This is a genomic window from Sphingomonas telluris, from assembly GCF_022568775.1.
In the GTDB taxonomy this organism is placed as follows: domain Bacteria; phylum Pseudomonadota; class Alphaproteobacteria; order Sphingomonadales; family Sphingomonadaceae; genus Sphingomicrobium; species Sphingomicrobium telluris.
Genome location: NZ_JAKZHW010000002.1, coordinates 137,501 through 193,371 on the forward strand (window position 1 = coordinate 137,501; position 55,871 = coordinate 193,371).

Sequence of the window (55,871 nt, forward strand, 5' to 3'; positions counted from 1 at the left end):
AGGCGTCGCGAAAGCAAGCTCCGGCAGCGGCGCATCGCCGACGCGATCGCGCAGTTCGGCGAGATCGATACGGGCGTTGGCTTGCAGAGCTCCCCATCCGCCTTCGTTGAACGGATGCAGCACCTTGGTCCGATCGAAGCGGCCGCCCTTGTACCCGCGAGTTTCACCGGTGAAGAAGAAGCCGACTTCCGCATAGGCCGACCAGAAGCTCGGATTGCCGTCAATGAAGGCGCCGCCGCCGGTACCGTCGTTCGGTCCGAAGGTAGTGTTCGCATCGAGCCCCTTGATCCAGGTCTTCTGATACTCGCCGGCAAAGTGGAAGCCCTTGTGGATGGCCGCCAGCTCGATACCCGCAACCGTGTCGCTCTTCGCGGCAATCGCGCCCGTGTCGATGAAGCGCTGGTCGGTAACCTGCGTCGTTGGCCGTGCACGCAGACGCTCGTTCTGAGCATCTCTGTTGTTCACGCGATAGTGAAAGCTGCCGCCGACATGGAGACGGGTGCTGCCCAGCATCGGGGTGTAAGCGCCGCGCAACGCGAACTCATAACCAGTGCGGCTGAAGTTCGTGCCCTCGTTGATCTCGCGGTTAAAGATGCCGCCCTGGATGATGTAGCTGTCCGTCTTCTTGTCGGAGAAGGTCAGGCCGACACCCAGGCGACGGTTCATGCTGAACGCATCCGTGAACGAAGCGCGCTCCATGAATGACGTGAACTTGGAGCTGGTCATCGTCTCGAGGCTCGAGAAGGGATAGATGTTGCCGATCTGGATCGTCAGCGGCACCTTCTTGAAGTCGTAGGCGATGAAGATGTCTTCATAGTCGACGGTGCCCTGAGCGAAGTTGAACTCCGCGCTGTAGCGGAAGCCGCCCGGAAGCGTTCCGTCCGCACCCAGCAGCAGGCGCCGGGCACGGCTGTTCCAGCCGAGGTTGTTGTAGTTGAGACCGCCGACAGTTCCGTTCAGCTCGTCGCCATTCGGGAAACTGACATATCCGGCGTCGAACTGCGCTGCGCCCTTCGGCTTGAAGCTGAAGCCCGCATCCTTGTCGGCATACTCCGGCGCCCCCTTCCACGACGGAACGACCTTAGCTTGCTGAGCCTTCACGTTCTCGAGCGCATCCTGAAGTGCCTCTACCTGGGCCTGAAGCAGCTCGATCTTCGCCTGAAGGTCATCGACCTGCGTCGCGCCCTGGATGGTCGCATCGGCAGTGGCGTCGGACTGGTCCGGCTGGGCGGTAGGCGCTGGGTCCTGCGCAGCGGCATGAGCAGGCGCAGAAATGATTACGGCGCTGCCAGCAAGGAGCGCTGCGATGGCGAACTTACGAGTCATTACTTTCAACCTTTCCCCGCTCCCTTCTCGGGAGCCTCCGCGCCAGCCCCGCGGAGCTGGCGATGAAACGAACGCATTCTTTCCGGTTTGTCGACGTGATTATTTCAGGCTTGCGAAGTTGAGCGGAGCCAGGCTGCGCGAAGCCTGCTGGCTCTGGGCACGCACGCCATTAGGGGCTGCAATCATGCCCGCCTGGCGAAGATAGCCATTGGGCCCGAAAGCGCTCTCCTTCGTGAACTCCGCCACGAAGGCGCGGACCGCGGGGATCGCTCCAACGTGCGCATTCTTCACGTAAACGTAAAGCGGACGAGCGCCCGGATACTTGAACGAACTGATCGTGTCGTAGCTCGGTGACACGCCGTTGATCGACAGGCCCCTCAGAAGGTTCGTATTCTCTTCGAGATACGAGTAGCCGAAGATGCCTACGGTACCGGGATTCGCTTCCAGCTTCTGAACAATCAGATTGTCGTTCTCACCGGCTTCGATGAAGGCGCCGTCCTCGCGCATGCCGGTGCAGATCGCCTTGTACTTGTTCTCGTCGGCTTTCTTCACGGCCGCCATACCGGAGTTCGTGTCGCAGCCGGCGGTCATGATCAGCTCACCGAGTGCGTCGCGCGTTCCGGACGTCGGCGGCGGACCGTAGACGCGGATCGGGACGGCAGGCAGCTTGCCGTTCACATCCTTCCAGGTCTTCGCCTTGTTGGGCTTGCCGAACGGCGTCTTCGCGAGCGCGAGGTAGATGTCGCGCGTCGTCAGGCCGTTGAGCGGCGTCTTCTTCGAGGTCGCGAGCGAGATGCCGTCAATGCCAACCTGGATTTCCGTGACCTTGGTCACGCCGTTGGCGGCACAGAGCTTGGCTTCCGAGGCCTTCATGCGGCGTGACGCGTTCTCGATGTCCGGGAAGCGCTCGCCGACGCCGGCGCAGAACAGCTTCATGCCGGCGCCAGTGCCGGTGGATTCGATGATCGGAGTGCCAAGACGCGGATTGGCGCGAGCGACTCGCTCCGCAACGATCTTGGCGAAAGGATAGACGGTCGACGAACCGACTGCGCGCATCTGGGTGCGGGCCTCTGCCTGGGTCGAAACTGCGGTTGCGGCGAGTGCGACTCCGGCCAGAGCCAAAAGCTTGGAAGACATGGAAGGTATTCCCCTGAGAATCAGCCGGGGCTTTGAACCCCTGACGAGCCCTCTCTAGGAGCGGGGAACGACTCTAAAGTGACCGGTTTGTTACAGTCACGTGACGATGATCGCGGGTGACTCTCAGAGTTCTGCGTCGAGCGAATAGCCGGCCGAACGGACGGTCCGGATGATGTCCTTGCGGCCCCCGTCGTTGAGCGCTTTGCGAAGCCGGCGGACGTGCACGTCGACCGTGCGAAGATCGATGTCGGGATCGTGCGACCAAACCGCATCGAGCAGCCGCTCCCGCGAGAAGACGCGGCCCGGGTTTTCCAGAAAATGCCTGAGGAGGCGAAACTCCGTCGGCCCAAGCGAAATCGGTTTTCCGCTGCGCCGCACGCGATGCGCTCCGACGTCCATCTCGACGTCGTCATAAGCCAGTTGCTCGGCGGCCAGCGCTGGGCGGATGCGGCGGAGGACTGCGCCGACGCGCGCCACGAGCTCGCGCGGACTGAACGGCTTTGTCACATAATCGTCCGCGCCCGTTTCCAGGCCGCGGATGCGATCGCTCTCTTCGCCGCGTGCAGTGAGCATGATGATCGGGATGTTGGCGGTTTCGGACCGCCGGCGAAGGCGTCGGCAGACTTCGAGGCCGAGGATGCCTTCGATCATCCAGTCGAGAATAATGACGTCCGGAACCTCTTCGCTGGCCAGCAGCAGAGCTTCTTCGCCGTCGCCGGTGCGGCGGACTTCATAGTCCTCGCGCTCGAAATGCCAGATCAGCAGCTCCGCCAGTGCCCGATCGTCTTCGACGAGGAGGAGCGTCTTTCGCGTCATACCGCCTTTTTCCGTCGATCCCTGGACGCCGGCTCAGCCATATAATCGCCGGTCGCAGCGTAATAGACCATCTCCGCGATGTTCGTCGCGTGATCGCCTACGCGCTCCAGGTTCTTGGCCACGAACAGCAGGTGAGCCGACTGTCCGATGTTGTGCGGGTTCTCCATCATGTGCGTCAGCAGTGCCCGGAAAATGGACTCGTAGAAATCGTCCACGGCGGCGTCGCGCTCGCACACGCGAACCGCGGCTTCGGCGTCGCGATCGACGAAAGCGCGAAGGACGTCCGTGACCATCTCGGTCGCGATGCGCGCCATCTCGGGGAGCAGCGACACGGACTCGACTTCGCTGCCCGAGCTGAGCAGCGGCACGCGCTTGGCGATGTTCTTCGCATAGTCGCCGATACGCTCGACGACGCCGGAGATCTTGAGCGCTGCGACCGCGTCGCGCAGATCGCCCGCCATCGGCGCACGCAGTGCGATGAGCTGGACCACGCGGCGATCGGTTTCGACCTCGAGCGCGTCGATTTCCTTGTCGCGCGTGACGACGCGGAGCGCCCCTTCGATGTCACGCTCCGCCAGGCAGCGCATGGCTTCCCTAATGGCCTCTTGTGCGAGGTCGCCCATCTCGCTGATGAGCGCGCGCAGGCGCTCCATGTCCTCGTCGAAGGCCTTGAGCGTATGGCCGGTCTGCTGCTGCATCTTTCCTGCTCCGATCAGCCGTAGCGGCCCGTAATGTAATCCTGGGTGCGCTGCTCACGAGGGTTCGTGAACATCTCGCTCGTCTTCCCGTATTCGACGAGCTCGCCGAGGTGAAAGAAGGCGGTACGCTGCGAAACGCGTGCGGCCTGCTGCATGTTGTGCGTGACGATGACGATCGCGTAGCGGCCGCGCAGTTCGTGGATCAGCTCCTCGATGCGCGCAGTCGCGATTGGATCGAGCGCCGAGCAAGGCTCGTCCATCAGGATCACTTCCGGATCCACCGCGATGGCGCGAGCGATGCAAAGGCGCTGCTGCTGACCGCCCGACAATGCCGTGCCGCTTTCGTTGAGTCGATCCTTGACCTCGTCCCACAGGCCCGCGCGCTTCAACGACTTCTCAACGGTTTCGTCGAGCTGCGCGCGCGATGATGTGAGCCCGTGGATGCGCGGCCCATAGGCCACGTTCTCGTAGATCGACTTCGGGAACGGGTTCGGCTTCTGGAACACCATGCCGACCCGAGCACGCAGCTGAACCACGTCCATCGACGACGAAGTAATGTCGTTGCCGTCGAGCTCGATGAGCCCTTCGACGCGCGCTGATGGGATGGTGTCGTTCATCCGGTTGAGACAGCGCAAGAAGGTCGATTTGCCGCAGCCCGACGGCCCGATGAATGCCGTTACCCGGTCTTCGTGAACGTCGATGGAGACGCCTTTCAGCGCCTGCTTCTCACCGTAATACACGCTGACGTCACGAGCGATCATCTTGGGCTCGCGGCTCGGCCCGACCTCGGTCTCCTCCGTGGCATCCTTGCCGAGGGATACGTTGAGACCGCTGCCCGACCGACGCGCTTCCAGCGGCGGACCGCTCCCGACCGGATCGTCGAGGATCGACGGTTCGCCGTCGAGCGGCTTTTCCGTCGTCGACGGCCCCTCGCGATACGCGTCCGCAGCGGCTGCCGCCGATGGCGTGGGCACCGGTGTGGTGGGGGTAATGGGCTGTTTTTCTTTCATGAGCATGGTGCCTACCAGCGTTGCTCGAAGCGATTGCGGAGATAGATGGCGAGTGCGTTCATCATCAGCATGAACACAAGCAGCACGATGATCGCTGCGCTCGTCTTCTCAATGAAAGCGCGATCGACTTCGTCGGACCAAAGGAAGATTTGAACCGGCAGCACGGTCGCCGGATCGGTGATGCCCGAAGGCGGAACGGCGATGAACGCGCGCATGCCGATCATCAGCAGCGGCGCCGTTTCACCCAGGGCGCGGGCCATGCCGATGATGGTCCCCGTGAGGATTCCCGGGAGCGCCAGCGGCAGAACGTGGTGGAACACGACCTGCATCTTCGACGCTCCGACGCCCAGCGCTGCCTCTCGGATCGACGGCGGAACGGAGGTGATTGCGTTACGGCCGGCGATGACGATGACCGGCATGGTCATCAACGCCAGTGTCAGGCCGCCGACCAGCGGAGCCGATCTCGGCAGGTCCATCACATTGAGGAACACCGCAAGGCCGAGAAGGCCGAAGATGATCGAGGGAACGGCCGCGAGATTGTTGATCGACACTTCGATGATATCGGTGAAGCGATTCCGCGGAGCGAACTCCTCGAGATAGATCGCCGATAGGACGCCGACCGGAAAGGCGAGTGCCATCGTCACAAGAATGGTGAGGAAGCTGCCCTTCAGGGCCCCCCAAACGCCCGCCGTCGCGGGGTCGGTCGAGTCAGACGCGCGAAGGAATTCAAGGTTGAGCCCGCCGATGCCCTTCGTGATCATCGTCCCGAGGAGGAAGACGAGGAAGGCCAGCGACAAGGCGACGGAGGCGAAGCCGAGCAGTTTGAACAAGCGCTCCGACCGGTAGCGGCTGCGCAGGCGTGCCTGCATCGCCTGGTCAGTCCAGCGCGTCGCGGCGAAATCAGCGGCAGCGCTATTCATAAGCCTCTCGGTATCTGCGGACCACTGTCAGGGCGACCAGGTTGAGCGCCAGCGTAATCAGGAATAGCACCAGCCCCAGCGCGAAGGCGGCGAGGGTCTTGGCGCTGTCGAATTCCTGGTCGCCGGTCAGAAGCTGGACGATCTGCACCGTCACGGTGGTGACGCTGGCGAATGGGTTCGCCGTGAAGTTCGCGGCAAGGCCGGCGGCCATGACGACGATCATCGTTTCGCCGATCGCGCGGCTGACGGCGAGTAGAATGCCGCCGACGACGCCGGGCAGAGCGGCCGGCAACAAGACTTTGCGGATGGTCTCAGACCGCGTCGCGCCGAGCGCCAGGCTGCCGTCGCGCATAGCGCCAGGAACGGCGGCGATCGAATCGTCGGCCATCGAGCTGACGAACGGAATGATCATCACGCCCATAACAAGACCTGCCGCCAGGGCGCTTTCACTGCTCGCCGATTCGACGCCGAGGGCAACGCCGAGATCGCGGATGGCGGGAGCCAGCGTCAGGGCGGCGAAGTAGCCGTAAACGACGGTCGGGACGCCCGCGAGGATCTCGAGCAGCGGCTTGACCACGGAACGCACGCGCGGGGCGGCATATTGCGTGAGGTAGATCGCGCTCATCAGGCCGAGCGGGATGGCGACGATCATCGCGATGATGGCGCCGATGAAGATGGTGCCCCAGAACAACGGGATCGAACCGAAGGCTCCCGACGAACCCGCCTGGTCGGCGCGGATCGCCATCTGCGGGCTCCACGACAGTCCGAACAGGAAGTCGGTCAGCGGGACCAGCTTGAAGAAGCGCAGGGATTCGAACAGCAGCGATAAGACGATGCCCAGCGTCGTGAAGATTGCGATCAGGGACGCGAGCAGCAGGATGGCGCTCATCCACTTCTCGACCGCTGTTCGTGCGCGGAATTGGCGGTCGCGCTTGCGCATGAAGAGAATGCCCGCACTTCCAAGCGCGATCAGGATGGCGGCGATTCCGCCAATGCCGCCATAGCGGGATTCGGCTTCGGCAATGCGCGGCGCGATCGTCGTCGATTCGGGATTGAAGCCCGCGACGATTTCCTTGTGCGCGATCTGGCGCGCCTCATCGAGGATGGCCGTGCGCTGCATCTCGAAATCCGGGAGCGCCTTGCCTTCAGGGCTGGACAGCACCGCCTGATTGACGAGCCGCGTCCGCATCGGCGTCCAGACCGCGAGCACGATCAGTGCAGGCGCTAGCACCCAAAGAACTGTGTAGACGCCGTGATAGATCGGCAGCGAATGAAGGCGCCCGTCCTGACGGAGCCGCAAGGCGCGCACGTAAGCGATCCCGCCGGCCGCCGCAGCGACCAGCAGGACCACCAGGAATGCCAGACCGAGGGTCACGGCATCCGCCTCCTTACTTTAGGGTCGCCGGATCGAGCGGCTTCAGCTCCGTCGCCTGCTTGGCGGCGGCTTCGGCGTCCGCGCCTGCGAACGGCACCAGGCCGCGCTTTTCGAGCGGACCGCCCGTTCCCCACTGCTTCGAGTAAGCAGCAACGAAGTCCTTGATCGCCGGCTTAGCGGGGAGATGCTCGCCCTTGATGTAGATGTAGAGCTTGCGCGCGCCGGGATAGGACAGATCGGCGATCGTCGCTTCGGTCGGCGAAACGCCCGCGATCTGGACCGGCTTCACCTTGTCGGCATTCTCTTCGAGATAGCTGAATCCGAGGACACCCAGCGTGCCCGGCTCAGAGCTAACCTTCTGCACGAGCAGGTTGTCGTTCTCGCCGGCTTCGACATAGGCGCCGTCCTCGCGGACCTTCGTGCAGATGTCCTTGTGCTTCTTGTCGTCGGACTTCTTCAGCGCTTCCATCGCCGGATCGCTGTTGCAGCCCTTCTCAAGGTAGAGATCGGCGAGGCTGTCGCGCGTGCCCGACGTCGGCGGCGGGCCGAGGACACGGATCTTGATCGCCGGGAGCGCCGGATTCACGTCCTTCCAGGTCTGGGCCGTGTTCGGGCCCTTGCCGAAGGGATTGGCGGCGAGCGCCTTGTAGATGTCCGCCTGCGTCAGATTGGCGAGCTGGCTGTCCTTGCCCTCAATGATCGTCAGGCCATCGATGCCGATCGGCACTTCGATGATCGTCTTGGCGCCATTGGCGACGCAGCTGTCATATTCGGACTTCTTGATCGCCCGCGAAGCGTCCTCGATGTCGGGGAAGTTCGCGCCGACACCGCCGCAGAACAGCTTCATGCCCGCGCCCGTGCCGGTCGATTCGACCACGACGCTGACGTTGGGATTGTCCTTCTGGAACTGCTCGGCGACCGCAGTGGTGAACGGATAGACGGTCGACGAGCCGACCACCTTGATCTGCTGCTTCGCGCCGGCTCCGCCTTCTCCGGCATTACCGCCGTTGCTTCCGCATGCGGCGAGCGCCACCACGAGCGGCAGCGCAATTGCGATCTTCTTCACAGGCAACTCCCGTTTGGGGCTGATTTCGAAGTCGGCCCTAGCGGGAGTTCAGCGACCGGTTCGTGACAGACTCATTGCACTTTTGTGACAACGGCCTCGCCCGGGCGCTTAGAAGAGCGTCGTGAGGCAATAGAAGAGTGCAGCGACGGCTGCCGAAGCGGGAATCGTGATAAGCCAGGCGATCATAACGTTTTGCGCGACCTGCCAGCGAACCGCCGATGCGCGTCGCGCCGCGCCTGCACCGATGATGCAGCCGGTTATCGTGTGCGTGGTCGAAACGGGAATGCCGAGCAACGATGCGGCGAACAGCATGACCGTGCCGCCCGTCGAGGCACTGAAGCCTTGGTGCTGCGAAAGCTTGGTGATTCGCGTGCCCATCGTCTCGATGATCCGCCAGCCGCCTGATAGAGTGCCGAGCCCCATCGCGATGTAGCAGCCGAGCGCAACCCAGTGCGGCACGTGGAAGTCGCCGTGCAGGTGCCCGGTCGAGTAGAGAAGCACCGCGATGATACCCATCGTCTTCTGCGCGTCGTTCAGCCCGTGTCCGATCGAATAGGTCGCCGAGGAAACCAAATGGAGCGCCCGGAAGCTTCGCTCTGCTCCCGCGGCAGTCGCCCTCACGCCCATCCAGCTGGTGACGAGCATGATCAGCATCGACAGCATCATTCCCAGCGTCGGTGAAAGCACGATGGCGATCAGCGTCTTGCTGAGGCCGGACCATTGCACCCCCGTAAGGCCTGCGTGGGCAACGCCGGCGCCGATGATGCCGCCGACCAACGCGTGGCTCGACGAGGACGGGATGCCTTTCAGCCAGGTCACGACGTTCCAGAACATTGCGCCGACGAGCGCCCCGAACACGACCGCGGGGGTGACCAGATCCTTGTCGATCAGCCCCTTCCCGATCGTGTCTGCGACCTTGTGAAGCTCGGGGATCGCAAGAGCGAGAAAGTAGGCCGCAAAGTTGAAAAAGGCGGCGAAAGCGACCGCCGTGACCGGCTTCAACAACCGCGTCGCCACCACGGTCGCGATCGCGTTCGCCGCGTCGTGCAAACCGTTCAGGAAATCGAACGCAAAAGCGATCACGATCAGGCCGACCAGCAGCGGAAAGGCGATTTCGTGCATCCCGATCCGCCTATGCGTGGTCGATCACGATGCCATCGATCTGGTTGGCCACATCCTCGAATGCGTCCGTCACCCTTTCAAGGTGCCTCAGGATTTCGCGCGTCACCGCGAACTGCAGCGAGTCCTGCTTGGCGATCTCGCGAAACGAGCGCTTCAGGCCCGCGGCATGAATGTCGTCCGCGCGGCCCTCGAGGCGAACCAGCCGCTCGGTCAGCTTGTGAAGCTCGGCGCCGTTCTTGCTGACGTTGCGAAGAAGGGGGATGGCTTCGTTGGTGACGCGCGCAGCCTCAGAGATGATCGTCACTATGTCCTTCATCTCCGGCCGGAGCTGCTGCACCTCATACAGGTCGATCGCACGGGCGGCGGCAAGCATCTCGTCGATGGCATCGTCCATCGCGCCGATCAGCGCAGTGATGGCGCCACGGTCGAAGGGCGTCAGGAAGGTCTTGCGCACCGATGTGAGCACGTCGCGGATGACGTCGTCGGCGACATGCTCGCGATCCTGGATCGTCTTGAGGCACTTTTCGGTCGATCCGCCATCGTCGGCGAGTTGCTTCAGCGCTTCGGCCGCGGCGACGAGCATGGCTGCGTGCGCTTCGAACATGCCGAAGAAGTCGCCCTTCTGGGGCAACAGCCGCTGAAACCAAGCAAACATGAAAATACCCCTGAGAACCGCAGCGCTTGCGTGGTGGGACGGTTAGCCGGTCGGCTTCTCTATGACAATCTCATGACAATGAGCCGGCCGCGACCGGAAGCAGGACGTGCACGGTCGTGCCTTTCCCGACCTGACTCTCGATGGTGAAGCGGCCCCGGTGCCGTTCGACGATATGCTTCACGATGGAAAGGCCCAGGCCGGTCCCGCCGAGTGAGCGGCTGCGGCTCGTGTCTACGCGATAGAATCGCTCGGTCAGGCGATGGAGATGCTCGGAGGCGATTCCCTCGCCGCGATCCGCGACCGTCATATGGACCATCGCATCTTCCAGCGTGGCGGAAATCGTTACGGGCGTGCCCGGTTCGCCATAGCGGAGCGCGTTGGTGATCAGATTGTCGATGACCTGGAGGATCTGCACGCTGTCGGCGGCAATCGGCGGCAAATCCGCTTCGATCTCTCTGACCAGCTGAGATCCACGCTCCTCCCCCATGCGCCGGGCGCTTTCGACAGAGATGTCGATCAGCTGTTCGAGGTCGACCGCGTCGGTTGGCGTTGTGAACTTCTCCGCTTCGATACGCGACAAGGAGATCAAGTCCTCGACGACGCGCTGCATCCGCTGCGCTTCCTCATGGACGATCGACAGGAACCGGTCGCGCGTGTCGCCGTCGATCTCCCCCGAACGCTCGCGCAGCGTCTCGGCATAGCCGATGAGGGTGGAAAGGGGGGTGCGCAGCTCGTGGCTGGCGTTCGCGACGAAATCGACGCGCATTTGCTCGGCTGCGCGGGCTTCGCTGCGGTCGATGAGACGAACCATAAGGGCGCCGTCACCCAATGGGGCGATGCGGACAAGCCACTGGCGGCGCGACCCGCCGAAGCCCGCGGCTTCGACTTCTTCCGGGCCCGCAACTCCGCCGCGTACGAGGCGCTCGATCACCGCCGGATGCGGGAGCACCTGACGGACGTCGACGCCTTCGATCGCGACGCCGAGCAGGTTGCGCGCTGCGGCATTACTCATCGCTACGGTCGCGCCGCGAACGATGATCGCGGCCTCCGTGAGACCTTCGATGAGCCTTCGGCTCTTGTCCCTGTTAAGCGTGAATATCACGCAGCCGGAGCGATCTCGCTTTCGCCTTCGTCAGTCCGCGGCCTGCGCGCACGGCGCCGGGGTCGAGGAGTTTCCTCGGCAACTGCGTCGTCTGAACTCTCCTCGCGGCCGATCGCCGGAGGAAGGACGTCCATGGCAATGCGCTCGTCGGCGCCATTCGTGCGCTGCACGCCGTTGCGGTCCTCGTCCTCGTCGCGATTGCGATCGGAACGGGAATAGCGGTTCTCGCGATCGCCGCGATCTCCCCGGTCGTTGCGTGGACGGCGCTCACGACGTTCGGAACGCTCGTAGCGCTGCTCGCCTTCGCCGGATTCGGCGGCGGCTCCCTCGCCGACGGCCTCGAGGACATCCTCGTCACCGTCATCGTCGTCCATATCGTCGTCGCGCTGGCGGCGCTGATCATCGAAACGGGCGCGATTTTCGCTGAGAACGCGGAAATAGTGGTCCGCGAACTGGAGGTAATACTCGCTCTGGACACGGTCGCCCGCGAGCTGCGCGTCACGCGCCATGCTCTTGTACTTTTCGAGCAGCTGCGCAGCGTTGCCCCGCTGCCGGTTATCCTGGCGGTTCCCGCCGGGCTGTCCGCCGACGTTCTGTCCCCGCTGTCCCCCACGCCCGCGTCTGCGGCCGCCCTGTCGATTGTTGATCAAATCACTACTTCCTTAACCAGAAGCTTTCCCTTTCGCCCTCAAGCGGCCGGCCTACGCGTAGCCACGCGGCGGCCTGACCCTTTCGTTCCGGACTGTGCCTCGAAAGACACCTTAGAACGGCCGATTGCGTCGGGGGTGGAGCGGGTTCTGCTCAGCTTCTCTCAAGGGAGCGAGCCCGGTCCTGACACCAGATGTAATGAGCCCGGGCCGGAATTCCAAGCGGTTTTCTATTACATCCAGGTTAAAAGTAGCGCTCGGTCGCGTCCGGCGAGGTCCTGTGCCGTCTCCGCAAGGAGGCCGTCACGGGCTAGGAGGGCGGTCACTGCCTCGGCCTGATCGTACCCGATCTCGACGGCTGCGAGGCCGCCTTCATTGAGCAGCCGAGGCAGTTCGGGAGCCAGCTCGCGATAGGCGTCGAGCCCCTCCTTCCCCGCGAAAAGCGCCTCGTCGGGCTCAAATTCGCGCACGCCGGGCCCGAGATCCGCATCTTCCGCCACATAGGGCGGATTGCAGAGGAGCAGGTCGAACCGCTCCCTAATCCCCTCCGCCCAATTGCCGACCTTGAGCTTCGCCCGCTCTTCCAGTCCGAGACGGCGGGCATTGGACGCTGCATAGGACAGGGCACGCCGCGAAACGTCCACGCCGATGCCGGTTGCCTCGGGCCAAAGGTCGAGCGCGGCAAGCAGCAGCGTCCCTGGTCCCGTCCCGAGGTCGAGGACACGCCTGGGCCCGTCGGTTCCCTCGAAATGCTCGATGGCCGAGGCGATCAGAACTTCGCTGTCCGGGCGCGGGATCAGCACTCCGGGCCCCACATGAAGCTCGATGTTCCAGAAGGCGCGGCGGCCCGTGATGTAGGCGACCGGTTCGCCCGCCGTTCGCCGCTCTACCATGCCGAAGAACCGCTCCGGGGCGTCACCAGCCGGGGGCGATAGGATCAGCTTGTCACGATCGATATGCAGCGCCTCGGCCATCAACAGCTCGGCATCGAGGCGGGGCGTGTCGCTGACGCGGCCGATCTCGTTCGTCGCGCGCGAAAGGGCTCGCGGGATCGTGGTCACGGCCCGCCCCTCCCGCGATCGGGAGGGGAAGAACTAGGCATCTTCGAGCCCGGCGAGCCGTTCGGCCTCATCCTCGGCCACGAGGGCGTCAAGAAGGCCTCCGAGTGCCTCCCCCTCTAGGATTTCCGGTAGCTTGTGCAGCGTCAGGTTGATTCGGTGATCCGTCACCCGCCCCTGCGGGTAGTTGTACGTGCGGATGCGCTCCGACCGGTCGCCCGAGCCCACCATTGACTTGCGAGCGCCCGCGCGCTCGTTTGCCAGCCGCTCCCGCTCCATCTCGAACAGGCGTGTACGAAGCACCTTGAGAGCCTTGGCCTTATTCTTGTGCTGCGACTTTTCGTCCTGCTGGATGACGACCAGGCCGGTGGGTAGGTGGGTGATACGGACGGCGCTGTCCGTCGTGTTCACCGACTGGCCGCCCGGCCCGGATGAGCGATAAACGTCGATCCTGAGATCCTTGTCGTCGATCTGGACATCGACGTCCTCCGCCTCCGGAAGCACCGCGACGGTCGCCGCTGAAGTGTGGATGCGCCCGCCACTTTCCGTGGCCGGAACGCGCTGCACGCGGTGGACGCCGCTTTCGAACTTGAGCTTTGCGAACACGCCCGCGCCGCTGATCGAGGCGATCGCTTCCTTGTAGCCGCCCACGTCAGAGGCCGACGCCGAGATCAGCTCGAAACGCCAGCCCTGCAGTTCTGAAAAGCGCTGGTACATGCGGAGCAGGTCGCCCGCGAAAAGAGCCGCCTCGTCACCTCCGGTCCCGGCGCGAACCTCTAGCATCGCCGCGCGCTCGTCGGCGGCGTCGCGAGGAAGCAGCTGAACCGCCAGAGCGCGCTCGGCGTCCGGCAGCTTGTGGCGGATTTCCTCTGCCTCAAGCGCCGCCATTTCCTTCAGCTCGGCTTCGGCCGTGGGGTCGGCGACCATGCCGTTCAGCACTTCCAGCTCGGCGCGCAGGCGTCGCACTTCGCGCGCTGCAGCGGCCACGGGCTCGATCTGCGCATATTCCTTGGACAGGCGCACGAAATCGTCCGGCGCGAGATTGCCGGCCGCCATCGCGTCGGCGAGTTCCTGCTTCTTCGCCTCGATTGAGGCGATTCGTTCCGACGAGATCTGCGTCACTTGCGCAGCAATCCAAAAACCGTGTCGATCATGACTGCGCGCTGCACTCCGGTCTCAAGCTCTTTCACCTGCACCATGTCCTTGGCGAGTTCCTCATCGCCGAAGATCACTGCATATTTTGCGCCGGCTTCGCTCGCCTTGCTCATGCGCTTCTTCATGTTCCCGCGGAAGGCCATGTCCGTCGACACGCCAATCGAGCGCAGTTCAGCCAGGATCGAAATGGCCCGCTTCTCAGCCGCCTCGCCGACCGGGACGAGCACGGCGAACGGCCGCTCCGGCTCCGGCTTGTCGATCATCATTCCGAGGCGCTCGATGCCGGCCGCCCAACCGACTGCGGGCGTGTGCGGGCCACCGAGCGCCTCGATCAGACCGTCATAGCGGCCGCCCGCAAGCACCGTGCCTTGGGCGCCGAGCCGGTCCGTCACGAACTCGAACGCAGTGTGCCGGTAATAGTCGAGGCCGCGCACCAGCCTCGGGTTGCGGGTCCACTTGACGCCGGCCGCATCGAGGCCCTCGGTCACCTGAGCAAAGAACTCCGACGCCTCGGGCGTCAGGAATTCGTCGATCGCGGGGGCGGCGTCCGCGATCGGCCGCTCCTGCGGGTTCTTGGTATCCAGGATGCGAAGCGGATTCTTCTCCAGGCGAACGAGACTGTCCTCCGACAGCGATTCGCGATGCGCCTGGAAGTGCTCGACCAGAGCATTGCGCCAGGCGTCGCGCGTCTCCGCATCCCCCAGCGTGTTGAGCTGAAGCGTCACACCCTCGGCGATCCCGAGCTCCTTCAAGAGCTGGTCGCCGAGCGACAGCAGTTCAACATCGGCAATCGCATCGGCCGAACCGATCACTTCGGCGTCGAGCTGGTGGAACTGCCGGAACCGTCCTTTCTGCGGCCGCTCGTAGCGGAAGGCCGGACCGTAGGTGGCGAGCTTGAGCGGAGCGAGCTGCTGCCATCCTTCGCTGAGATAGGCGCGGCAGATGCCCGCCGTGAACTCGGGGCGCAGCGTGATTGATTCTCCGCCGCGATCTTCGAACGTGTACATCTCCTTCGAGACGACATCGGTCGTTTCGCCGATCGAGCGGGCGAAGACCTCGGTATGCTCGATCACCGGGACTTCGACGCGCTTGAAGCCGAACAGGCGTCGCACGCGATTGAAGGCGGCGATCACCGCGTGGAAGCGGTCGACCTCTTCTCCGATCAGGCTCTGGGTCCCGCGAACGGGCTGCGGCGTCATCATGCGGGGCGCATGGCAAAATCCGCACGCAAAGGGAAGGAAGCGGCGGAACTCTCCTTCTGGACATGGCGCCGGTCGCGTTGCAATCCGCGACCCGCCGCCGTTCAGGAGATTCGTGTATGCGCGCCGTCGCGCTCGTTTGCTTCGCCCTTGCCTCTGCCGCCTCCGCTCAGACAATCCCATCGCTCAACAGCCAGCCGCCAGCGCCGACCGACAAGACGGCGCCCATCCCGGCGGCGCGCGACGTACCGTTTCCGGGAACGCTGCAGCTGACGGTCGATGCAACGGACGTAACGCGGGGCATCTTCCGCATTCGCGAGCGCGTACCGGTCACGGCCGCAGGCGATCTCGTCCTTCTCTATCCAAAATGGATCCCGGGCGGTCACACGCCCCGCGGCGACATTGCGAAGGTCGCCGGCTTCAAGTTCAGCGCGAACGGCCAGCCGCTCGAATGGAAGCGCGACACGATCGATGTGGCGGCCTTTCACGTCAACGTTCCGGCTGGCGTTACTGTCGTCGACGTCGAGTTCCAGTACCTCACGCCGACTGCGGCCAATCAGGGCCGCATCGTAGCGACGCCGGACCTCGCCAGCATTCAGTGGATTTCAAACTCGCTCTATCCGGCGGGCTATTACGTCCGGCAGATCCCGGTGCAGGCGAGCGTCATTGTTCCGACCGGCTGGAAGGTCGCAACCGCGCTTCGGCCGAGCGCCCAGTTGGGCAACCGCATCGACTATCCGGTGACGAACTATGAAATCCTGCTCGACTCCCCGTTGATTGCTGGCGCGCACTACCGGCAGATTCCGCTGAGCGACGACGTCTTTCTTGACGTTGTCGCCGATACGGAAGCCGAGCTCGCGGCAAAGCCGGAGCAGATCGCCGCTCACAAGCGCCTCGTCGAACAGGCGATCAAGCTATTCGGCGCCGAGCATTACGACCATTACAACTTCCTGCTCACCATCTCCGATTATCTCGGAGGCATCGGCCTTGAGCATCACCGCAGCTCGGAAGACGGCGTCAATCGCGGCTATTTCACGGACTGGGAGAACAAGCTCGGCGACCGCGACCTGCTGCCGCACGAATATGTGCACAGCTGGAACGGCAAGTATCGCCGCGGCGCGGACCTGTGGACGCCCGACTATCGCACGCCCATGCAGGACTCACTGCTGTGGGTGTACGAGGGACAGACGCAGTTCTGGGGCTATGTCCTCGCTGCACGCTCCGGCATGCTGTCGAAGGAGGATACCCTCGGCGCGCTGGCGTCGACGGCGGCCTATTACGGCTATGTGACGCCCGGCCGGTCCTGGCGGCCGCTGGTGGACACGACCAACGACCCGATCATCTCCAGCCGGGCACCGCAGGCCTGGCGCAGCTGGCAGCGAGCGGAGGACTATTACAGCGAGGGCCTGCTCGTCTGGACCGACGTCGACCGGATCCTGCGGCAGCAGTCGGGTGGCAAGAAGAGCATCGACGACTTCGCTCGCGCCTTCTTCGGCATGCGCAATCGCGACTATGGCGAGCTGACCTACACCTTCGAAGATGTCGTGCGGACGCTGAACGCGGTCCAGCCCTACGGCTGGGACGGCTACCTGCAGAAGCGCGTCCTCGACGTGGCCGCCCAGCCGCCGCTCGAGGGCCTCACGATGGGCGGCTACAAGCTGATCTTCGCCGACGAACCCACTGCCTGGATCAAGTCCGCGCAGAAGGATGGCAAGAACAACGACCTCAGCTACTCAGGCGGCTTCGTCGTCGGCAACGACGGCAAGATCGCCTCCGTCGTGTGGGACAGCGCGGCCTTCAACGCCGGCATGACAGTCGGCTCGGAGCTTCTCGCCGTGAACGGCCGCAAGTTCGATGGCGACGGACTCACGGCAGCGATCAAAGCGGCGAAGACTTCGAAGCAGCCGGTGAAGCTGCTGCTGAAGAGCGGCGAGGTCTACCGGACCGTCGACCTCGATTGGCACGGCGGTCTCCGTTACCCGCGCCTTGAAAAGATCGGGAAGGCTCCTCGCACGCTCGACGCTTTGCTGGCGCCGCGAAAGTAAGAGGTCAGGCGGTCGCCTTGCGGCCCTCGATGTCCGGCTCGGCGGCTGCGGCCTCGGGCGACAGCGTCTTGTAGACGATCCCGCCGAGCACTCCGCCGACGATCGGCGCGAGCCAGAAGATCCAGAGCTGCTGAAGCGCGAGTCCGCCGACGACGATCGCAGGACCGGTGCTGCGCGCTGGGTTCACGGACGTGTTCGTCACCGGGATCGAGATCAGGTGGATGAGCGTGAGACCGAGGCCGATGGCGATCGGAGCGAAGCCGGCCGGTGCACGGCTATGTGTCGAGCCCATGATGATCATCAGGAACATGGCAGTCATGACGATCTCCGTCACAACGCCCGCGCCCATCGAATAGCCGCCTGGCGAGAGATCTCCGACGCCGTTCACCGCGAGCCCGTTGGGCGTTAGCGCATATCCCGGCTGTCCGCTCGCGATGAAATAGAGGACGTAAGCAGCGACGATCGCCCCGACGACCTGCGCAGCGATGTAGGTCGGAATTTCCCGCGCAGGGAAGCGCCCGCCCGCCCAAAGCCCGACCGTCACGGCGGGATTAAGGTGGCAGCCCGATACGTGCCCGATGGAATAAGCCATGGTGAGGACGGTCAGTCCGAACGCCAGAGCCACCCCTAGAAGACCGATGCCGACGTCCGGGAAGGCGGCACTCAGGACCGCGCTGCCGCAACCTCCAAGGACCAGCCAGAATGTTCCGATGAACTCCGCGAGCGCCTTCTTGCCCATCACTGCCTCCACTCAAGGAACGTGATTGATTGCGGCAGCAACTTTTGACTCGCTATCCGAGGAAACCCGGACGGAAACCGTCAGGCGGTAAGCTTCAGGGCAGCGATGGCGGCGACGACGGCGAAGATCAGGAGCACTCGGATCGTGCTCGAGGGCTCCTGGAACCACAGGATCCCGACGATCACGGTGCCGACCGCGCCGATGCCGCCCCAGACGGCATAGGCCGTGCCCATCGGGATGTTGCGTGAGGCGAGCTCCAGCAGCCCCATGCTGATGGCAACCGAGACAAGAAATGCGAGGGTCCAGGGAAGATTGCGGAACCCGTCGACGAAACGGAGCGAGGTCGTGAACCCCACTTCGAACAAACCGCCGACGATCAGCCAGAACCAGGCCATGGACATCCTTTCACTGGACGAGCGCCATTCGAGCAGTAACTCTGTGCGCAATGGCTGAGCGGCGCACTATCGGCAACATCGTCGCTCCGTGGCGCTTCCTGCTATTCCTCCTGATCCTCGGCGCAGCGACGCCTCTCGCCGTCGGACGCCTTCACAACAATGCGCTCGGTCTCATGGCAGGCTTCGATGTCGCGGCGGTCGTTTTCCTGCTGGTGTGCGCTCCGCTGATCCGATCGCGAGATCCGGATCTCGTAAGCGAGCACGCGCGCCAAAACGACGCGAACCGGCCCGGACTGCTTCTCCTGACCGGCATTGTGATGATCGTGCTCCTGGCCGCGATTGCCGCGGAGACGATGGAGCAGAGGCCCGAGCCGCTGACCAAGTCGCTCGTGGTCTCCACCCTCTTCCTGGCATGGCTGTTCAGCAATCTCGTCTACGCTTTCCACTACACGCACTTGGCGTATCGCGGCGGAAAGACGCCAAAGTGCACCGGCCTCGATTTCCCTGGCACTCCGGATCCGGTCTATTGGGACTTCGTCTATTTCGCCTTCACGATTGGAATGACGTTCCAGACGTCGGACGTGACGATCAGCGATTCCGAAATTCGGCGGTTCGTCACGCTGCACTCATTCGGCGCGTTCGTCTTCAACATCGGAGTGCTGGCGTTCACGATCAACGTGATCGGATCGGGCTAAGTTGCCACTTCCACTTCGCCCGGCTGCTTCGACTTACCCCGGGCCGCGACGATGCACCCCCCGACGATCAGCACTGCGCCCGCCACAGTGTAGAGCGACACGCGTTCGCTAAAGACGATCCAGCCGAGCGCGGCCGCCCACAGGAAGGCGCTATATTCGGTCACCGCGAGGTAGCTCGCTTCCGCCCGTGCGTATGCCCAGGCAAACAGCAGGCCTCCGGTCGTCGACATTGCGGCCGCCACCCAGATCCAGATCCACCACTTGCCGGCGGGCCATAGCGGCATCCCGGCGAACGGGATCAGCGACAGCCACAGGATGGTGATCGTCAACGACTGGAAGAAGGTGATTTCCAGTGGCTTCGCGGCGAGCGCCTGGTGCCGCATCATCACAATATTGCAGGCGTAGCAGAGCGCGGAGCCGATGATCGCCAGGCTGCCAAGCAGCACTTCGGGCCCAAGCTCCGCTCGGGCCTGGCCCAGCACGATGACGATCACTCCTCCGAACGCTGCCAGCGAACCGAGGATCGAACGGCTTCCGATCCGCTCGTGCAGAAATGCGGCGGCGAGCATCAGGGCGATCAGCGGCGCGATAAATGTCAGGGCGATCGCCTGCGCCAGCGGGACCCGTCCGATGCCCCAAAAGAAGAGCCCGGCCATGATGGTCACGATGACGCCTCGTGCGACGTGGATCTTCATGACCGATCGGCTCGGCCGCGGAAGGCGTCTCGGCAAGTAGAGAGCGCCCGACATGATCAGGGTCACGACCGCGCGCCAGAGGCTGACCGCATAGATGCCGATCGCGAGGACCAGCGCCTTCATCACGGCATCCATGATCGACAGGATGCCCACCGCAGCCAGCGCTGCCGCAAAGGCCTGGATCGGATGTTGGACGACGCGGTTCACACTGCCGCTTTAGCGCGGCAATGGCCGATTGCTACTTCAGCACCATCGTATCGCCGACCATCTGCACTTCGCCCATGCGCGACAGATACGACTGGCCCAGAAGCGACAATTGGGACCCTTCGAGGATGACCCCGCCGACATCGTCCACGGTCTTGCCGTCGACATCGACCTGCCGGATCGTGATGAGCTTCCCGCGTACGGGACCCGATGCTCCTTCGCCGACATATTGGAACTCGCCGGGATCGAACTGGATGCCCACACGGCGCGCGTCTTCGGTGGTCAGCGCGACCTTGGTCGCGCCGGTGTCGACGACAAAGCGCACCAGCTCGCCGTTCACTTTCGCATGGACGTAGAAATGCCCGTTGCTCTCGCGTTCTAGCACTGTGTCGTGCGGCGCTTCGGAGCTGAATGCCTGCTTCGCAGGAGCAGGAGCGGACGGGGCAGGAGCGCGCTTTCCGGATGGAATCGCAAGGCCGATCCCGACGCCGGCGGCGATGACGAAGAACAACGCCTTGTACATGCGCTGGGAGTAACCCGAACTGGTCAGCAATTGATTAAGAGGCGCTACTCCGCGGCGTTGAGGGTCGGAGCCGTCAGGGATGCTTCGATCTCGGCGGCCTTGGCCTCGACCAGCTTCACGATGTGCTCGACCATGTCGGCATCCTGCACGTGATGGTCGGTGACACCCGACAAATAGACCATGTGCTTGCCCTGGCCACCGCCCGTAATGCCGATGTCGGTCTCGCGTGCCTCGCCCGGACCGTTCACGACGCAGCCCAGCACAGACAGCGACATAGGGGTACGAATATGCTGCAGCCGCTCTTCGAGCGCCTGCACCGTGCGGATGACGTCGAAGCCCTGCCTTGCGCAACTCGGGCAGGAGACGACGCGCACGCCGCGGTTGCGGATGCCGAGCGCCTTCAGGATCTCGTAGCCGACGCGCACCTCTTCCTCCGGCTCCGCGGAGAGCGAGACGCGGATGGTGTCCCCGATTCCTGCCCAGAGCAGCGAACCGATGCCGATGGAAGATTTCACTGTCCCACCGATGAGGCCACCCGCCTCGGTGATGCCCAGGTGCAGCGGGCAGTCTACGGCCTCGGCCAGCGCCTGATAGGCCGCGACAGCGAGGAAGACGTCGGAGGCTTTGACGGCGACCTTGTACTCATGGAAATCGTGATCCTCGAGGATCCGGATGTGATCGAGAGCGCTCTCGACCAGCGCCTCGGGGCAGGGCTCCCCATATTTTTCGAGCAAGTCCTTCTCCAGGCTGCCCGCGTTCACGCCAATCCGGATCGCGCAGCCGTTGGCCCGAGCGGCTGCGATGACCTCCTTCACGCGCTCTTCGGAGCCGATGTTCCCGGGATTGATGCGCAGACAGGCCGCACCCGCATCAGCGGCTTCGAGGGCGCGCTTGTAGTGAAAGTGGATGTCCGCGACGATTGGCACGTTCGCCGCGCGAACAATTTCCCTCAGCGCAGCGGTGCTGTCCTGGTCGGGGCAGGACACGCGGATGATGTCCACGCCAGCCTCTTCGCAGCGCCGGATCTGGTTGATCGTCGCGCATGCATCGGCGGTCGGCGTGTTGGTCATCGTCTGTACGGTCACGGGGGCATCACCGCCCACCGGGACGGAGCCAACCATGATCTGGCGCGACTTGCGCCGTTCGATCGTACGCCAGGGGCGAATTGCGGACATGCGCCGACATATAAGGGCGCCCGCCGTCAGGGCCAAGCGAGGCGCTCGCGACGATTCGCGTTGAATAATCGATGATGGTAAACGCGTTAACGGATTCACGGGGGCGCCGATGAACCTTCTCGCCCGAAGGTCTGAGTGGACTCGTCCCGAAAAGGACCGTGCCGCCGCGACTCCCTTCGCCGGCGGTTCCCAGCATTACTTCGCCTTCATCAGCTACAGTCACCGCGACGCGCCGGTCGCCGACTGGCTCCAGGAAGAGCTGGAAGGCTTCAAGGTGCCGATGCAGCTCGTCGGCAGGATAACCAAGCACGGATCGATCCCGCGCCGGCTGACCCCCGTCTTTCGCGACCTCGAAGAGTTGCCCGCTTCCGACGATCTCGGCACGGAAATCCACGAGGCAATCTCCACATCGCGCTTCCTGATCGTCCTCTGCTCCCCGGAATCTGCGAAATCGCGGTGGACGAACGCGGAGATTGAGGCGTTCAAGCTGGCCCACCCCGAGGGGTTCATGCTTGCCGCAATCGTCGCCGGCGAGCCGTTCGCAAGCGATGACCCGGAACACGAGGCCGAGGAGTGCCTGCCGCGAGCCCTACGCTTCAAATACGATCGGCGGGGCCGCATCACCGACAAACGCGCCGAGCCTCTGGCTGCCGACCTGCGCGGGTCGGCAGACAATCGGCGGCTCGGTTTCCTGAAGCTCGTCGCCGGAATGCTGGACGTCGGCCTGGACGATCTCGTGCGCCGCGACGCCGTGCGCCGGCAGCGGAGGCTCGCACTGCTCGCCGCAGCCTCGCTTGCCGGGATGATCGTGACCAGCGGCCTTGCGATAACCGCCATCGAGGCCCGCGATGCCGCCCGCGACCAGCGCCGAGAGGCGGAAGGCCTGATCAGCTTCATGCTCGGCGACCTGCAGCAGAAGCTCCAGCCAATCGGGCGCCTCGACGCGCTCGATGGCGTCGGTGCTCGGGTGCTCGACTATTACAAGAAGCAGGACAAGGCGGACCTCAGCGATTCCGCCCTCAAGCAGCGCTCACAGGCTTTGGCGCTGATGGGCGCGGTTGCCAATTCACGCGGCAATCTCGACGCGTCGATGCGGCTCTACCAAGAGGCTCTAGCCGGCACGGCGGAGGCGATCCGTCGCAATCCGCAAGACCCGGAGCGCTACTACGAACACGCCCAGAACGTCTTCTATACCGCCGACATCGCACTTCGGCGCGGCGATGCGAAAGGCGCTCTAGCGGCTCTGCAAGAATACAAGTCGCTGGCCGACAAGATGGTCGCTCTCGCGCCAGACAGCATGAAGTATCGGATGGAGGCGCAGAACGCGACGGTGAACTTGGGCACCACGATGTACACGCAGCGGCGCTTCCCGGAGGCAGCCGCACAGTTCGAGCAAGCGCTTCGCTCCATGGACGCCTTCGCCACGGCCGATCCGCAGAACGAGGAATATCAGAAGTCGCTCGTCGAGACTCTCGCCTGGTCCGCGGATGCGCATTTCGCGGGCGGGCAGCTCGACGTGGCAACTCCGGAGCGCGAGCGGCACGTCGCCTTGCTCGAACGATTGCTGAAACGGAGCCGTGGCGACGTCTATTACGGCGAGAAGCTCATCACCGCCCACCGAGCACTTGCCGGTCTTTACGCGTACCGGGGACGCCTGGATGTAGCGACCGCACAGGCGCGCGAAGCCGCAGCGCATGCGGATCAGCTGCTCGCGGTAGAGGGCAACAACAGCAAATGGCTGGAATATTCGGCGCAGGCCCGGTTCGTGCTCGCGCAATACCTTCTCGCATCGGCCAAGCGCGCCGAAGCGGCATCTGAAATCGACACGGGTTGCGCGGTGGCGAAATCGCTCATCGCGCGCGACCCCAAGGTGTCGGATTGGCGAATCCTTCGCCGCAGCTGCCTGATCGCGAAAGCCAATTTGGATTTAGCGTCCGGCTCGGCCACGGGCGCACTCGCGAACGCCAACCAGGCGCTGGAAATCGCCAGATCGACAAGGAGCACCGATCCGGTCGACGACGGTTACGCCATCGCGAAGGCCAGCCGGATCGCCGGCGATGCCCAGCGCGCGCTGGGCAATAGGGCTGCGGCCACGCAGCTATGGACACAGGCGCTTGCGGCAGTGCCGCGGACGGCTGCCGAGCGGCCCATGGAAATGAGCGAGCACGCGCTGATCCTGAAGCGGCTGGGCCGTTCGGCGGAAAGCGCTCAGCTCGCCGGCAAGCTTTCAGCGATGGGCTATCGCGAACCAGAATTCAGAATCGGGTGAGGGGGACCAAGGAGGACGCATCCATGACACAGGATGAAACACTCACGGCAGCACATCAGCGGTCCGCCGAGGAGGAGGACAAGCTCGACGGAGACAACGCCGTCAATGTCACGCTGACGGCGACTCTCAACGGGAGCGTCATTACTATCACCGGATCGGGCGGGGCGACGCTTCCGAAAGATTCGGGGGCAACGCAGTTCAATTTCACGCTCATCGATAATACCGGCTTCAACGTGAAGTTCGCGAGTCTCGACGCGGCCGACAATTCGACAGCCTGCCCGCCGCCATCGGGTGAGAATTCGCAGCAGATCACGGGCGTGAACATCCACAACAACCAGACGCCGAAGATGGCCGGGTTCACCGACAACAACAGCAATAACGCGGCCAACGGACCGATGAGCGTGACCTATGCTTGGAACTTCACTTGCAACCCGGGCGCAACGGTGAACCAATACGACCCGGTCATCACGAACGGCGGCAAAACCTGAGGGGATTGCGATAAACGCACCTGAGTTCAGCGTCGGTACCGGTCGGCGGGTGCGCGAGTGCCCGCCGTCAGTACCTTTCGTTCTTGCCGTCGGGATTACCGGGCATCGCAAGGACGCTCTGCCGGACGAGTCCGTATCTCGGCTGAGCGAGCGTCTTCGTGCCACGCTCGAAGAGATTAGGAGCGGTGCGGAGGCCGTTCAGGTAGCCAGCGGTATATTCTTCACCCCCTCCGCCGTCCGTCTGATCTTCGTTTCGCCCCTCGCCGATGGCGCGGACCAGATCGCCGCCGAGATCGCCCTCGACCTGGGCTACGAGCTTCATGCGATCCTGCCCTTCGCTCGCAACCGCTATCGGCTGGACCTCACCGACGACGACGCCCGCCGCCGGCTCGACGATCTCCTGAAGCAATCCTCGTGCGTGTTGGAACTGCCGGGCAGCAGCGCCCAGGACCTCGACGCCTACGTCATGGCCGGCCGTGCGACCGTTGCGCATGGCGACGTCCTGATCGCGGTTTGGGACGGCCTTCCCGCACGAGGTCGGGGCGGTACGGGCGATATCGTCAGCTTCGCCTTCGAACGCGCCACGCCTATCATCCACGTGCCCGTCAACGCAGATGAGCCGACGAAACTGCGGTGGAGCGCCTTCGAGCCGGCCGTCGTGACACGCCTCGACGATGCAGCAACGTCCCGCGAGTTCGATAGCGAGCAGCTTCGCGGGTTACTCGGCGCCCTCCTTGCTCCCCCGCCGGACCCGCAGGAGCAGGAATTCATTCGCCTCTTCCAGCGCGAGTGCCGCAGACGGCTTCGCCCTCGAATAGAATATCCGCTAATGCTGGCGGCGACCGGCGTGTCGCGCCTGCGCCGGCACCACTGGCGAGGCGACATCGCGGAAGAGTTCACCCGCAAGGAATGGCAGGGCTTCTGTGAAGCCTGCGACCGCGCTGAGGCGGTTTCAACGCCCAACGGCAATCTGCAAGCTTGGTATACCTGGGCCGACAGCCTCGCGAGCCATTACGCCCAATCCTATCGCAGCGGGCACGTGTTCAACTTCGTGCTTGCCGCCACCGCAGTCCTGCTTGCCCTCGCCACGCTGGTGGCGCCGGACTGGAAGAAGCTACTGGCCTTCGCCGAGTTCGGCGCAGTTCTCCTGATCCTCGCCAACACATGGACCGGCAACAAATACCAGTGGCACAGGCGCTGGCTCGACTATCGCCAACTCGCCGAACGGCTGCGGCCAATGCGCAGCCTCAAAATTGTGGGTGTGTCGTCGCCGGACCCTCCTGGGACCGCCGCGAATCCGGTGGCCCGGCGGTGGGTCGAATGGTACGCGTGCGCGGTCTGGCGCGCTGCGGGATGCCCGAACGGCACCATCGCCCCGGCGGGCGTTCACCGGCTCGCGGAGACCATCGCCGACCACGAGCTTGCCCCACAAACGGCATACCACCGGACGAGCGCCCACCAGGCGGAGCGGCTCGACGGAAGGCTGGAAGCCGTCGGTTATGCCCTGTTCGGCCTGGCGCTCCTGGGCTGTGTGGTCCTCATTACCGGCTTCTGGCTCGCGCCTGAGTGGGTCAAGTACAACAGCAATCTCTTCACGATCCTGTCGGCCGGGCTTCCCGCGATCGGCACGGCCGTGATCGGCATCCGCGTCCAGGGCGACTATGTCGGCGGGGCCGTGCGCTCCGAACATACGGCTCGAGTGCTCGAGCAGATTGCCGGGAAGCTCCGCAATGAAGGCGGCGACCTGAACCGCGCAGGCGACCTTGTGGAGCAGGCCGCCCGGGCCATGCTTTCGGACCTCGACGAGTGGCGGCTGCTCAACCAGCAGCACGATTTGTCGGTAGGCTAGTTCTTCGCCTTCACGAAGGCTGCGACGGACGCCACCAGCTCGCGATCGACCGACAGCGACGGGCTCGCATAGGCTTCGAGGTTGGTCGCGCGGTCATCGCCCACGACGCCGGTATCGCCTCGCCGCAAACCATTCGGCCACCTCAACCTTCCTTCTTCGGACGTCCCCGCTTCACGGGGGTAGGCGGCTCCAGCTTCACGCCGCGGGCCTTCAGCGCCTCGCGGAGGAGGCATTCCACCTGGCTATTCACGCTCCGCAAGTCGGCGGCGGCGCAGCGCTCGACCGCGGACCAAAGGTCCGGGTCCACGCGTAGCGGATAGGCTTTGCGCTCGCCGCCGGGCACGACTTCAGGCCTAAGTGTAGAGGGTGCCGGTGTTGACGACGGGCTGAGTGTCGCGCTCCCCGCAGAGGACCACCATCAGGTTCGACACCATCGCCGCACGACGCTCGTCGTCGAGATGGACGACATTTTTCTCCGACAAGGCATCCAGCGCCATCTCGACCATGCCGACGGCGCCGTCGACGAGGGTCCGGCGCGCCGCGACGACGGCCTGCGCCTGTTGCCGGCGGAGCATCGCACCGGCGATCTCGGTCGCATAGGCGAGGTGCGTGAAGCCGCACTCGTCAATGGTGATGCCGGCGACCGCGAGACGCGCGATCAGCTCCTTGCGAAGCTCCACTCCGACCTCGTCGTGATTGCCGCGGAGAGTGATCTCCTTGTGCTCGAAGTCGTCATAGGGATAGCGCGAGCCGACGGTGCGGATCGCGGCCTCCACCTGGACTTTCACAAACTCCTTGTAGTCGTCGACGTCGAACAGGGCCTGCGCCGTGTCCACCACGCGCCAGACGATCTGGGCAGCGATCTCAATGGGATTGCCGCGAAGGTCGTTCACCTTGATGCGGTCGGAAATGAAATTGACCGCGCGGACCGACACCTTCTTGCGGGCCATCCACGGCCATACCCACCGCAGACCGGTGCTGCGATCGGTGCCGCGGTAGTCGCCGAACAGGGTGATCGCTGCGGCCTGGTTCGGCTGCAGCATGAAGAAGCCGCTGAGGATCAGAACGGCTAGCAATGACGCCCCCAACGTCGTCCATAGAAAGAGCCCCTCGCCGTGCGTCCGGATCAGCCCCAGAAACCCGAAACCGCCCATCACGATGCAGAGCAAGAGAAGGAACAGCATCAAATAGCCGCTCGTCGTTCCGGCCGACCGCTCGGTGCTGGCCTTTAGTGCAATCACATCCCCTGTAGACACGAATGCCTCCTTCGATAATCTGATATCATCATTATATCGCAGCCGTAGCGGAGTCAATCAGCTCGCTTTCAGGGTCCCGGCTCTGCTAGGCGCGCAGCCGATGCCCCGTCCTCAATGGAAACTCGTAATTCATGGCGGCGCCGGCGCGATGCGGCCTGCCCATGGCGACTCCGACCATGAGCAGCGCGCCCGCCAGGGTTTGCGCGATGCGCTCGATGCGGGTGCTGCAGTTCTCGCCGACGGAGGGAAGTCGGTAGACGCCGTCGAGGCCGCCGTGCGCGTCCTCGAGGACGATGCCTGCTTCAACGCGGGTCGAGGTTCGACGCTGAATGCGGAAGGGCTCGTCGAGCTCGATGCGGCGATCATGGACGGCAGCAACCGCCGGGCCGGAGCCGTCGCCGGGCTGAAGACGACGCGCGCGCCGATCAGTCTCGCGCGCATCCTGATGGAGCGAGGACCGCACGTCTTCCTGTCCTATGAAGGCGCGGACCGCATGGCTCACGAGGCCGGGCTGGAGCAGGTCGACAACAGCTGGTTCGTAACCGGCGAGCGCCGCCGCCAACTCGACGAGCTGATGGCGAAGGGCGGTTTCGATGCGGACGTGAAGTACGGCACGGTCGGAGCGGTCGCCGTCGATACGTCGGGCCATATCGCCGCAGCGACTTCGACCGGCGGGCTGACTGCCAAGCAGTGGGGCCGCATCGGCGATTCTCCGCTGATTGGCGCGGGCACCTATGCCGACGATCGCTCGGCGGCCGTTTCCGCGACAGGCTCAGGCGAGTATTTCATCCGCGCGGTCGCCGCACACCAACTCGCCGAGCGCATGCGGCTGGCGGGTGAGTCGCTTCAGGAGGCGCTCGACGGCGTTCTTGAGGACATTCGCGAGCTCGGCGGGCTTGGCGGCATGATCGCGGTCGCGCCGACCGGCGAGGCGGCCTGGGGCTTTACCACTCGGGCGATGTACCGCGGCATCGCCGATGCGGAGACGCGGAACGTCGCGATCTACGCCGAGGAGGACGAGCGGTAGGGCAGCGACTTCCGCAGCCACTCCACCTCGCTGTCGATCGCCTCTCGCTCCTCGTCGAGGAACCGTGCCACCGCACGCCGGAAACCCGGATCGACAATGAAGTGCGCCGACTTGGTGATGACCGGCTCGTAGCCGCGCGCAAGCTTGTGCTCGCCCTGGGCGCCGGCCTGGACGTACTTTAGCCCGTTGGCGATCGCCCATTCGATGGCTTGGTAATAGCAGAGCTCGAAGTGAAGGAACTGCACCTCCCCAACCGCACCCCAGTAACGGCCATAGAGCGTGTCGGCACCGATCAGGTTGAGCGCTCCCGCAATCGGCTGCCCGTCGCGCAGGGCCAGGAACAGCAGCAGGCGGTCGCCCAAGCTCTCGCCGATCAGGTCGAAGAACCGGCGGGCCAGGTAGGGCCGGCCCCACTTCCGCGAGCCCGTGTCCTGATAGAAGTGCCACATCCACTCCCATTCGGCCGTGCCGATTTCGGATCCGCGTAGAGCGACGAAGTCGAGGTCCTTGCGGGCGGCAGCGCGTTCCTTGCGGATCGCCTTGCGCTTGCGGCTGGCGAGGGCGTCGAGGAAGTCGTCGAAGTCGCGGTAGCCGCGGTTTTCCCAATGGTACTGGATGCCGTGCCGCATCAGCCAGCCGCGCCGCTCGCACTCCGCGGCATCGGCGTCGCTCAGGAAGGTGATGTGAGCGGAGGACATCTCGTTCTGAGCCGCTACTGCCTCGGCTGCGGCAAGCAGAAACTGTGGCGAGCTTCCGAGCAGGCGCGGCCCCGGCACCGGTGTGAAGGGTACGGCGATCTGCAGCTTCGGATAGTAGCCGCCGCCAGCCCGCTCGAACGCATCGGCCCAGCCGTGGTCGAAAACATATTCGCCCTGGCTATGCGTCTTCAGATAGGCGGGTGCCGCGGCGATGAGATGGTCGGCATCATCCTCGACGAGGATCGCCGCAGGCGTCCAGCCGGTGCCCTTGCCGACGCTTCCCGATTCCTCGAGGGCCGACAGGAAGGCATGGCTGACAAATGGATCGTCGGCGGCGAGCCGGTCCCATGCCGGCCCGTTAAGCCCGCCTACGCCGGAGGCGAGCTTGGCAATGACTTCGGTTTCACGGTCGGCCATCGGCTTCCCAGATGAGGGCGTCGGCATGAACCTGCGCTTGCGCCCGGTCTTCGGGGGTTCGGATCGTCCAGCTGTAGACGGGCATGCGCTCACGGAGGCGAGCGACCCAGGGCTTGGCAAGCGCGGTGCGCTCGACCGCCACGAAATCGGGATCGGCGAGTGAGACGGCGATCCGCCGCCGCAGTGCGGGCAAACGATCGCGAATGACGAGACCCCTCCGGATGTCGGGCATGTTGGTCTTGAGCAGCCGCGAGATACGCGGGTCGAAGCTCATTACTCCAAAGGGGCCACGGTAGTCCGCGAGGCCCGTCTTCAACGCGGGCATCCAGCGCCAAATGTCGCCGTCGACCTTGACCTCCAGCAGCAGCGGCACCTCGCCGTTCACCAGTGCGAGCAGGCTCTCGAGCGTCGGGATCGGCCCTTCACCGACCTTCAAGCGCGTCAGCTCCGCGTGCGTGGATCGCCCGATGACGAGCGGGCTCGAGCACATCCGCCACGCATCACGGTCGTGGAACACGAGCACCTGATTGTCGGCGGTCAGCCGCAGGTCGCATTCAATCCCCGCACCGAGTTCGAGCGCTGCGGCGAAAGATATTAGGCTATTCTCTGGAAAGCCGGAGCCATAGTGGAGGCCCCGGTGTGCGAACCCCTTGGGTCCGGGATCGAGCGAGTCAGTCCCTGACCGCGACGATCGCATCCACTTCGACGGCAACGCCGAGCGGCAGGACGGTAACGCCGACCGCGCTGCGTGCATGACGACCCGCCTCGCCGAACACTTCCTGCATCAGCTCGGAAGCGCCGTTCGCGACCTTGGGCTGGTCCGTAAAGGACGGATCACTGTTCACGAATACGCCCAGCTTCACGATACGCTCGACACGGTCGAGCGAGCCGAGCGCGGCCTTCATCTGGGCGAGCAGCATGATCCCGCAGCGGCGCGCGGCAGCGATGCCGCGTTCCAGGTTCATGTCCTCGCCGAGACGGCCGAGAATGAGGTTGCCATCCTCGTTGAAGCTGATCTGTCCGGAGATGTGCAGGAGCCCGCCCTGTTCGACCGCCGGAACGTAGGACGCGACGGGGGCTGCAGGCTGCGGAAGGGTGATGCCGAGTTCTTCGAGGCGCTGGTCGATGCTCATGGATCGGGCCTCAACACCCGCGAGCGCTCCGGGTCAAGACTCGCGGTTCACCGCGAAGCCGGCCCAGCTCTGGTTCACCGGCATCAGCTCGATCGTATTGATGTTGAGATGCGGCGGCAGGTTCGCGAGCCAACAGAAGAGATCGGCATGATCCTCGGCGGTCATCGGGTTCATGTTCGCGTACAGTGCGTCCGAGGCGGCCTGGTTGCCACCTGTCCGCACCACAGTGAACTCTGTCTCTGCCATCCCTGGCTCGACCGACGTCACGCGGACGCCCGTACCCGCCAGGTCGCAGCGCAGGTCGAGCGAAAACTGGCGCACGAACGCCTTGGTGCCGGCGTAGACCGCACCGCCCTTGTACGGATAGTTCGCGGCGACCGAGGACAGGTTGATGATCTGGCCCTTCCGCTCGATGAGCTTGGGCAGGAGCGCGCGGGTCAGCGCCACGAGGCCGACGACATTGGTATCGATGACCTCCTGAAGCCGCGCCCAGTCGGTTTCGGGCAGCGATGAGGTCGGGGGCGCTCCGCCCGCATTGTTGAGAAGCAGGTCGATCTCGCTCCACGGCGCCGACAGCTTGGCGAGGCTCTCGACAGCTTCGAGGTCGCGCATATCGATCTCGAGCGGAAGGAGAGCATCGTCGAGTTCTTCCTGCAGCTCGCGCAGGCGCTCGGCCCGTCGGCCGGTGCCGACCACGCGCCATCCCTCTTTCGCGAAGCGGCGGGCCGCGGCCCTGCCGAAACCCGACGTCGCGCCGGTGATCAGGATGGTCTTGGTCATGGCTTCTCCGAGAATCGGTCGAGGATCCAGTCGCACGCCTCCGGCCAGTCGTCGATGCGGGCATGCGCATGCTCGGCAGCGGGAACGGCCGGCGCGACGCGAGGCTCCGCGATCATGTGCAGGCGCCAGACCTTTGGGGCGTGCTTCGCGACCGAAGCATGGTGGATCGGCAGATCGTCGACGAAGGTCGTGCTCGACGGCTTGCGCTCGCGGACGAGCTTCCGGACCGGAACGCCTTTCCCGCCCGAGTTACAGATGACGTCATGACGTATGCCGTGGCTGGCAAGCTGGTCGACGCGCCAGGGATGCGCCTCGTTGCCGAGGTTGGTGAGGATCACGATGTCCGCGACCTCGCCGATCCGGCCTAGCGCTTCCACGGCGCCCGGAACTAGGGTCTGGCGATGCATCTCGCCCCGGAAGAAGGCGTCGAGCAGGATCCACGTCTGGTCGAGCGCGAGCACCTCGCCCGTGTCGAGTTTGACCATCGCGTCCGAAAAGCGGCCGGTGGTGTAGTCGAAGCGCACGTTATGCTCCGCCTCCAGCCATTCGGCGAAGTGGCTGACCATGTGCAGCAGCACTTCGTCGCAGTCGGTGATCAGCAGCGGACGCTTCAAGCTTCGAGTTCCTCTCGTGCCGCGACCAGCTCTTGCGGCTTGACCCCGATCGCCTCGGCGACGTTGAGCAGGTCGGGTTCATGCCCTTCGAGGAAACGGAGCAGGGCGGCAAGCAGATCGGGGTCGCTGGCGCGCTCCCGCAACTCGTCTGTGCCGATACCGGACAGGTCGAGGAACCGCTGGGCCCGCCGTTCGTCGGTGAACGTGGCGGCCAAAGCGGACAGGGCGAGCGCCTCGGCGTCATTTGTCGAGCGGGGCAGCATGCCTTAGATCGTTCGGAATGGAATTTCGGGGGTGGATTGCTTGGCCAAGATCCTGATTGTCGAGGACAACGCCCTCAACATCAAGCTGTTCTGCGACCTGCTTGCCGCCCACGGCCATGAGCCGGAGGCGGTGACGGACAGCCGGCTGGCGCTGGAGGCCGCGCAGAACTTCTCGCCCGACCTCGTCATCACCGACATCCAGCTTCCGCACGTGAGCGGGCTCGAGCTGATCCGCCTCATCCGGGCCGACGAGAAGCTGAAGGAAGTGCCGATCATGGCGGTGACCGCCTATGCGTCGGTCGGCGACGAAGAGCGCATCCGAGGCGCAGGAGCGGAATCCTACGTAACCAAGCCGATATCGGTGGCCCGCTTCGTCCAGGAAGTGGATTCGCTGCTAGCCCGCAAGGAGCCGGTCGGCGAGCACGCCTTGCACCCCTAAAGGTCGCAAAAGTCACGGAGAGCGGCGCTTTTGCCGTGACTTTAGCGGCGCGGAAAGCGGACATGCGAAAGAGCCGCCCGGCGATGATCGCATGGCGGCTCCATGTAGGACAGCCAGTAAGCTGACTGAGCGCGCGAGCGCCCAAGACCTTACTTGATCTTGGCTTCCTTGAACTCGACGTGCTTGCGCGCGACCGGGTCGTACTTGCGGAAGCTCATCTTCTCGGTCTGGTTCCGAGGGTTCTTCTTGGTCACATAGAAGAAGCCCGTGTCGGCCGTGCTGACGAGCTTGATCTTGACGGTTGTCGGCTTGGCCATCGCGCCTTGTCCTGATTCTCGAAAAACAAAGAGAGAGCGGCGCACAGCAGCGGCCGCTCGATCGGGGGCGCAAATGGCCGCGTGGCCACAATTTGTCAAGCAGACACGGGCTTGTAACAGGTCATTAACCCTGACCGGCGAAACTCCGTTCAATGACACGCCCGCTCGATCAGGTCCGCAAGCAGCTCGGTGACCGCATCGCCGACCTCAACAAGCGCGCGGCGCGGCTGTCACCCCTCGACATACATGAGCAGATGGACGCCATCCGCGAAGTGGCTGCCGTGAACGGCCTGGCGGCTCTCGAGAGCCTTGCGCATCGCTCATCGCAGCTCGCGCTGCTTCCGGGTCACCGCATCGCTTTGCAATGCTGCCTCGAGCATATGGACGAGGCACTCGACGGCAACGGGACGACGGACACGAACGCCATCCTCGCCGCCCTCGCCATCCGCCTTCACTAAAGTTTCGGCACCGCAACGCCCTTGAGGCATTGTGATGCCCGATGCGTGCATTCTCCCAGCTGCTGGACGATTTGGTCTACACGCGATCGCGTAACACCAAGCTCAAGCTGATCGGCGATTACCTGAAGGAAACGCCGGATCCGGATCGAGGCATCGCCCTAGCTGCGCTCACGGGCACGCTCGACATCCCTCATGTGAAGCCGGCCGCCATCCGTGGCCTCGTCGAGGAGCGGATCGACCCGGTGCTGTTCCGGATGAGCCGCGACTATGTCGGCGATTCGGCGGAGACGATCTCGCTGCTGTGGGACGATGCGGCCGACGGCGAGCCCGAGCTGGACGATGCCACGGTCAGCATCAGCCAGGCGGTCGAGCATCTTCGGACTGCCAGCAAGATGGAGGCGCCGAAAGTGCTAGCCGACATGCTCGACCATCTCGACGCGTCGGGGCGGTTCGCGCTGCTGAAGGTCGCAATGGGTGCGCTTCGCGTCGGCATCTCCGCGCGACTGGCGAAGCAGGCGCTGGCGGACGCGTTCGGGATCGACGTCGAGGCGGTCGAGGAGGTCTGGCACGGCCTGCGGCCGCCGTATCTCGAGTTGTTCGATTGGGCGGAGGGCCGCTCCCCGCAGCCAACGCCAAGCGACGTGCCGGTCTTCCGGCCCTTCATGCTCGCCCATCCGCTCGAGGAGACGAAGGTCTCGCTCGACGATTATGCGGCGGAGTGGAAGTGGGACGGTATCCGCGTCCAGATCGTCCGGACGGCGGGGCAGACGCGGCTCTATAGCCGCACTGGCGACGACATCAGCGGCAGCTTTCCGGAGATCGCCGACGCTTTCACGAGCGACGGCGTGCTCGACGGCGAGCTGCTGGTGCGTGGCTCCGACCAGGGCGTCGAGGATCTGCACGGCGGCGCCGCGGCGAGCTTCAATGCGCTTCAGCAGCGGCTCGGCCGCAAGAACGTCAGCCAGAAGATGCTCGGTCAGTATCCGGCCTTCGTGCGGCTTTACGACATCCTGTTCGACGGCCCGGACGACCGCCGCGAACTGCCGTGGAGCGAGCGCCGGACGCATCTGGAATCCTTCGTCCCGAGGCTCGACCCGGAGCGCTTCGACATCTCGCAACTGATTGAGGCTGCAACCTTCGAGGAGCTGGAAGAGCTTCGCGCCGGCGCCCGAGACGCAGCGATCGAAGGCATCATGCTGAAGCGCCGCGACAGCCCCTATGTCGCCGGGCGGCGCGCCGGCCTCTGGTACAAATGGAAGCGCGATCCGCTGACCGCCGATTGCGTCCTGATGTACGCGCAGCGCGGGTCCGGGAAGCGGTCCAGCTATTACAGTGACTACACCTTCGGCTGCTGGACCCAGACCGGCGAGCTGCTGCCGGTCGGCAAGGCCTATTTCGGCTTCACCGACGAGGAGCTGCGCTGGATCGACCGATGGGTGCGCAACCACACGGTCCAGCGCTTCGGCCCGGTGCGCGAGGTCGAGAAGAGCCTGGTGCTGGAAGTCGCGTTCGACTCGATCCACAAGAGCACGCGCCACAAGTCCGGCCTCGCCATGCGTTTCCCCCGCATCAGCCGCATCCGCACCGACAAGCCGGCGCATGAGGCGGATCGCATCGAAACCCTGCTCGCAATGGTCACTTGAAGGCGGCGCAACTGCCGTTACGGTGCCGCGCAACAGGGGAGAGTTTCATGATGAAACTGTTGACCGCGGTGGCGGCCCTCGTCGCCACGACCACCGCCAGTGCCGAAACCTATGCCATCCAGGCCGGTCGCTTGATCGTCGATGCAGCGCAGCCCGCAAAAGGCGCTTCGACCGTCATCGTCGAGAACGGACGCATCGCGCGCATCGAGGACGGCTTCACGGCTCCTACCGGTGCGGCGGTCATCGACGAACGCAACCGGACCGTGATGCCGGGCATGACCGACGTCCACGTCCACCTGACCCAGACGTCCGGAACCCCGTGGTACGCTTACTTCACGCAGAAATATTCGGTGCCCTACGCGACGACGCTGGGGCTGACCCACGCGCTGGAGATGGCGCGCGGCGGCTTCACGACCGTGCGCGACCTCGGTGGGGACGCGAGTGCGGTCGTCGCCGTTCGCAACGCGGTCGCCGAGGGCCGCTTCCCGGGCCCGCGGATCAAGGTTTCGGGCGACCCGCTATCGATCATCGGCGGCCATGCCGATGCCGCCACCGGCCTTCCGCCAGAGCTCGCGGAGGCCGTCGAGGCTGCGCACCTGAGCCCCGCGGTCTGCACCGGCGTCGAACAATGTCAGGAGGCAGTCCGCCGTCTTGCCGCAAAGGGCGTCGACGTCATCAAGATCATGGCGACCGGCGGCGTGCTCGACCCGGGCGCGATGGGCCTGGAGCAGCATTTCAGCGATGCCGAGATGAAAGGCATCGTCGACGCGGCTCACGCGATGCACCTGAAAGTCGCGGCGCACGCACACGGGGCAAGAGGCATCCTAGCCGCCACCAACGCCGGCGTGGACTCGATCGAGCACGGCACCTTCCTCGATACTGCCGGAGCACAGGCGATGAAGGCGCACGGCACTTACTATTCCGCGACTTTGATGGCGTTCAGCGGCGTCCAGTCGCTGATGGGCAGCGGCAAGCTTCCGCCGGAATCCGAGGCCAAGGCGCGCCAGACGTTCGACGTCTGGGGCAAGGGCCTGAACCTTGCCTATCGCACCGGCGTGAAGATCGCGCTCGGAACCGACAGCGCAGTGGCTCCGCATAATCAGGCGAACAAGGAAGTGGAATTGATGGTCAGCAAGGGCGGAATGAGCCCGCGCGATGCGCTGATCGCGGCGACCAAGGGCGGGCCGGACCTGCTCGGCATCTCCAACGAAACCGGAACGCTCGATCCCGGCAAGTCCGCCGACTTAATCGCAGTCGACGGAGACCCGTTGGTCGATCCGACGGCGGTGACGCGAGTCGGCTATGTCATGGTCCGAGGCACGCCCATCCCGATGAGGGACTGACCGCCGCGCGCGCTCTCATCCGAAATCGAACCAGTCGTTCGAGGATGCCCCTGTGCACAAAAATAAAGAGGGCCGGATTACTCCGGCCCTCTTACCCGCTCTCAGTCAGTTTGGCTGGCTGGCGAGAGGTTCACCGCCGCATACTTGCCGCGACGATCGACCTCGATTTCGAATTCCAGTCGGTCGCCTTCGTTGAGCGTCGGCATGCCCGCACGCTCCACGGCGGAAATGTGCACGAAGGCGTCCGGCTGTCCGTCATCGCGCTGAATGAAGCCGAAGCCCTTCATCGCGTTGAAGAACTTGACGACGCCCGTCGCCTTTTCACCCGTCAGCTGCCGTTGCGGAGCGCGCTCGGCACGCTCGACCGCCATCGGCTCACCGTCGATGCGCAGGTTGGTCGCGGAGATGCGTCCACCGCGATCGACGAGCGTGAACTCGAGCGGTTGACCGTCGGCCAGGTCGGTAAGGCCCGCCTGCTCGACCGCCGAAATGTGCACGAAGACGTCTTCGCCGCCATCGTCGCGGACGATGAAGCCGAAGCCCTTCTGCGGGTTGAAGAACTTTACGACGCCTTTGCCTTCGCCGACGACTTGGGGAGGCATTCCGCCGCCACCGCCGCCGCCACCGCGAAAGCCGCCTCCACCGCCGCCGCCGCGGAAGCCACCGCCGCCGCCACCGCCGAAGCGATCGCCGCCGCCGCCGCCGCCGCCGCCGTAGCCACCGCCGCCGCCACCGCCGAAGCGATCGCCGCCGCCGCGGTATCCACCGCCGCCACCGCCGCCGAAGCCACCACGGTCGGAGAATCCGCCGCGGTCGCCAAAGCTGCTGCTCTCACCACCGAAAAAGTCGTCGCGCTTGTCACGGCCGCGACCACCGCGGTCCCCCTTACGCCCTCTATCGAAACCCATGCCCGTCCAAAATCCTTGTGCCCGCAATACCTTAGAACCAACGCGCTGGGCCCAGGAAGCGCAACCGGTCAGGCGCGTCATTTGTTCACGCACCTTTCAGCGCCTTACATCAAAAAAGCGCTCCTCTCCAGTGGTTCCCGACTCTTTGCCGTGACATGGCCTGAAGCAGCGGCGAAGAAGGTCTGCTAAGGGGACAGGAAAGAATGGCCAGGACGATTGAATGAGCATCCATTTCCACGAAGAAGACCTCCCCTCGGACGTTGAATTCCAAGGAGCAATTGCCGTCGATACCGAGGCGATGGGCCTTTATCCCGGCCGCGACAGGCTATGCCTCGTGCAGCTGTCCGACGGCCGAGGGGAAGAGCATCTCGTCCGGTTCCGCCGCGGCAGCGACTACGCCGCGCCGAACCTGAAGGCGCTGCTCGCCGATTCGAATCGGCTCAAACTTTACCATTTCGCCCGATTCGACGTGGCGATCATGCGTTACTACCTCGGCGTCCTCGCCGCTCCGCTTTACTGTACGCGCACGGCTTCGCGCCTAGTCCGGACCTACACGGACCGGCATGGTCTCAAGGAACTGGTCAAGGAAATGCTGAACATCGACCTGTCGAAGCAGCAGCAGACGAGCGACTGGGGCGCGCCCGAACTCAACGATGCCCAGCGCGAATATGCGGCCAGCGACGTCCGCTACCTTCACCAACTGAAGGAGAAGCTCGACGAGCGCCTCGCGCGCGAGAACCGCGTCGAACTTGCCCAGTCCTGCTTCGACTTCCTTCCGCACCGCGCTCTGCTCGACCTTGCCGGTTGGGCCGAGCAGGACATTTTTGCACACGATGGCTGAGGACTGAGGCTGGAATGTCCGATCTCGCCTCCAGGGAACGCGATACGAAGCAGCGCTGGGCTGTGCCCGGCGGTTCGCACGATCGCATCGTGCGCTTCGCCAAGATCGCGTTGCCGAGCGCCGTCGGCGTGATCATCGCGTTCCTTGCGATGTCGCCCCTCGATAAGCGCGGGGACGTCAGCTTCATTCTCGACAAGAACAAGGTCGAGAATGTGCCCGAGCGCATGCGCGTGGAGCAAGCCCGCTATGTCGGCGAGGACAACAAGGGCCAGAAGTTTCAGATCACTGCCAACCGCGCACTACAGCGCAGCTCCGAGCAGCCGATCGTCGACATCTGGGGAATGCTCGCGCGGATCGGCCTTGCCGACGGTCCCGTCACCGTCGCGGCGAACCAGGGTCGCTACAACCTCGACCAGCAGAAGGTGGACGTGGAAGGTCCCGTAAAGGTCGCCGGTCCCCAGGGAGAACAGCTCGCCACGCGCAATGTGACCGTGGATTTCAAGCAGAACACGGTTGAGAGCAAAGGGGGCGTGACGGGCCGGACGGAGCTCGGCGAGTTCCAGGCCAACCGGATGCACGCGAACCTTTCTGACCGAACGGTCGTGCTCGATGGCGGCGCTCGCTTGAAAATCGTACAGGGGACCGTCAGATGACGACGATGCGACGGTTGAGCTTCCTTTTCGTGCCGCTTGCCCTGGCTTCGGCGACCGCCGGGGCCCAGTCGCAGCCGTCCCAGCAACAGCAGCCGATCTCTGCGCTGAAGGGACATAACAGCAATGCGCCGATCGACGTCGCGGCGGACCGGATCGAGGTTCAGGACCGCGCCGACCGCGCGATCTTTGCCGGGAACGTCCATGTGAAGCAGGACGAACTGACCCTCGATACCGCACGCCTCACGGTCGCCTACACCAGCGGCGGCGGAGTCCAGATTCAGCGGCTCGACGCGAGCGGCGGCGTGACGGTGCATAGCCCGTCCGAGACCGCACGCGGCTCGTTCGGCATCTACGATCTCGATCGTAAGCTGATCACGCTGGTCGGCGACGTCGTCCTCCAGCGCGAGGGCTCGCAGATCAACGGGCAGCGGCTGGTCATCGACCTCGATTCCGGCCGCGCAGTGATCGAGGGCGGTCCAGCGGGCGTCGGCCAGAGCGGCGGACGCGTGACTGGGCACTTCACTGTCCCGCAGAAGAAGGGCGGCTGATGAACGAGGCCACCACTCTCCCGCGGCCCGCGGTCGAACCGCGACTCGCGAGCGGCGGCCTGGAGGTCAGGTCGATCGCCAAGGCGTACGACCGCCGCGCGGTGCTTCACGACGTGTCGCTCGACGTCCACCGCGGCGAGGTCGTCGGGCTGCTCGGCCCCAACGGCGCCGGCAAGACGACCTGCTTCTACTCGGTCATGGGCCTGGTGAAGCCGGACAGCGGCCGCATCTTCCTCGACGGCCAAGACATCACCGAGCTGCCGATGTACCGGCGGGCGATCCTCGGCCTTGGGTACCTGCCCCAGGAAACGTCGATCTTTCGCGGCCTGACGGTCGAGCAGAACATCATGTCCGTCCTCGAAGTGTCGGAGCCCGAAAAGGAGGCGCGCCGCGCCCGGTTGGAGCAGCTGCTCGGGGAGTTCGGCCTGACGCATCTTCGCGAATCGCCGGCGATGGCGCTGTCAGGCGGTGAGCGCCGCCGGTGCGAGATCGCGCGCGCGCTTGCGGCCGATCCGTCGATCATGCTGCTCGACGAACCGTTCGCGGGCATCGACCCGATCTCCATCGCGGATATCCGCGAGCTCGTCCGCGAGCTGAAGAAGCGCGACATCGGCGTGCTGATCACCGACCACAACGTTCGCGAGACGCTCGATATCGTCGACCGCGCCTGCATCATCTACGATGGGCAGGTGCTGTTCGCGGGCACGCCGCAAGCCCTTGTCGCAGATCATGAAGTGCGGCGACTTTATCTCGGTGAGAGCTTCGCCCTTTAGGTTTTCCCGCTAGTATCGGCCCATGGCTCTCGGCCCCCGCCTAGACATTCGACAGACGCAGGCGCTCGTCCTGACGCCGCAGCTGACGCAGGCCATTCGGCTGCTGCAGCTGTCGAACCTCGAGCTGGAAGCGGTGATCGCCGAGGAGATGTCGAAGAATCCGCTTCTGGAGGGCGGTTCCGGGGAAGATGAGGGCGGATCCGCTCCGGAAGCGCCACAAGCCGAAGTCCTGGATTCGCTGGAGGAGCCCGCGGCCCCGGGCGCGGACGAGCTGATGGTGTCGTCGGACGGCACTTCGGATCAGCCGCTCGATTTCGACTGGAACAGCGAGGCGTTGGAAACCGACAGCTTCACCGATGTCGTGACGAGCACGGCGAGTTCCGAGGACGGACCCGACTTCGAACGGATGGAATATGCGGCGGACTCGCTCGCCGAGCACCTGCTCAATCAGCTTCATGGTGCGAGCGGCCAAGTTGGGCAGCTCGCGCGGGCGATTGCCGAGATGCTCGACGAGACCGGTTATCTCACGCTGCACGTCCGCGATATTGCCGAGGCGACGGACGAGCCAGTAGCGCTAGTCGAGGATGCGCTCGCGCTGGTGCAGGACCTGGAGCCGGCGGGCGTCGGGGCTCGCAATCTCGCGGAATGCCTGGCGCTGCAGGCCAAGGCAGCCGACCGCTATGACCCGGCGATGGCGCGGCTGATCGACAATCTCGAGCTGCTCGCGAAAGGGCGGATGGCGGACCTCAAGCGGATTTGCGGCGTCGACGACGAGGACCTTGCCGACATGGTACGGGAGCTTCGCGCTTACGATCCGAAGCCGGGCTGCCAGTTCTCGAGCAAGGGCGTCGAGAGCGTCACGCCCGACGTCTTCGTCCGCAAGACGCGCGCGGGCTACGCAGTCGAGCTGAACACGGCAACGCTGCCGCGCCTGCTCGTCAATCGCCGCTACTATCAGGAACTGAAGAGCGGCCCGCAGGACAAGTCATCGCGGGCATGGTTGAGCGAATGCCTCGCCAGCGCCAACTGGCTGGTGAAGGCGCTCGACCAGCGAGCGCGGACCATCGTCAAGGTCGTCACCGAGATCACCAAGTGTCAGCAAGGCTTCTTCGAGGAAGGCGTCAGCGCGATGAAGCCAATGACGCTGCGGGAGGTCGCCGAGGCGATCGAAATGCATGAATCGACGGTCAGCCGCGTGACGTCGAACAAATACATGCTTTGCGACCGCGGTCTGTTCGAGCTGAAGTATTTCTTCTCCTCCGGCGTCGCCTCGACCGAAGGGGATGGAGAAGGCGCCTCCGCGGAGGCGGTAAAGGCCGCGATCCGCGACATCATTGATGGCGAGACCGAGATCCTGAGCGACGACGCCATCGCAGGCTTGCTCAAGCAGCGCGGTTTCGACTGCGCCCGCCGGACCGTGGTCAAATATCGCGAGGCGATGGGGATTGGCTCGTCGGTCCAGCGCCGCCGCCAGCGCAAGATCGCCGGCGCTGCCTAGGCCCCGTTCGAGACCCTCGCCCAGATCGGAAGGTGATCGGACGCGCGCCGGGCGGACGGGCTCATGTGGACGCCCGCCGCGTCGATGCGGAAGTCCTTTTCGACGATGATGCGGTCCAGCGCTGCGACCGGATGGCGCGAGTGGAAGCTGGGGCCCGTCGGCGCGATGTGAAAATGCGGTTCAAAATCGCGCAGGCAGCCTGCGGCTTCGCGCCATTCGTTGGTGTCACCCATGAAGATGGTCGGCATGCGCTGCGGGCGCTTCGCAACGGCATCGAGGATCGACCGAATCTGACGACGGCGCCACAAGCCGGACAGGTCGAGGTGCATGCCGACGACGCGGATCGGCTGCTCTTCGATCAGCAGCTCGGCAAGCACGGCGCCGCGCGGCTCGAAGGTCGGCAGCTCCAGCGCTGCGCAATCGAGCACGCCGATGTGCTGCTTCACGAGGATGGCATTGCCGTGCCAGCCCATGTTGCGCGTGTTGACCTTGAGCAAGGCGTCGACGTGCTTGCCGCCGGGCATATGGTCGAGCACGCGGCGGTGCTTCACGCCGAAGTAGACCGGCTTGTACATGCCGTGCGTGTCGATCAGCTCATGCGGGACCGCGGCGCCCCGGCCGCCGAAGCGCTTGTCCGCCTCCTGCAGCGCGACGATGTCCGCATCCATTTCGTGCAGCACGTCGAGCACGCGCTGCGGGTCGCGCCGGCGATCGGTACCGATCGCCTTGCGGACGTTGTAGCTGGCAACAGTGATCGACGGCTGAGCAGTCACCCTAGCGCGAACCCCGACGGCTGACGGCAGTTCCTTAGACGTCCAGGTTCGCGACGCTGAGCGCATTCTCCTGGATGAACTCGCGCCGCGGCTCGACGATGTCGCCCATCAGCCGCGTGAAGATCTCGTCGGCCACGTCGGCCTGCGCAATCTCGACCCGCAGGAGCGATCGGTTGGCCGGGTCCAGCGTCGTCTCCCACAGCTGCTCGGCATTCATTTCACCGAGACCTTTGTAGCGCTGGATACTGAGGCCCTTGCGACCGGCGGCGAGCACGGCGTCCAGAAGCTCGGACGGACGCGAAACCGCGACTGCCTTGCCCTTCGTGTCTGCCTCGGTCGGCTGTTCGTCGGCCTCCACGCCTTCGATCGGCTCAGGCTTCTGCTCCTCGGTCATGGCGCCCTTCTTGAGCGTCTTGAGCAGCGACGGCGCGGCGTAGACGGCCGCCTGCTCCGCTGAGAGCGAAGCCAGCTTTCGCGCCTCGGCCGAGATGAGGAAGCTCTTTTCGAAGATGTAGGCGTCGGTCACGCCGCGCCACAGGCGGCGCAACAGGTAACCGCCCTCGGCCGCTACTTCGCCCGACCATTGTGCCTCTTCGTCCGCCCGGCCGAGCCATTCGGCGGTCGCAGCGATGGCCTTCTCCTGGCCCGCCTGGTCGACGTTGGTCTTGAGCGCGCCGTTGATGGCCAGCGCCTCGATCAGCGCGGGACTATATTTGCGCGGAGCGTAGCGCATCAGCGTGCGCATGCGGCGCGCATGGTCGACGAGCGAACGCAGGTCCTGGCCGCTGCGCGAACCGTCCTTGGTGTCCAGGACCAGCCCGTCGAGACCGGCTTCGACGAGATATTCGTCGAGCGCCGCATCGTCCTTCAGATAGACCTCCGACCGGCCGCGGCTCACCTTGTACAGCGGCGGCTGGGCGATCATCAGGTGCCCGTTTTCGATCAGCTCGGGCATCTGCCGGTAGAAGAAGGTCAACAGCAGGGTTCGGATGTGAGCGCCGTCCACGTCGGCGTCCGTCATGATGACGATCTTGTGATAGCGCAGCTTCTCGAGGTTGAATTCTTCGCGGCCGATGCCGGTCCCTAACGCCTGGATCAGAGTTCCGATCTCCTTCGATCCGAGCATTCGGTCGAACCGCGCCCGCTCGACGTTCAGAATTTTGCCCTTGAGCGGGAGGATGGCCTGGTTCTGCCGATTCCGGCCCTGCTTGGCGGAGCCGCCGGCGGAGTCACCCTCGACCAGGAACAGTTCACTGAGCGCCGGATCGCGCTCCTGACAGTCGGCGAGCTTCCCGGGCAGCGACGCGATGCCCATGACCGACTTGCGGCTGGCTTCGCGCGCCTTGCGTGCGGCTTCGCGCGCCGCAGCGGCGTCGATGACCTTCTGGATGATGGCGCGGGCGTTGGCCGGATTTTCCTCCAGCCATTCGCTCATCTTGTCGCTCATCAGGCTTTCGAGCGGCTGGCGAACTTCCGAGCTGACCAGCTTGTCCTTGGTCTGAGAGCTGAACTTCGGGTCGGGCAGCTTCACCGAGACGATCGCGGTCAGGCCTTCGCGCATGTCGTCGCCGGTCAGCGTGACCTTCTCCTTCTTCAGGAGGCCCGACTTTTCCGCATAGCCATTGAGCGTGCGGGTCAACGCGGCGCGGAACGCGGCCATGTGCGTGCCGCCGTCGCGCTGCGGGATGTTGTTCGTGAACGGGAGGACGTTCTCGTAGTAGCTGTCGTTCCACTCCAGCGCGACGTCGATGCCGATGCCGTCGCGGACCGCCGAGATGGCGATCGGATCGGGGAACAGAGGCGTCTTGGCGCGATCGAGATAGCGCACAAAGGCACCGATGCCGCCCTCGTAATAGAGCTCGTGCTCAACGCGCTCTTCGTGGCGGGCATCGGCCAGAATGATACGGACGCCCGAGTTGAGGAAGGCGAGCTCGCGATAGCGGTGCTCGAGGCTCTCGAAGTCGAACTCCGTGATCTTGAAGGTCTCGGGCGAGGGAAGGAAGGTCACCCGTGTGCCCTTCTTGCCCTCGGGCGCAGGGCCGACGAGCTTCAGCGGTGCCTCGGCGTCGCCGTGGCGGAAGCGCATGAAATGCTCTTCGCCGTCACGCCAGATAGTGAGCTCGAGCCATTCCGAGAGGGCGTTGACGACCGAGACGCCGACGCCGTGCAGGCCGCCCGAAACCTTGTAGGCATTGTCGTCTGACGTGTTCTCGAACTTACCGCCGGCATGGAGCTGGGTCATGATGACCTCGGCCGCCGAAACGCCCTCCTCCGGATGGATGCCGGTCGGAATCCCGCGGCCATTGTCCTCGACGGAAACCGAGCCGTCCGGGTTGAGGGTGATCAGGACGCGGTCGCAGTGACCGGCAAGCGCTTCGTCGATCGCATTATCGCTAACCTCGAACACCATGTGGTGGAGGCCTGAGCCGTCGTCGGTGTCGCCGATGTACATGCCGGGACGCTTGCGCACGGCATCGAGGCCCTTGAGGACCTTGATGCTCTCGGCGCCATAGGAATTGGTGTTGGGATCGGTTGCCATGATGTCCGGGATAGGAGGATAGGTCGCAAAAGTCTCGGTCAAACGCGCGCACGCACGCGCGCGTGAGTCCGTAATCCCCGATATAGGTATTCGCCAGCGGGTTTTCGAGCTTGCTTGCGGGCGGTCCAGCCGTAGCCGCAGGCGCTCACTCCGTGTCAATTCGGTACGTAATTTCCTGTTGTTAGCCGCTTTTCCTTATCTAAAGTTAATGTCATAATAACTTTACGGTGGAGGCGAGTCGGGCTCGCCATTTCATTCCAGGCGGCCACTTCGTGCAGGGGCAACGAAGGGAGGCTTCGAATGCGCAAAGCTACTCTAGCGCTGCTTGCCGGCAGCGCTTTGATTGCAACACCGGCTTGGGCCGACGGTCCGGCGTGGGAGTTCACCAGCGCCAGTAACAGCTTCACGAACGGCAGTTGGGATTTCGCCAACAGTTTCACCGTGCTGAATGAAGTCACGGTGAGCGGACTTGGCTGGTACGCCGATCCACTAACCGGCAATGTCGATTCCAATCCCGTGGCACTTTGGCGCTGCGACACCTCCGGCTGCCTGACGACCGGAACGCTTTTGGCGCAGGTCACGGTGGACAATACCTACGGCCTGCAGGGACACTTTCGGTACGTCACGATACCCGAGCTCCTGCTGCTCCCTGGCGACTATTTGATCGGCGGCGTGAGTGATACAAATAACTACACGTGGAACGACGTTGGCTTCGCCACCGATCCGAACATCACTTACAATGATAATCGCTGGTTCAGCACTTCGTCTGGCGCAATGCCGACCTTTGACACAGTCGTGCGTAACGACGTAGCGGATGGGTACTGGGGCCCGAACCTGTTTTTCGGCGAGCCAACTTTCACCGAGAGCGTCCCGGAACCGGCTACTTGGACGATGATGCTGCTGGGCTTTAGTGCCACCGGCTTTGCCCTTCGCCGCAGCCGCAAGGCGAAAGCGCTCACGCAGCTCGCCTGATGTGACGATGTTCCTCCCGGCTTCGCCACTCCACGCTCGGAGGTGGCGAAGCTGGGGGGTTCCTTGCTTAGCCCTGCGCCCTATGCGCACCTGACGGACGACGGCGTCCGCGGCCGCCGAACGGCTTCGGCCGGCCACCTTCCGGACGATGAGCCGGATGACCTTCACCGCGATGCGGATGCCGCTGCTGCGGACGGTCGGTGCGCTGCTGGCCGGAGCGCGGCTGCCCCGAACGATCCTGGTTGGAGCGCTCGTTGCGATGCTCTGAGCGCTGGCCCGCAGGCCGTTCGCTGCGGTGCTCTTGCCGCTGACCAGAACGATCGTTGCGGTTCTCGCGACGCTGGCCGTCGGCACGGCGACCAGCCTTGAAGCCGCGCGACGGCGCGCGTCGGGGCTGTTCGGCCTTCGGAGCGGGCTTGAGGCGCTTCAACGCGTCCGCCTGCTGGAGGAAATCCTCCGGCAGCGGCGCAACGTCGACCTTCTGGCGGGTGAGCCGCTCGATATCGCGCAGCAGGCCGCGCTCATCGGGCGAGCAGAAGGCAATCGCCTTGCCCTCGGCGCCGGCGCGGGCCGTGCGTCCGATACGGTGCACGTACTGCTCCGGAACTTCCGGAAGGTCATAGTTGATGACGTGGCTGACACCCGGGATGTCGATCCCGCGCGCAGCAATGTCCGTTGCGATGAGGACCGAGACTTCGCCCGAACGAAACTGGGCGAGCGCCCGTTCGCGCTGCGCCTGGCTCTTGTTGCCGTGGATGGCGTTGGACGCGTTTCCGGCCGCCTCGAGCAGACGAACGATCTTGTCTGCGCCATGCTTGGTGCGGCTGAACACGAGCGTACGTTCGGTCTGCTCGGATCGCAGGAACATGGTCAGCAGCGCGGTCTTTTCCGCCTGATTGACCAGGACGACCTTCTGCTGGACGCGATCCGCGGTCTTGGCGACGGGCGTCACCGCGACCTCGGCCGGGTTGGTCAGATAGCGGTCCGCGAGTTCCTTGATCGCCTTCGGCATGGTGGCCGAGAAGAACAGGGTCTGGCGCTTCGCCGGCACGAGGCTGACGATCCGCTTCAGCGCATGGATGAAGCCCAGGTCGAGCATCTGGTCGGCCTCGTCCAGGACGAGGATCTCCAGCTCGCGCAGGCTCAGGGCGCGCTGGTCGATCAGGTCCAGCAGCCGCCCCGGGGTCGCGACGAGCACGTCGAGGCCGCGCGCGACGGTGCGCACGCTCTTCGAATTCGGAACGCCGCCGAAGATGACGCCGACCGACAGGCGCATGAAGCGACCGTAGGTCTGCGCGCTGTCCGCGATTTGCGATGCAAGTTCGCGGGTCGGGGCGAGAACCAGCATGCGGATCTGGCCCGGCTTGGGGATGTTGCGGTTGGCGGCCAGACGGTCGAGCGACGGCAGCATGAACGCCGCCGTCTTGCCCGTGCCCGTCTGGGCGATGCCAAGCAGATCGCGGCCGGTCAGGACCGTCGGGATCGCCTGGGACTGGATCGGCGTCGCCTGAGCGTAATTCTTGGCCGCAAGCGCGTCGAGCAGGGGCTTGGAAAGCCCCAGATTATGAAAGGACATGAAAATTCCAATATGAAACGGCCGCGCAAAACGCGCGGTCCGAGGGGGTCAAAAAAGCGCCCCGCGTGAATTGGAGAGCAAAGTCGATCGAAGCGCGGGCCGGGTCCTCGAACTCGGTCGAGACCGTTCACGCCGCTTGGAAAAGCGCTTCGTGTTGCAGTGCGATATAGTGAGAAACCGCGGAAAGTCTAGGTTTGCTGAACCGAGCCGCCTTCGACGTGGAAGCGGCTGGCTCCGCCGATACCATCGAACAGCTCCGCTTCGGTGGCCGTCATCCACACCTGGCCGCGCTTTTCGAGGCGTCCGAACAGGGCTGCGCGGCGTTTCGGATCGAGATGGGCGGCAACTTCGTCCAGCAGCAGGATCGGCGGTTCGCCACGGCGCTCGGCCACGAGCTCCGCATGCGCAAGGACCAAGCCCAGCAGGAGTGCCTTCTGCTCCCCCGTTGATGAGCGGGCAGCTTCAATCTGCTTGGCGCGGTGCCTGACGATCAGATCCTGCCGGTGCGGGCCCGACGTTGCGCGTCCGGCCGTCGTATCGCGGCTGCGGTTGGCGCTCAGCTCTGCGGAGAGGTCGCCTTGCTGCCAGCCGTGGATGGCGATTGCTGCGCGGGCAAACTCATCCTCTGGCGCAGACTCCAGCCGCTCTTCCAGCGCGGAGACGGTGCGCTGCCGAGCGGCGGCAATGGCCGTGCCATGCTCCGCCATCTGCTGTTCGAGGGCAGCCAGCCATGAAGGATCCGCAGGCGCTTCGTCGGTCAGCAGCTTGGTCCGGGCGCGCATTGCAGCCTCGTAGCGCGACGCGTGGTGAGCGTGGCTGGGCTCAAGCGCGAGCACGAGACGATCAAGGAACCGGCGGCGGTCGCCCGCGGAGCCGAGGAAGAGGCGGTCCATCGCGGGCGTCAGCCACAGGACGGAAAGCCATTCGCTGAGCGAGTTCACCGAAGCGGGAGCGCCGTTGACGCGCACCTGGCGGCGCTCGGGCGCTGCAGCGAGCGTGCCCGTGCCGATCTCGCTTTCGCGGAGACGCGCGGCCACGGCAAAGCCGCCCTCTCCGCCAACCCGCGTCATTTCCGACAGGGGTGCGCCGCGAAGCCCGCGGCCCGGGCTGAGCAAAGAGACGGCTTCGAGAAGGTTGGTCTTCCCGGCTCCGTTCTCGCCCGAGAGCAGGACAAAGCCGGGGCCCGGCTCGATCAGCGCCGACGGATACGAACGGAAGTCGGTGAGGGCGAGGCGGCTGACCGGCACGGCACCGGCTTAGCCGCTATTGATCCCGGCGGTCGATAACCTCGAAATGGGAGGCCCATTCGTCGAAGCGGGTAAGGACGGCTTGCGCGGCAGCGGGCACGTGGCTGACGGCATAATCCTCGCCCATGAACGCCTTGATGGCGTCGAGGCTGTCGAACCACATCAGGGTCTGGAACTCGATTTCGTTGCCGAGGTCGCGGCGCATGAGACCGATGTGGCGGAAGCCCGGAATGCGACGGGCCTCGATGCCCGGAATGACCTCGCCACGCACGATCCGCTCGTAGGCGTCTGCATCTTCCGGCGTCGTCCAGCCGCGCCACAGCCGGCAGATCATCCGCCTTCACTCACGGTAAAGTGGCACCTTGGCCTTACACTCGTTCACGGATACGGGAGTCGGGTCGAGGTTCGTCACGACCCAGCAATCGTCGAAGACCGAGCAATAGCAAAGCCGCGTCTTGATGCGTCCCGACTGCCGAAAGACATCGAACGCGTGTGCCTCGGCCCGATCGCCCTGGCCGGCGTGAAACTCGACGTACGGGACGATATCGCCGGGCCTGATCATACGCCCAAGCAGCGTTGAGCTGCTGACAGCCGCATGTTCGCCAGAACCGCAGCAAGAGGTCAGGATCTGTCGCAGACGCTGAACGGGCTTGTCGTCGACCAGTATCTCAGCCGTTGCGATCCGGGCCGGGCCAACCCCCTGGTTGACGACGTTGAGTGATACCGCGCCGTTTGGGCCGTTGCTTCCGTAAATCTGCAGGTACGGGAGCGAATTGGCCTCTACCAGCTTCTCATTCTGGTGAACAAGTTCCTTCATCACCTGCCCGTGGTGCCAGGCGATGAAAATTGACGCGAACGAGACGAACAACGCTGCGAGTGGCAGCGCGAAGTCTAGCCCACGATGACCGGTCTTGTGGTGCTGGACGTGAGGATGTTCGATCTCCACGTCCATTGGATCGGGCTCTCCGCTCACACCCGCATGGGCATGAGGACGTACAACGCCGAATTATTGTCCTTCTCGCGCAGAAGGGTCGGAGCCGCGGCATCGGCGAGGTGGACTTCGACCGTGTCGCCGTCAATCTCACTGAGGATGTCGAGCAGGTAACGGGCGTTGAAGCCGATCTCGAGCCCGTCGGCGCCATAGTCGGCAGCCAGCTCTTCTGTCGCAGTGCCAGCTTCGGGTGAAGTCACCGACAGCGTTACCTTGTCGCGATCGACGTTCATCTTCACCGCCCGAGTCTTCTCGCTCGCGATGGTCGACACGCGGTCAACGCCTTGCGCGAAGGTCTTCGGATCAAGCTTCAGCAGCTTGTCGTTCGCGGTCGGGATGACGCGGTTGTAGTCGGGGAAAGTGCCGTCAATCAGCTTGCTGGTCAGCACCGCGCTGCCGAGGCCGAAGCGGATTTTCGTCGGCGACAGCGAGACTTCAACCGTGCCTTCAAGCTCTTCGAGAAGCTTGCGTAGCTCCGCGACGCACTTCCGCGGGACGATCACGTCCGGCATGCCGTCGGCGCCATCGGGCTTGGCGACCGTCACGCGCGCGAGGCGGTGCCCGTCCGTCGCGGCGGCCTTCAGCTGGTCGTCAGCGACATGCAGGAAGATGCCCATCAAATAATAGCGGGTCTCTTCGGTCGAGATGGCAAAGCGGGTCTTGTCGATGATCTGTCGAAGGGTCGCCGCCGGAAGCTCGAACCGGGTCGGCAGGTCACCCTCGGCGATCACCGGGAAGTCGTCCCGCGGGAGCGTCGAGAGATTGAAGCGCGCGCGGCCCGCCGTCAGCTGCATCTTGCCTTCGGCCGCGTTGAGCTCGACCTGGCTGCCATCGGGCAGCTTGCGGACGATGTCGAACAGCGTGTGTGCGGAGACCGTGGTCGCGCCGGGCGTGCTCACATTGGCCGGAACGCTCTCGTCTACTTGGAGGTCGAGGTCGGTCGCCATCAGGCGGATAGATCCGTCGTCACGCGCCTCGATGAGGACGTTCGAAAGGATCGGGATGGTGTTGCGGCGCTCCACGACCGACTGGACGTGGCTCAGGCTCTTAAGGAGTGTCGCCCGCTCAATCGTCGCTTTCATGCGTCGTCCCTGCCCCCAAACATGCCGATTTCGCTTCGTTTATAGCGAGCGTTCGGCTGCTTGGAAGCAGGAAAGGCGCTTGGAAGGCGCTGCGGCGCTACTTCTTGGCCGCGCCCTTGTCCGCCGACGGCGCGAGGACGGCATCGACATATTGGACCACGCCGTTCGAGCGCTGCTGATCGCCCTCCACGATCGTTGCCTTCCCGCCCGACGTGTCGGTCAACACGACCTTGCCGCCTTCCTTCGTGGCCGTGAGCGTCTGGCCGTTCATGGTCTGGACGAGAGCCTTGCCCTTGCCGTTGTCCACGGCCTTGCCAAGGTCGTCGATCAGGACCGTTCCCGGCAGGATGTGATAGGTGAGGACCCGGGTCAGTTCGGCGCGGTTCTCCGGCTTTGCGGGCTCCGCAAGCGCGCCCTGGACACTGGCGAACGCTTCATCCTTGGGCACGAGCACCGTGTAGGGGCCGGGACCGGCAAGCGTGGAGTCCAAGCCCGCCGCATGGGCGGCCTGATAGAAACGTCCGTTCTTGTCGAGCGCATCGGCGATGGTCTGGTTGCCGGCCTTCTTCGCCGCTTCGGCCGGCTGGGCGGGCGTGCTGTTCGCATTGTCGCTCTTGTTGCAGCCACTCGCCGCCAGAGCCGCCGCAATCGCAGCAGCCGCAAACAGTCTGGAGGTCATCACTTTCTCCCGGATTCTTTTGTTTTGAGGGCGAAACGGCCCCGCAACGCATGCGGGGCCGTCCGCGATCCATGAAATCGCAATCAGACGATTGCGCGGACGATCGCCGTGATCAGCTGCGTCGTCGGGTCGACCTGGTAGATGTAGCCGTTGTTGTAACGGTACCAGGCGTCCGGCCTGTCGTAGTAGCTGTCGCGATACGCCATCGGCACATTGTAGACCGAATAGGCCGGCGGGAGCGGCTGGCCGACCGAAAGGCCGCCCGTCAGCAGCGACGCCACCGACGTGATCAGCTGCGTGTCGCGGTCCACCTGGTAGATCGCGCCCGGCGCATAGCGGTACATATAGTCCGGCGTGTCGTAGTACATGTCCCGGTACTGGTACGGCACGTTGTAGGAGCTATAGCCGACCGGCAGCATCTGCCCGACGCCGTACCCGTTATCTAGCAGTGGGATCACGTCCTCGACCATCCCCGTGCCGGCGTCGAGGCGGTACACGTACCCGTCGTCGTAGCGATAATAATCGTACGGCGTGTCCGGATAGAAGGACTGGTAGTAGCTCGGAACGTAGTAGGACGGCTGGTTGTAGTAGGGGAAATACTGCCCCACGCCGTAGCCCGCGCCGATCAACGGCAGCAGGGCGGCGACCAGATTGTTCGCCCGATTGACGCGGTACAAGTAGCCGTCGCCGTAACGGTAATAATAATCGGGCGTGTCGCCATAGATGTACCGAAGGTCGTTCGGGATGTAGTTCGACGCGTAGTAGGTCGGCAGGACTTGGCCGACGAACTGCGACCGGGCGAGGCCCGGCGGGACGCAGGCCGGCGACTTCTTCGCCAGGCCCGGCGGGCACCCGACGTACGACGCCGGGAGTCCGCGATAGCCATAGTAGCGGTCCCAATCATTGTCGTTCCAGTCGCGCCACTGGTCGTAGCGGCGATAGTCGTCACGGTTCCGCACGACGATGCGGTTGTCGTCGAACGCCGCGATGCGCACGTTGTTGTCCATGTTCACGCGGCGCGCGTGATCGAGGTCGCGGAAGGTCCCGTTCTCGACCGCCATGCGGCGATCGCCGCGACGGTTCTGGACATCGAAATGCTGGTTGCCGCGGTTGTCGGCGCGAAGCTCGCGCTTCCCGTTGCCATGCCCGCGCTCATTCTGGACGAAACGCTGTCCCTGATTGCCGCGATTGTCGATGCGCTGCGCCTTGTTGCCGCCGTGACCGCGTTCGTTCTGGACGAGGCGCTGGTTGCCACCGCCGCGCTCGGTACGCTGCGTCTTCTGGCCGCCGTGGCCGCGTTCCGACTGGAAGTTGGCGAAGCGCGCCTGATTTCCGCCGCCGTGACGCTCGATCTTTTGGGAGCCGCCGCGTTGCGCCTGCATTTGGCGGCCACCACCGCCGCCACGTTGGGCCTTCTGGCCCCCGCCGCCACGCTGCTGCTGGGCGGCAAAGTTCCGGCCTCCACCGCCGCCACCACGTTGCGCCTTTTGGCCACTACCGCCGCCCCGTTGGGCCTTCTGCCCACCGCCGCCGCCACGGGCCTGCTGACCGCCGCCGCCGTGGCCGCCGCCACCGCCGCGCGCCTGTTGTTCGCCACCGTTGCCGCCGCCACCATGGCCGCCGCCCGGCTTCGCTGCTGCTGGGACGGCGATTGCAAATGCCGCGACGCCAGCTGCCAGGATGAGCTTCCTCATCGTGAAATCTCCTCTTCGATTCCCGAAGAAACGGCTCTGTTACGCAGCCGTTCCACCTGTCGGGAGGTTGAGGCATGAACTAGCGCACTAGGCTGAACCCGACATTTCAAGGGCTTGCAGGCTAGGTTAGGACTTGATGTCCTTCCTCAGGCGCGCTGCGGCGAACAGGTAGAAGACAGCGGCGAGAAGATAGAAAACGAGGCCGTAGAGGATTGAGTATCGCAACGAATCGCTGCCGTGCGCGGCCTTCATCGCGTCGGAAAACCAGCCGAGGAAGTAGATTCCGAAGGCAATGCCTATGAGGTTGTTGACGAACAGAAAGCTCGCGGAAGCCGTGGCGCGCATCGACGGGATCACGATGTGCTGGACCGCGGTGATGACCGGGCCCAGCCAGGCGAGGGCAAGCATTTGGCCGACGGTGAAGAGCAGCCAGGCAACCCACAGGTTGGGCGCAAAGAGTCCCAGCGCAAAGGTCGGAGCGGTGATCAGGAAGCAGATAGCAGGGATAAGCGCGTAGCCGCCCGGGCGCTCCGCGCCGAGCCGGTCGCCCAGCCAGCCGCCCAGCCAGGTGCCAAGCGCTCCACCGACGAGCACGATGGAGCCGTAGAACCAGCCCACATCCTCAATGGACAGGCCGAAGCTGCGATTGAAGAAGCTGGGCAGCCAGAAGATGAGGCCGTAACCCAGGATCGATCCGGACGCGGCTCCGAACGAGAGCAGCCAGAAGCTGGGATTTCCGAACAGAGCGCGCGCCACCTCTCGTCCCGGCGGCGCCGCGACGGGTGTCGCCGCATCGAAGCGTCCGCGCTGGGGTTCGGGGATCAGCAGCTTGATCAGCAACGCGGCGGGAAGACCGAGCAAGCCGACGATAATGAACGCACTACGCCACGACAGATGCGCGGCGAGCCAGCCGCCGAAAAAGACGCCGAGCGCGGATCCGATCGGAATGCCGAGCGAGTAGAAGGCCAGCGCCCGAGATCGCTTCTCGCGCGGAAAATAGTCCGAGATGAGCGAGTAGGACGGTGCGATTCCCCCGGCCTCTCCGACTGCCACGCCCATGCGCGCGACGACCAGCTGCGTGTAGTTCTGCACCATGCCGCAGGTAGCAGTGAACAGGCTCCACAGAGCGACTGCGCCCGCGATGATGTGGACCCGGCTCTTGCGGTCCGCCGCCCAGGCGATCGGAATCGCAATGAGCGCGTAGAAGATACCGAACGCAATACCGAGCTGGCTCAGCGCCGTGTCGGATAGGTTGAACTCATCCCGGATCGGCACGGCGAGGACGCCGACGATGTTCCGGTCAATGAAGTTGAAGACGTAAGCGAACAGGAGAAGCAGGAGCACGCGTGTCCGGAGCGCGCGCTCTTCGGTTGTGGGCTCGTTCATTCCGTCTTCCGCTGGCAGGACGGCGGCGGAGCAGCAAGCCCCGCCGCACGATCCATAACCTAGTAGCGGGCCGTGAACTTCAGCGTGAAGGTCCGCGGATTGCCGTAATAGACGGTGCGGATGTTGCCGACGCTCGAGAATTCCTGGCCGTCCGTCTTGTAAGCCTTGTCGGTCAGGTTGTTGGCGTAGAGCCCAAGCGAAAGCTTCTTCGTCTCATTCTCCCAGGCGACACGGGCATCCTCGACCCAATAGCCGTCCTGGAACAGACCTTCGATCTTCGTGTCGGTGTTCACGAAGGTATTGTCGACCGCCAGCGCCTGCTTGCTGCGATAGCGGGTCTGACCGCCCAGCGTGATGCCGCCGCTGCCGCCGAGATCGAACGTGTACTGGGTGCCGAAGCGCACCGTCCACTTCGGCGCGAAGGCCGGAGTCTGGAACGCGCGACTGCCGTTGAACGCGGTGAAACGAACGTCGTCGAACTCCTTGTACTCGGCGTCCAGGTAGCCGATCTGGCTGTCGATCAGCAGGTTCTGGATCGGCGTCCAGGACGCCTCAAGTTCGGCGCCCTTGATGTTCATCTTGCCGGCGTTGAGAACCGACAGCTTGGGGGCGGGAAGGCCGGTGACCGGATCGGTGTCGAGACCCGAGACGCGCGCCTGGAAGTCCTTGTAGTCGTTGTAGAAGATCGCGCCGTTCAGGCGGAGCTGCTTGGCGACCGTCGTCTTGAAGCCGGCTTCGTACGACCAAACCGTCTCCGGATCGTACTTCGTCGATTCTCCAGGCGTGTTCGCGCGGCCATTGAAGCCACCCGATTTGAAGCCCTTGGCGACGCGGGCGTAGACCATCGTGTCGGGCGTCGCCTGCCAGTCGAGGCTGACCATTGGCGACGTGTCGTTCCACTTCCCCTTCGGCGGCGCGAACACGTAGGTCGAGTTGAACGCCGGCAGCAGGGAGAAGAAG

General features: G+C 64.5%; 59 protein-coding genes (2 of these 59 running past the window's edge). 17 read left to right on the forward strand and 42 right to left on the reverse strand.

Annotated elements, in window-relative coordinates:
• The 15 genes from LZ016_RS11620 to hisS all read right to left on the reverse strand — a co-directional run.
• Nucleotides 1–1,326: the 5' portion of an OprO/OprP family phosphate-selective porin gene (locus LZ016_RS11620; protein ID WP_241447636.1), read on the reverse strand. 216 nt of this gene lie to the left of the window's left edge; the window shows 1,326 of its 1,542 coding nt (coding positions 1–1,326); it begins with the start codon at nt 1,324–1,326; its stop codon lies beyond the left edge, outside the window.
• A 99-nt stretch (nt 1,327–1,425) separates the two neighbouring features.
• The gene (locus LZ016_RS11625; RefSeq protein ID WP_241447637.1) at nt 1,426–2,463 is read right to left on the reverse strand and encodes a substrate-binding domain-containing protein; all 1,038 of its coding nucleotides are present in this window, start codon (nt 2,461–2,463) and stop codon (nt 1,426–1,428) included.
• A gap of 123 nt (nt 2,464–2,586) precedes the next feature.
• Nucleotides 2,587–3,279, reverse strand: coding sequence for a phosphate regulon transcriptional regulator PhoB (gene phoB, locus LZ016_RS11630; RefSeq protein WP_241447638.1), 693 nt, complete (start codon nt 3,277–3,279; stop codon nt 2,587–2,589).
• Complete coding sequence (gene phoU / locus LZ016_RS11635) at nt 3,276–3,977, reverse strand: phosphate signaling complex protein PhoU (RefSeq protein ID WP_241447639.1); 702 nt, start codon at nt 3,975–3,977, stop codon at nt 3,276–3,278. The genes phoB and phoU overlap by 4 nt, the downstream gene beginning before the upstream one ends.
• A gap of 14 nt (nt 3,978–3,991) precedes the next feature.
• Nucleotides 3,992–4,738 (reverse strand): phosphate ABC transporter ATP-binding protein PstB, encoded by a 747-nt coding sequence (pstB, locus tag LZ016_RS11640; protein WP_241448360.1) that lies wholly within the window; start codon nt 4,736–4,738, stop codon nt 3,992–3,994.
• A gap of 260 nt (nt 4,739–4,998) precedes the next feature.
• Nucleotides 4,999–5,907, reverse strand: coding sequence for a phosphate ABC transporter permease PstA (gene pstA, locus LZ016_RS11645; RefSeq protein WP_241447640.1), 909 nt, complete (start codon nt 5,905–5,907; stop codon nt 4,999–5,001).
• Nucleotides 5,900–7,282 carry a phosphate ABC transporter permease subunit PstC gene (gene pstC / locus LZ016_RS11650; protein ID WP_366512919.1) on the reverse strand — a complete coding sequence of 461 codons (1,383 nt, stop codon included), beginning with the start codon at nt 7,280–7,282 and terminating at the stop codon, nt 5,900–5,902. Before pstC ends, pstA begins: the two co-directional genes overlap by 8 nt.
• Nucleotides 7,283–7,295: 13 nt before the next feature.
• Nucleotides 7,296–8,348, reverse strand: coding sequence for a substrate-binding domain-containing protein (locus LZ016_RS11655; RefSeq protein WP_241447641.1), 1,053 nt, complete (start codon nt 8,346–8,348; stop codon nt 7,296–7,298).
• Nucleotides 8,349–8,456: 108 nt separating this feature from the next.
• On the reverse strand, nt 8,457–9,470 hold the full coding sequence (locus tag LZ016_RS11660) for an inorganic phosphate transporter (protein WP_241447642.1): 1,014 nt from the start codon (nt 9,468–9,470) through the stop codon (nt 8,457–8,459).
• 10 nt (nt 9,471–9,480) lie between these two features.
• Entirely contained in the window at nt 9,481–10,125 is a 645-nt protein-coding gene (locus tag LZ016_RS11665) for a DUF47 domain-containing protein (RefSeq protein ID WP_241447643.1), read from the reverse strand.
• 70 nt (nt 10,126–10,195) lie between these two features.
• Entirely contained in the window at nt 10,196–11,227 is a 1,032-nt protein-coding gene (locus tag LZ016_RS11670; RefSeq protein WP_241447644.1) for an ATP-binding protein, read from the reverse strand.
• Complete coding sequence (locus tag LZ016_RS11675) at nt 11,224–11,877, reverse strand: DUF4167 domain-containing protein (RefSeq protein WP_241447645.1); 654 nt, start codon at nt 11,875–11,877, stop codon at nt 11,224–11,226. Before LZ016_RS11675 ends, LZ016_RS11670 begins: the two co-directional genes overlap by 4 nt.
• Before the next feature lie 230 nt (nt 11,878–12,107).
• Nucleotides 12,108–12,926, reverse strand: coding sequence for a peptide chain release factor N(5)-glutamine methyltransferase (gene prmC / locus LZ016_RS11680; RefSeq protein ID WP_436286374.1), 819 nt, complete (start codon nt 12,924–12,926; stop codon nt 12,108–12,110).
• A 42-nt stretch (nt 12,927–12,968) separates the two neighbouring features.
• Nucleotides 12,969–14,054, reverse strand: coding sequence for a peptide chain release factor 1 (gene prfA, locus LZ016_RS11685; protein WP_241447647.1), 1,086 nt, complete (start codon nt 14,052–14,054; stop codon nt 12,969–12,971).
• A complete protein-coding gene (gene hisS / locus LZ016_RS11690; RefSeq protein WP_241447648.1) occupies nt 14,051–15,289 on the reverse strand; it encodes a histidine--tRNA ligase in 1,239 nt (412 codons plus the stop codon). Before hisS ends, prfA begins: the two co-directional genes overlap by 4 nt.
• A gap of 116 nt (nt 15,290–15,405) precedes the next feature.
• Here hisS and LZ016_RS11695 point away from each other — a divergent pair, with 116 nt between their 5' ends.
• On the forward strand, nt 15,406–17,331 hold the full coding sequence (locus LZ016_RS11695) for a M61 family metallopeptidase (protein WP_241447649.1): 1,926 nt from the start codon (nt 15,406–15,408) through the stop codon (nt 17,329–17,331).
• 4 nt (nt 17,332–17,335) lie between these two features.
• On the opposite strand, the gene aqpZ is transcribed toward LZ016_RS11695, so the two are convergent.
• Nucleotides 17,336–18,070: an aquaporin Z gene (gene aqpZ, locus LZ016_RS11700; RefSeq protein WP_241447650.1), complete on the reverse strand. Its 735-nt coding sequence runs from the start codon at nt 18,068–18,070 to the stop codon at nt 17,336–17,338.
• A gap of 80 nt (nt 18,071–18,150) precedes the next feature.
• Entirely contained in the window at nt 18,151–18,465 is a 315-nt protein-coding gene (locus LZ016_RS11705) for a DMT family transporter (RefSeq protein ID WP_241447651.1), read from the reverse strand.
• 50 nt (nt 18,466–18,515) lie between these two features.
• On the opposite strand from LZ016_RS11705, the gene LZ016_RS11710 reads away from it, so the two are divergent.
• Complete coding sequence (locus tag LZ016_RS11710; RefSeq protein WP_241447652.1) at nt 18,516–19,160, forward strand: DUF1345 domain-containing protein; 645 nt, start codon at nt 18,516–18,518, stop codon at nt 19,158–19,160.
• On the opposite strand, the gene LZ016_RS11715 is transcribed toward LZ016_RS11710, so the two are convergent.
• From LZ016_RS11715 to ispG, 3 genes are read right to left on the reverse strand one after another with little or no spacing between them, the layout of a single operon-like run.
• Nucleotides 19,157–20,062, reverse strand: coding sequence for a DMT family transporter (locus LZ016_RS11715; protein WP_241447653.1), 906 nt, complete (start codon nt 20,060–20,062; stop codon nt 19,157–19,159). The genes LZ016_RS11710 and LZ016_RS11715 overlap by 4 nt on opposite strands.
• A 31-nt stretch (nt 20,063–20,093) precedes the next feature.
• Nucleotides 20,094–20,612, reverse strand: coding sequence for a retropepsin-like aspartic protease family protein (locus tag LZ016_RS11720; protein WP_241447654.1), 519 nt, complete (start codon nt 20,610–20,612; stop codon nt 20,094–20,096).
• A gap of 14 nt (nt 20,613–20,626) precedes the next feature.
• Nucleotides 20,627–21,757: a flavodoxin-dependent (E)-4-hydroxy-3-methylbut-2-enyl-diphosphate synthase gene (ispG, locus tag LZ016_RS11725; RefSeq protein WP_241447655.1), complete on the reverse strand. Its 1,131-nt coding sequence runs from the start codon at nt 21,755–21,757 to the stop codon at nt 20,627–20,629.
• Nucleotides 21,758–21,866: 109 nt separating this feature from the next.
• Here ispG and LZ016_RS11730 point away from each other — a divergent pair, with 109 nt between their 5' ends.
• The 3 genes from LZ016_RS11730 to LZ016_RS11740 are packed head-to-tail and all read left to right on the forward strand — an operon-like array spanning nt 21,867 to nt 26,363.
• On the forward strand, nt 21,867–24,026 hold the full coding sequence (locus LZ016_RS11730; RefSeq protein WP_241447656.1) for a toll/interleukin-1 receptor domain-containing protein: 2,160 nt from the start codon (nt 21,867–21,869) through the stop codon (nt 24,024–24,026).
• 23 nt (nt 24,027–24,049) lie between these two features.
• A complete protein-coding gene (locus LZ016_RS11735; RefSeq protein ID WP_241447657.1) occupies nt 24,050–24,514 on the forward strand; it encodes a hypothetical protein in 465 nt (154 codons plus the stop codon).
• Between the two features lie 49 nt (nt 24,515–24,563).
• Nucleotides 24,564–26,363, forward strand: coding sequence for a hypothetical protein (locus tag LZ016_RS11740; RefSeq protein ID WP_241447658.1), 1,800 nt, complete (start codon nt 24,564–24,566; stop codon nt 26,361–26,363).
• Here LZ016_RS11740 and LZ016_RS11745 read toward each other — a convergent pair.
• The 3 genes from LZ016_RS11745 to LZ016_RS11755 are packed head-to-tail and all read right to left on the reverse strand — an operon-like array spanning nt 26,360 to nt 27,619.
• Nucleotides 26,360–26,509, reverse strand: coding sequence for a hypothetical protein (locus tag LZ016_RS11745; protein ID WP_241447659.1), 150 nt, complete (start codon nt 26,507–26,509; stop codon nt 26,360–26,362). The two genes, LZ016_RS11740 and LZ016_RS11745, sit on opposite strands and share 4 nt — an antisense overlap.
• Nucleotides 26,506–26,706: a type II toxin-antitoxin system antitoxin gene (locus LZ016_RS11750; RefSeq protein WP_241447660.1), complete on the reverse strand. Its 201-nt coding sequence runs from the start codon at nt 26,704–26,706 to the stop codon at nt 26,506–26,508. Before LZ016_RS11750 ends, LZ016_RS11745 begins: the two co-directional genes overlap by 4 nt.
• 10 nt (nt 26,707–26,716) lie before the next feature.
• Nucleotides 26,717–27,619 (reverse strand): SPFH domain-containing protein, encoded by a 903-nt coding sequence (locus LZ016_RS11755; protein ID WP_436286365.1) that lies wholly within the window; start codon nt 27,617–27,619, stop codon nt 26,717–26,719.
• Nucleotides 27,620–27,719: 100 nt separating this feature from the next.
• Between LZ016_RS11755 and LZ016_RS11760 the strand changes: the two genes are divergently transcribed.
• A complete protein-coding gene (locus LZ016_RS11760) occupies nt 27,720–28,646 on the forward strand; it encodes an isoaspartyl peptidase/L-asparaginase family protein (protein WP_241447661.1) in 927 nt (308 codons plus the stop codon).
• On the opposite strand, the gene LZ016_RS11765 is transcribed toward LZ016_RS11760, so the two are convergent.
• Genes LZ016_RS11765 through LZ016_RS11790 form a run of 6 tightly spaced genes read right to left on the reverse strand, consistent with a single transcriptional unit; the run spans nt 28,622 to nt 32,551 of the window.
• On the reverse strand, nt 28,622–29,761 hold the full coding sequence (locus tag LZ016_RS11765; protein WP_241447662.1) for a GNAT family N-acetyltransferase: 1,140 nt from the start codon (nt 29,759–29,761) through the stop codon (nt 28,622–28,624). The genes LZ016_RS11760 and LZ016_RS11765 overlap by 25 nt on opposite strands.
• Nucleotides 29,748–30,515 (reverse strand): glycerophosphodiester phosphodiesterase family protein, encoded by a 768-nt coding sequence (locus LZ016_RS11770; RefSeq protein WP_241447663.1) that lies wholly within the window; start codon nt 30,513–30,515, stop codon nt 29,748–29,750. Before LZ016_RS11770 ends, LZ016_RS11765 begins: the two co-directional genes overlap by 14 nt.
• A complete protein-coding gene (locus LZ016_RS11775; RefSeq protein ID WP_241447664.1) occupies nt 30,433–30,894 on the reverse strand; it encodes a RidA family protein in 462 nt (153 codons plus the stop codon). The genes LZ016_RS11770 and LZ016_RS11775 overlap by 83 nt, the downstream gene beginning before the upstream one ends.
• A gap of 33 nt (nt 30,895–30,927) precedes the next feature.
• Nucleotides 30,928–31,674, reverse strand: a complete 747-nt coding sequence (locus LZ016_RS11780) for an SDR family NAD(P)-dependent oxidoreductase (protein WP_241447665.1) — start codon at nt 31,672–31,674, stop codon at nt 30,928–30,930.
• Entirely contained in the window at nt 31,671–32,288 is a 618-nt protein-coding gene (locus LZ016_RS11785) for an HAD family hydrolase (RefSeq protein WP_241447666.1), read from the reverse strand. Before LZ016_RS11785 ends, LZ016_RS11780 begins: the two co-directional genes overlap by 4 nt.
• Complete coding sequence (locus LZ016_RS11790; RefSeq protein WP_241447667.1) at nt 32,285–32,551, reverse strand: DUF3572 family protein; 267 nt, start codon at nt 32,549–32,551, stop codon at nt 32,285–32,287. Before LZ016_RS11790 ends, LZ016_RS11785 begins: the two co-directional genes overlap by 4 nt.
• 49 nt (nt 32,552–32,600) lie before the next feature.
• Between LZ016_RS11790 and LZ016_RS11795 the strand changes: the two genes are divergently transcribed.
• Complete coding sequence (locus tag LZ016_RS11795; protein ID WP_436286375.1) at nt 32,601–32,990, forward strand: response regulator; 390 nt, start codon at nt 32,601–32,603, stop codon at nt 32,988–32,990.
• Nucleotides 32,991–33,139: 149 nt separating this feature from the next.
• Here the strand turns inward: LZ016_RS11795 and rpmG are convergent, their stop codons facing one another.
• Nucleotides 33,140–33,307: a 50S ribosomal protein L33 gene (gene rpmG, locus LZ016_RS11800; protein WP_187708539.1), complete on the reverse strand. Its 168-nt coding sequence runs from the start codon at nt 33,305–33,307 to the stop codon at nt 33,140–33,142.
• A gap of 152 nt (nt 33,308–33,459) precedes the next feature.
• Here rpmG and LZ016_RS11805 point away from each other — a divergent pair, with 152 nt between their 5' ends.
• The 3 genes from LZ016_RS11805 to LZ016_RS11815 are packed head-to-tail and all read left to right on the forward strand — an operon-like array spanning nt 33,460 to nt 36,751.
• The gene (locus LZ016_RS11805) at nt 33,460–33,765 is read left to right on the forward strand and encodes a hypothetical protein (protein ID WP_241447669.1); all 306 of its coding nucleotides are present in this window, start codon (nt 33,460–33,462) and stop codon (nt 33,763–33,765) included.
• A gap of 41 nt (nt 33,766–33,806) precedes the next feature.
• Nucleotides 33,807–35,408, forward strand: a complete 1,602-nt coding sequence (locus LZ016_RS11810) for a cisplatin damage response ATP-dependent DNA ligase (protein WP_241447670.1) — start codon at nt 33,807–33,809, stop codon at nt 35,406–35,408.
• A gap of 47 nt (nt 35,409–35,455) precedes the next feature.
• Nucleotides 35,456–36,751, forward strand: coding sequence for a metal-dependent hydrolase family protein (locus LZ016_RS11815; protein WP_241447671.1), 1,296 nt, complete (start codon nt 35,456–35,458; stop codon nt 36,749–36,751).
• Between the two features lie 101 nt (nt 36,752–36,852).
• Here LZ016_RS11815 and LZ016_RS15565 read toward each other — a convergent pair whose 3' ends face one another.
• On the reverse strand, nt 36,853–37,659 hold the full coding sequence (locus tag LZ016_RS15565) for a cold-shock protein (protein WP_277622771.1): 807 nt from the start codon (nt 37,657–37,659) through the stop codon (nt 36,853–36,855).
• 220 nt (nt 37,660–37,879) lie between these two features.
• Here LZ016_RS15565 and LZ016_RS11830 point away from each other — a divergent pair, with 220 nt between their 5' ends.
• The 5 genes from LZ016_RS11830 to rpoN are packed head-to-tail and all read left to right on the forward strand — an operon-like array spanning nt 37,880 to nt 41,972.
• Nucleotides 37,880–38,500, forward strand: coding sequence for a ribonuclease D (locus LZ016_RS11830; RefSeq protein WP_241447672.1), 621 nt, complete (start codon nt 37,880–37,882; stop codon nt 38,498–38,500).
• Nucleotides 38,501–38,514: 14 nt separating this feature from the next.
• Nucleotides 38,515–39,153 (forward strand): LPS export ABC transporter periplasmic protein LptC, encoded by a 639-nt coding sequence (gene lptC / locus LZ016_RS11835; protein ID WP_241447673.1) that lies wholly within the window; start codon nt 38,515–38,517, stop codon nt 39,151–39,153.
• Nucleotides 39,150–39,701, forward strand: coding sequence for an LptA/OstA family protein (locus LZ016_RS11840; RefSeq protein ID WP_241447674.1), 552 nt, complete (start codon nt 39,150–39,152; stop codon nt 39,699–39,701). The genes lptC and LZ016_RS11840 overlap by 4 nt, the downstream gene beginning before the upstream one ends.
• A complete protein-coding gene (lptB, locus tag LZ016_RS11845; protein WP_241447675.1) occupies nt 39,701–40,474 on the forward strand; it encodes an LPS export ABC transporter ATP-binding protein in 774 nt (257 codons plus the stop codon). Before LZ016_RS11840 ends, lptB begins: the two co-directional genes overlap by 1 nt.
• 22 nt (nt 40,475–40,496) lie before the next feature.
• On the forward strand, nt 40,497–41,972 hold the full coding sequence (rpoN, locus tag LZ016_RS11850) for an RNA polymerase factor sigma-54 (protein WP_241447676.1): 1,476 nt from the start codon (nt 40,497–40,499) through the stop codon (nt 41,970–41,972).
• Here rpoN and LZ016_RS11855 read toward each other — a convergent pair.
• Nucleotides 41,969–42,745 (reverse strand): endonuclease/exonuclease/phosphatase family protein, encoded by a 777-nt coding sequence (locus LZ016_RS11855; RefSeq protein WP_241447677.1) that lies wholly within the window; start codon nt 42,743–42,745, stop codon nt 41,969–41,971. The genes rpoN and LZ016_RS11855 overlap by 4 nt on opposite strands.
• A 34-nt stretch (nt 42,746–42,779) precedes the next feature.
• Entirely contained in the window at nt 42,780–45,284 is a 2,505-nt protein-coding gene (gene gyrB / locus LZ016_RS11860) for a DNA topoisomerase (ATP-hydrolyzing) subunit B (RefSeq protein ID WP_241448364.1), read from the reverse strand.
• Between the two features lie 300 nt (nt 45,285–45,584).
• On the opposite strand from gyrB, the gene LZ016_RS11865 reads away from it, so the two are divergent.
• A complete protein-coding gene (locus tag LZ016_RS11865) occupies nt 45,585–46,256 on the forward strand; it encodes a PEPxxWA-CTERM sorting domain-containing protein (RefSeq protein ID WP_241447678.1) in 672 nt (223 codons plus the stop codon).
• Nucleotides 46,257–46,323: 67 nt separating this feature from the next.
• On the opposite strand, the gene LZ016_RS11870 is transcribed toward LZ016_RS11865, so the two are convergent.
• The 7 genes from LZ016_RS11870 to LZ016_RS11900 all read right to left on the reverse strand — a co-directional run bounded on the left by LZ016_RS11870 (nt 46,324) and on the right by LZ016_RS11900 (nt 52,892).
• Nucleotides 46,324–47,832: a DEAD/DEAH box helicase gene (locus tag LZ016_RS11870; protein WP_241447679.1), complete on the reverse strand. Its 1,509-nt coding sequence runs from the start codon at nt 47,830–47,832 to the stop codon at nt 46,324–46,326.
• Between the two features lie 188 nt (nt 47,833–48,020).
• Nucleotides 48,021–49,079, reverse strand: a complete 1,059-nt coding sequence (gene recF / locus LZ016_RS11875) for a DNA replication/repair protein RecF (protein ID WP_241447680.1) — start codon at nt 49,077–49,079, stop codon at nt 48,021–48,023.
• A gap of 16 nt (nt 49,080–49,095) precedes the next feature.
• The gene (locus LZ016_RS11880; RefSeq protein ID WP_241447681.1) at nt 49,096–49,413 is read right to left on the reverse strand and encodes a hypothetical protein; all 318 of its coding nucleotides are present in this window, start codon (nt 49,411–49,413) and stop codon (nt 49,096–49,098) included.
• 6 nt (nt 49,414–49,419) lie between these two features.
• A complete protein-coding gene (locus LZ016_RS11885; RefSeq protein ID WP_241447682.1) occupies nt 49,420–50,031 on the reverse strand; it encodes a hypothetical protein in 612 nt (203 codons plus the stop codon).
• 17 nt (nt 50,032–50,048) lie between these two features.
• Nucleotides 50,049–51,152, reverse strand: coding sequence for a DNA polymerase III subunit beta (gene dnaN, locus LZ016_RS11890; RefSeq protein ID WP_241447683.1), 1,104 nt, complete (start codon nt 51,150–51,152; stop codon nt 50,049–50,051).
• Between the two features lie 97 nt (nt 51,153–51,249).
• On the reverse strand, nt 51,250–51,831 hold the full coding sequence (locus LZ016_RS11895) for a fasciclin domain-containing protein (protein WP_241447684.1): 582 nt from the start codon (nt 51,829–51,831) through the stop codon (nt 51,250–51,252).
• 83 nt (nt 51,832–51,914) lie between these two features.
• Nucleotides 51,915–52,892: a hypothetical protein gene (locus LZ016_RS11900; RefSeq protein WP_241447685.1), complete on the reverse strand. Its 978-nt coding sequence runs from the start codon at nt 52,890–52,892 to the stop codon at nt 51,915–51,917.
• Here LZ016_RS11900 and LZ016_RS11905 point away from each other — a divergent pair.
• On the forward strand, nt 52,854–53,603 hold the full coding sequence (locus LZ016_RS11905) for a hypothetical protein (RefSeq protein ID WP_241448400.1): 750 nt from the start codon (nt 52,854–52,856) through the stop codon (nt 53,601–53,603). The two genes, LZ016_RS11900 and LZ016_RS11905, sit on opposite strands and share 39 nt — an antisense overlap.
• 48 nt (nt 53,604–53,651) lie before the next feature.
• On the opposite strand, the gene LZ016_RS11910 is transcribed toward LZ016_RS11905, so the two are convergent.
• Nucleotides 53,652–54,911 carry a spinster family MFS transporter gene (locus tag LZ016_RS11910; RefSeq protein ID WP_241447686.1) on the reverse strand — a complete coding sequence of 420 codons (1,260 nt, stop codon included), beginning with the start codon at nt 54,909–54,911 and terminating at the stop codon, nt 53,652–53,654.
• Nucleotides 54,912–54,970: 59 nt separating this feature from the next.
• Nucleotides 54,971–55,871, reverse strand: partial view of a TonB-dependent receptor gene (locus tag LZ016_RS11915; protein WP_241447687.1) — the final stretch only. Its footprint extends 1,421 nt past the window's final position; 901 of the gene's 2,322 nt are visible here — the last part of the coding sequence; its start codon lies beyond the right edge, outside the window; its stop codon occupies nt 54,971–54,973.

Coding starts and splice junctions, on each gene's coding strand:
- LZ016_RS11625 (WP_241447637.1), bottom strand. CDS start 2,463: ATGTCTTCCAAGCTTTTGGCTCTGGCCGGAGTCGCACTCGCCGCAACC.
- phoB (WP_241447638.1), bottom strand. CDS start 3,279: ATGACGCGAAAGACGCTCCTCCTCGTCGAAGACGATCGGGCACTGGCG.
- phoU (WP_241447639.1), bottom strand. CDS start 3,977: ATGCAGCAGCAGACCGGCCATACGCTCAAGGCCTTCGACGAGGACATG.
- pstB (WP_241448360.1), bottom strand. CDS start 4,738: ATGATCGCTCGTGACGTCAGCGTGTATTACGGTGAGAAGCAGGCGCTG.
- pstA (WP_241447640.1), bottom strand. CDS start 5,907: ATGAATAGCGCTGCCGCTGATTTCGCCGCGACGCGCTGGACTGACCAG.
- LZ016_RS11660 (WP_241447642.1), bottom strand. CDS start 9,470: ATGCACGAAATCGCCTTTCCGCTGCTGGTCGGCCTGATCGTGATCGCT.
- LZ016_RS11665 (WP_241447643.1), bottom strand. CDS start 10,125: ATGTTTGCTTGGTTTCAGCGGCTGTTGCCCCAGAAGGGCGACTTCTTC.
- hisS (WP_241447648.1), bottom strand. CDS start 15,289: ATGATGACGCCGCAGCCCGTTCGCGGGACCCAGAGCCTGATCGGAGAA.
- LZ016_RS11695 (WP_241447649.1), top strand. CDS start 15,406: ATGCGCGCCGTCGCGCTCGTTTGCTTCGCCCTTGCCTCTGCCGCCTCC.
- aqpZ (WP_241447650.1), bottom strand. CDS start 18,070: ATGGGCAAGAAGGCGCTCGCGGAGTTCATCGGAACATTCTGGCTGGTC.
- LZ016_RS11705 (WP_241447651.1), bottom strand. CDS start 18,465: ATGGCCTGGTTCTGGCTGATCGTCGGCGGTTTGTTCGAAGTGGGGTTC.
- LZ016_RS11710 (WP_241447652.1), top strand. CDS start 18,516: ATGGCTGAGCGGCGCACTATCGGCAACATCGTCGCTCCGTGGCGCTTC.
- ispG (WP_241447655.1), bottom strand. CDS start 21,757: ATGTCCGCAATTCGCCCCTGGCGTACGATCGAACGGCGCAAGTCGCGC.
- LZ016_RS11730 (WP_241447656.1), top strand. CDS start 21,867: ATGAACCTTCTCGCCCGAAGGTCTGAGTGGACTCGTCCCGAAAAGGAC.
- LZ016_RS11735 (WP_241447657.1), top strand. CDS start 24,050: ATGACACAGGATGAAACACTCACGGCAGCACATCAGCGGTCCGCCGAG.
- LZ016_RS11760 (WP_241447661.1), top strand. CDS start 27,720: ATGCCCCGTCCTCAATGGAAACTCGTAATTCATGGCGGCGCCGGCGCG.
- LZ016_RS11765 (WP_241447662.1), bottom strand. CDS start 29,761: ATGGCCGACCGTGAAACCGAAGTCATTGCCAAGCTCGCCTCCGGCGTA.
- LZ016_RS11770 (WP_241447663.1), bottom strand. CDS start 30,515: ATGCACGCAGCGCGGTCGGCGTTACCGTCCTGCCGCTCGGCGTTGCCG.
- LZ016_RS11775 (WP_241447664.1), bottom strand. CDS start 30,894: ATGAGCATCGACCAGCGCCTCGAAGAACTCGGCATCACCCTTCCGCAG.
- LZ016_RS11780 (WP_241447665.1), bottom strand. CDS start 31,674: ATGACCAAGACCATCCTGATCACCGGCGCGACGTCGGGTTTCGGCAGG.
- LZ016_RS11790 (WP_241447667.1), bottom strand. CDS start 32,551: ATGCTGCCCCGCTCGACAAATGACGCCGAGGCGCTCGCCCTGTCCGCT.
- rpmG (WP_187708539.1), bottom strand. CDS start 33,307: ATGGCCAAGCCGACAACCGTCAAGATCAAGCTCGTCAGCACGGCCGAC.
- LZ016_RS11805 (WP_241447669.1), top strand. CDS start 33,460: ATGACACGCCCGCTCGATCAGGTCCGCAAGCAGCTCGGTGACCGCATC.
- LZ016_RS11810 (WP_241447670.1), top strand. CDS start 33,807: ATGCGTGCATTCTCCCAGCTGCTGGACGATTTGGTCTACACGCGATCG.
- LZ016_RS11815 (WP_241447671.1), top strand. CDS start 35,456: ATGATGAAACTGTTGACCGCGGTGGCGGCCCTCGTCGCCACGACCACC.
- LZ016_RS15565 (WP_277622771.1), bottom strand. CDS start 37,659: ATGGGTTTCGATAGAGGGCGTAAGGGGGACCGCGGTGGTCGCGGCCGT.
- LZ016_RS11830 (WP_241447672.1), top strand. CDS start 37,880: ATGAGCATCCATTTCCACGAAGAAGACCTCCCCTCGGACGTTGAATTC.
- lptC (WP_241447673.1), top strand. CDS start 38,515: ATGTCCGATCTCGCCTCCAGGGAACGCGATACGAAGCAGCGCTGGGCT.
- LZ016_RS11840 (WP_241447674.1), top strand. CDS start 39,150: ATGACGACGATGCGACGGTTGAGCTTCCTTTTCGTGCCGCTTGCCCTG.
- lptB (WP_241447675.1), top strand. CDS start 39,701: ATGAACGAGGCCACCACTCTCCCGCGGCCCGCGGTCGAACCGCGACTC.
- rpoN (WP_241447676.1), top strand. CDS start 40,497: ATGGCTCTCGGCCCCCGCCTAGACATTCGACAGACGCAGGCGCTCGTC.
- gyrB (WP_241448364.1), bottom strand. CDS start 45,284: ATGGCAACCGATCCCAACACCAATTCCTATGGCGCCGAGAGCATCAAG.
- LZ016_RS11865 (WP_241447678.1), top strand. CDS start 45,585: ATGCGCAAAGCTACTCTAGCGCTGCTTGCCGGCAGCGCTTTGATTGCA.
- LZ016_RS11870 (WP_241447679.1), bottom strand. CDS start 47,832: ATGTCCTTTCATAATCTGGGGCTTTCCAAGCCCCTGCTCGACGCGCTT.
- LZ016_RS11880 (WP_241447681.1), bottom strand. CDS start 49,413: ATGATCTGCCGGCTGTGGCGCGGCTGGACGACGCCGGAAGATGCAGAC.
- LZ016_RS11885 (WP_241447682.1), bottom strand. CDS start 50,031: ATGGACGTGGAGATCGAACATCCTCACGTCCAGCACCACAAGACCGGT.
- dnaN (WP_241447683.1), bottom strand. CDS start 51,152: ATGAAAGCGACGATTGAGCGGGCGACACTCCTTAAGAGCCTGAGCCAC.
- LZ016_RS11895 (WP_241447684.1), bottom strand. CDS start 51,831: ATGACCTCCAGACTGTTTGCGGCTGCTGCGATTGCGGCGGCTCTGGCG.
- LZ016_RS11900 (WP_241447685.1), bottom strand. CDS start 52,892: ATGGCGGTCGAGAACGGGACCTTCCGCGACCTCGATCACGCGCGCCGC.
- LZ016_RS11910 (WP_241447686.1), bottom strand. CDS start 54,911: ATGAACGAGCCCACAACCGAAGAGCGCGCGCTCCGGACACGCGTGCTC.